The sequence below is a fragment of the Reyranella soli genome (genome assembly GCF_007992495.1).
Taxonomy (GTDB): Bacteria; Pseudomonadota; Alphaproteobacteria; order Reyranellales; family Reyranellaceae; genus Reyranella; species Reyranella soli.
Genome location: NZ_BKAJ01000133.1, coordinates 1 through 42,064 on the forward strand (window position 1 = coordinate 1; position 42,064 = coordinate 42,064).

At 66.8% G+C, this 42,064-nt stretch carries 48 protein-coding genes; 26 read left to right on the forward strand and 22 right to left on the reverse strand.

The features are described 5' to 3' along the window. Positions 1-43 precede the first annotated feature (43 nt). Positions 44-679 carry a flavin reductase family protein gene (locus RSO01_RS33220; RefSeq protein ID WP_147154887.1) on the reverse strand — a complete coding sequence of 212 codons (636 nt, stop codon included), beginning with the start codon at positions 677-679 and terminating at the stop codon, positions 44-46. Between the two features lie 10 nt (positions 680-689). Continuing rightward, positions 690-1,232, reverse strand: a complete 543-nt coding sequence (locus RSO01_RS33225; RefSeq protein ID WP_147154888.1) for an HD domain-containing protein — start codon at positions 1,230-1,232, stop codon at positions 690-692. A gap of 65 nt (positions 1,233-1,297) precedes the next feature. Between RSO01_RS33225 and RSO01_RS33230 the strand changes: the two genes are divergently transcribed. The 8 genes from RSO01_RS33230 to RSO01_RS33265 all read left to right on the forward strand — a co-directional run bounded on the left by RSO01_RS33230 (position 1,298) and on the right by RSO01_RS33265 (position 7,940). Next, positions 1,298-1,876, forward strand: coding sequence for an SCO family protein (locus RSO01_RS33230; protein ID WP_147154889.1), 579 nt, complete (start codon positions 1,298-1,300; stop codon positions 1,874-1,876). Positions 1,877-2,050: 174 nt separating this feature from the next. After that, positions 2,051-3,286, forward strand: a complete 1,236-nt coding sequence (locus tag RSO01_RS33235) for a polyhydroxyalkanoate depolymerase (protein ID WP_246158988.1) — start codon at positions 2,051-2,053, stop codon at positions 3,284-3,286. Between the two features lie 225 nt (positions 3,287-3,511). Next, complete coding sequence (locus RSO01_RS33240) at positions 3,512-4,330, forward strand: mechanosensitive ion channel family protein (protein ID WP_147154890.1); 819 nt, start codon at positions 3,512-3,514, stop codon at positions 4,328-4,330. 16 nt (positions 4,331-4,346) lie between these two features. Continuing rightward, positions 4,347-5,213, forward strand: a complete 867-nt coding sequence (locus RSO01_RS33245; RefSeq protein WP_147154891.1) for a metallophosphoesterase — start codon at positions 4,347-4,349, stop codon at positions 5,211-5,213. A gap of 74 nt (positions 5,214-5,287) precedes the next feature. Further along, on the forward strand, positions 5,288-5,683 hold the full coding sequence (locus RSO01_RS33250; protein ID WP_147154892.1) for a YciI family protein: 396 nt from the start codon (positions 5,288-5,290) through the stop codon (positions 5,681-5,683). Then, positions 5,676-6,923 (forward strand): RNA polymerase sigma factor, encoded by a 1,248-nt coding sequence (locus RSO01_RS33255; protein ID WP_147154893.1) that lies wholly within the window; start codon positions 5,676-5,678, stop codon positions 6,921-6,923. Before RSO01_RS33250 ends, RSO01_RS33255 begins: the two co-directional genes overlap by 8 nt. Positions 6,924-7,131: 208 nt before the next feature. Then, entirely contained in the window at positions 7,132-7,539 is a 408-nt protein-coding gene (locus RSO01_RS33260; RefSeq protein WP_147154894.1) for a VOC family protein, read from the forward strand. Between the two features lie 2 nt (positions 7,540-7,541). Further along, the gene (locus RSO01_RS33265) at positions 7,542-7,940 is read left to right on the forward strand and encodes a DoxX family protein (protein WP_147154895.1); all 399 of its coding nucleotides are present in this window, start codon (positions 7,542-7,544) and stop codon (positions 7,938-7,940) included. Here the strand turns inward: RSO01_RS33265 and RSO01_RS33270 are convergent. The 3 genes from RSO01_RS33270 to recQ form a co-directional block, all read right to left on the reverse strand. Further along, complete coding sequence (locus RSO01_RS33270) at positions 7,921-9,579, reverse strand: ATP-binding protein (RefSeq protein WP_147154932.1); 1,659 nt, start codon at positions 9,577-9,579, stop codon at positions 7,921-7,923. The genes RSO01_RS33265 and RSO01_RS33270 overlap by 20 nt on opposite strands. A gap of 20 nt (positions 9,580-9,599) precedes the next feature. Beyond that, entirely contained in the window at positions 9,600-11,087 is a 1,488-nt protein-coding gene (locus RSO01_RS33275) for an ATPase domain-containing protein (protein WP_147154896.1), read from the reverse strand. A gap of 110 nt (positions 11,088-11,197) precedes the next feature. Continuing rightward, positions 11,198-13,030, reverse strand: a complete 1,833-nt coding sequence (gene recQ / locus RSO01_RS33280; RefSeq protein ID WP_147154897.1) for a DNA helicase RecQ — start codon at positions 13,028-13,030, stop codon at positions 11,198-11,200. A 291-nt stretch (positions 13,031-13,321) separates the two neighbouring features. Here recQ and RSO01_RS33285 point away from each other — a divergent pair, with 291 nt between their 5' ends. From RSO01_RS33285 to RSO01_RS33290, 3 genes are all read left to right on the forward strand, one after another. Continuing rightward, positions 13,322-13,957, forward strand: coding sequence for an outer membrane protein (locus RSO01_RS33285; RefSeq protein ID WP_147154898.1), 636 nt, complete (start codon positions 13,322-13,324; stop codon positions 13,955-13,957). 145 nt (positions 13,958-14,102) lie between these two features. Next, the gene (locus tag RSO01_RS47730) at positions 14,103-14,240 is read left to right on the forward strand and encodes a hypothetical protein (RefSeq protein WP_170303540.1); all 138 of its coding nucleotides are present in this window, start codon (positions 14,103-14,105) and stop codon (positions 14,238-14,240) included. Between the two features lie 41 nt (positions 14,241-14,281). Next, complete coding sequence (locus tag RSO01_RS33290) at positions 14,282-14,656, forward strand: hypothetical protein (RefSeq protein WP_147154899.1); 375 nt, start codon at positions 14,282-14,284, stop codon at positions 14,654-14,656. A gap of 32 nt (positions 14,657-14,688) precedes the next feature. On the opposite strand, the gene RSO01_RS33295 is transcribed toward RSO01_RS33290, so the two are convergent. Beyond that, positions 14,689-15,462, reverse strand: coding sequence for an SDR family oxidoreductase (locus RSO01_RS33295; protein ID WP_147154900.1), 774 nt, complete (start codon positions 15,460-15,462; stop codon positions 14,689-14,691). Positions 15,463-15,521: 59 nt separating this feature from the next. Between RSO01_RS33295 and RSO01_RS33300 the strand changes: the two genes are divergently transcribed. Then, on the forward strand, positions 15,522-15,929 hold the full coding sequence (locus RSO01_RS33300) for a GFA family protein (RefSeq protein WP_147154901.1): 408 nt from the start codon (positions 15,522-15,524) through the stop codon (positions 15,927-15,929). Positions 15,930-16,047: 118 nt separating this feature from the next. Here the strand turns inward: RSO01_RS33300 and RSO01_RS33305 are convergent, their stop codons facing one another. Both RSO01_RS33305 and RSO01_RS33310 read right to left on the reverse strand, forming a co-directional pair. Continuing rightward, positions 16,048-16,941: an MBL fold metallo-hydrolase gene (locus tag RSO01_RS33305; RefSeq protein ID WP_147154902.1), complete on the reverse strand. Its 894-nt coding sequence runs from the start codon at positions 16,939-16,941 to the stop codon at positions 16,048-16,050. A gap of 9 nt (positions 16,942-16,950) precedes the next feature. Beyond that, positions 16,951-18,660, reverse strand: a complete 1,710-nt coding sequence (locus tag RSO01_RS33310; RefSeq protein WP_174825973.1) for an NHL repeat-containing protein — start codon at positions 18,658-18,660, stop codon at positions 16,951-16,953. A 218-nt stretch (positions 18,661-18,878) separates the two neighbouring features. Between RSO01_RS33310 and RSO01_RS33315 the strand changes: the two genes are divergently transcribed. The 4 genes from RSO01_RS33315 to RSO01_RS33330 all read left to right on the forward strand — a co-directional run bounded on the left by RSO01_RS33315 (position 18,879) and on the right by RSO01_RS33330 (position 21,806). Then, positions 18,879-20,030 carry a CaiB/BaiF CoA transferase family protein gene (locus RSO01_RS33315; protein ID WP_147154903.1) on the forward strand — a complete coding sequence of 384 codons (1,152 nt, stop codon included), beginning with the start codon at positions 18,879-18,881 and terminating at the stop codon, positions 20,028-20,030. Positions 20,031-20,250: 220 nt separating this feature from the next. After that, entirely contained in the window at positions 20,251-20,964 is a 714-nt protein-coding gene (locus tag RSO01_RS33320; protein WP_147154904.1) for an EI24 domain-containing protein, read from the forward strand. Between the two features lie 9 nt (positions 20,965-20,973). Then, positions 20,974-21,363, forward strand: a complete 390-nt coding sequence (locus RSO01_RS33325) for a hypothetical protein (RefSeq protein WP_147154905.1) — start codon at positions 20,974-20,976, stop codon at positions 21,361-21,363. Between the two features lie 2 nt (positions 21,364-21,365). Further along, a complete protein-coding gene (locus RSO01_RS33330) occupies positions 21,366-21,806 on the forward strand; it encodes a hypothetical protein (RefSeq protein WP_147154906.1) in 441 nt (146 codons plus the stop codon). A 108-nt stretch (positions 21,807-21,914) separates the two neighbouring features. Here the strand turns inward: RSO01_RS33330 and RSO01_RS33335 are convergent, their stop codons facing one another. From RSO01_RS33335 to RSO01_RS33345, 3 genes are read right to left on the reverse strand one after another with little or no spacing between them, the layout of a single operon-like run. After that, the gene (locus tag RSO01_RS33335; RefSeq protein ID WP_147154907.1) at positions 21,915-22,781 is read right to left on the reverse strand and encodes a dienelactone hydrolase family protein; all 867 of its coding nucleotides are present in this window, start codon (positions 22,779-22,781) and stop codon (positions 21,915-21,917) included. A gap of 1 nt (position 22,782) precedes the next feature. Further along, positions 22,783-23,451, reverse strand: a complete 669-nt coding sequence (locus RSO01_RS33340) for a hypothetical protein (RefSeq protein WP_147154908.1) — start codon at positions 23,449-23,451, stop codon at positions 22,783-22,785. A gap of 2 nt (positions 23,452-23,453) precedes the next feature. Continuing rightward, positions 23,454-23,963 carry a hypothetical protein gene (locus tag RSO01_RS33345; RefSeq protein WP_147154909.1) on the reverse strand — a complete coding sequence of 170 codons (510 nt, stop codon included), beginning with the start codon at positions 23,961-23,963 and terminating at the stop codon, positions 23,454-23,456. Positions 23,964-24,055: 92 nt separating this feature from the next. Here RSO01_RS33345 and RSO01_RS33350 point away from each other — a divergent pair, with 92 nt between their 5' ends. The 3 genes from RSO01_RS33350 to RSO01_RS33360 all read left to right on the forward strand — a co-directional run bounded on the left by RSO01_RS33350 (position 24,056) and on the right by RSO01_RS33360 (position 26,679). Beyond that, on the forward strand, positions 24,056-24,844 hold the full coding sequence (locus tag RSO01_RS33350) for a LytTR family DNA-binding domain-containing protein (protein ID WP_170303541.1): 789 nt from the start codon (positions 24,056-24,058) through the stop codon (positions 24,842-24,844). 1 nt (position 24,845) lies between these two features. After that, a complete protein-coding gene (locus RSO01_RS33355; protein ID WP_246158990.1) occupies positions 24,846-25,820 on the forward strand; it encodes a Gfo/Idh/MocA family protein in 975 nt (324 codons plus the stop codon). A gap of 67 nt (positions 25,821-25,887) precedes the next feature. Then, complete coding sequence (locus RSO01_RS33360; protein WP_147154912.1) at positions 25,888-26,679, forward strand: DUF4394 domain-containing protein; 792 nt, start codon at positions 25,888-25,890, stop codon at positions 26,677-26,679. 10 nt (positions 26,680-26,689) lie between these two features. Here the strand turns inward: RSO01_RS33360 and RSO01_RS33365 are convergent, their stop codons facing one another. From RSO01_RS33365 to RSO01_RS33375, 3 genes are all read right to left on the reverse strand, one after another. After that, on the reverse strand, positions 26,690-27,232 hold the full coding sequence (locus RSO01_RS33365) for a hypothetical protein (protein ID WP_147154913.1): 543 nt from the start codon (positions 27,230-27,232) through the stop codon (positions 26,690-26,692). Between the two features lie 101 nt (positions 27,233-27,333). Then, complete coding sequence (gene gtdA, locus RSO01_RS33370) at positions 27,334-28,377, reverse strand: gentisate 1,2-dioxygenase (protein WP_147154914.1); 1,044 nt, start codon at positions 28,375-28,377, stop codon at positions 27,334-27,336. Between the two features lie 4 nt (positions 28,378-28,381). Continuing rightward, on the reverse strand, positions 28,382-29,215 hold the full coding sequence (locus tag RSO01_RS33375; RefSeq protein ID WP_147154915.1) for a gamma-glutamyl-gamma-aminobutyrate hydrolase family protein: 834 nt from the start codon (positions 29,213-29,215) through the stop codon (positions 28,382-28,384). A gap of 148 nt (positions 29,216-29,363) precedes the next feature. Here RSO01_RS33375 and secB point away from each other — a divergent pair, with 148 nt between their 5' ends. Together secB and RSO01_RS33385 are read left to right on the forward strand one after the other, a co-directional pair. Continuing rightward, positions 29,364-29,894, forward strand: coding sequence for a protein-export chaperone SecB (gene secB, locus RSO01_RS33380; RefSeq protein WP_147154916.1), 531 nt, complete (start codon positions 29,364-29,366; stop codon positions 29,892-29,894). 41 nt (positions 29,895-29,935) lie between these two features. Then, complete coding sequence (locus tag RSO01_RS33385; RefSeq protein WP_147154917.1) at positions 29,936-31,396, forward strand: carotenoid oxygenase family protein; 1,461 nt, start codon at positions 29,936-29,938, stop codon at positions 31,394-31,396. Between the two features lie 73 nt (positions 31,397-31,469). Here the strand turns inward: RSO01_RS33385 and dnaQ are convergent, their stop codons facing one another. From dnaQ to RSO01_RS33400, 3 genes are read right to left on the reverse strand one after another with little or no spacing between them, the layout of a single operon-like run. Continuing rightward, positions 31,470-32,150 (reverse strand): DNA polymerase III subunit epsilon, encoded by a 681-nt coding sequence (dnaQ, locus tag RSO01_RS33390; protein ID WP_147154918.1) that lies wholly within the window; start codon positions 32,148-32,150, stop codon positions 31,470-31,472. A gap of 14 nt (positions 32,151-32,164) precedes the next feature. Beyond that, positions 32,165-32,827, reverse strand: coding sequence for a dephospho-CoA kinase (coaE, locus tag RSO01_RS33395; protein ID WP_147154919.1), 663 nt, complete (start codon positions 32,825-32,827; stop codon positions 32,165-32,167). Between the two features lie 22 nt (positions 32,828-32,849). Next, positions 32,850-33,827: a quinone oxidoreductase family protein gene (locus tag RSO01_RS33400; protein ID WP_147154920.1), complete on the reverse strand. Its 978-nt coding sequence runs from the start codon at positions 33,825-33,827 to the stop codon at positions 32,850-32,852. 81 nt (positions 33,828-33,908) lie between these two features. Here RSO01_RS33400 and RSO01_RS33405 point away from each other — a divergent pair, with 81 nt between their 5' ends. From RSO01_RS33405 to RSO01_RS33420, 4 genes are all read left to right on the forward strand, one after another. Next, on the forward strand, positions 33,909-35,027 hold the full coding sequence (locus RSO01_RS33405) for a PQQ-dependent sugar dehydrogenase (protein ID WP_147154921.1): 1,119 nt from the start codon (positions 33,909-33,911) through the stop codon (positions 35,025-35,027). A 9-nt stretch (positions 35,028-35,036) separates the two neighbouring features. Beyond that, positions 35,037-35,636 carry a Maf family protein gene (locus RSO01_RS33410; protein WP_147154922.1) on the forward strand — a complete coding sequence of 200 codons (600 nt, stop codon included), beginning with the start codon at positions 35,037-35,039 and terminating at the stop codon, positions 35,634-35,636. After that, on the forward strand, positions 35,633-36,523 hold the full coding sequence (locus tag RSO01_RS33415) for a shikimate dehydrogenase (RefSeq protein WP_147154923.1): 891 nt from the start codon (positions 35,633-35,635) through the stop codon (positions 36,521-36,523). Before RSO01_RS33410 ends, RSO01_RS33415 begins: the two co-directional genes overlap by 4 nt. A 143-nt stretch (positions 36,524-36,666) precedes the next feature. Next, positions 36,667-37,056 carry a hypothetical protein gene (locus RSO01_RS33420; protein ID WP_147154924.1) on the forward strand — a complete coding sequence of 130 codons (390 nt, stop codon included), beginning with the start codon at positions 36,667-36,669 and terminating at the stop codon, positions 37,054-37,056. An 81-nt stretch (positions 37,057-37,137) separates the two neighbouring features. On the opposite strand, the gene RSO01_RS33425 is transcribed toward RSO01_RS33420, so the two are convergent. From RSO01_RS33425 to RSO01_RS33445, 5 genes are all read right to left on the reverse strand, one after another. Continuing rightward, on the reverse strand, positions 37,138-37,770 hold the full coding sequence (locus RSO01_RS33425) for an NAD(P)H-dependent oxidoreductase (protein ID WP_147154925.1): 633 nt from the start codon (positions 37,768-37,770) through the stop codon (positions 37,138-37,140). Between the two features lie 6 nt (positions 37,771-37,776). Then, positions 37,777-39,153: a transcription termination factor Rho gene (gene rho, locus RSO01_RS50005; protein WP_147154926.1), complete on the reverse strand. Its 1,377-nt coding sequence runs from the start codon at positions 39,151-39,153 to the stop codon at positions 37,777-37,779. A gap of 388 nt (positions 39,154-39,541) precedes the next feature. Continuing rightward, on the reverse strand, positions 39,542-39,925 hold the full coding sequence (locus tag RSO01_RS33435) for a cupin domain-containing protein (RefSeq protein ID WP_147154927.1): 384 nt from the start codon (positions 39,923-39,925) through the stop codon (positions 39,542-39,544). After that, entirely contained in the window at positions 39,922-40,833 is a 912-nt protein-coding gene (locus RSO01_RS33440) for an NAD(P)-dependent oxidoreductase (protein WP_147154928.1), read from the reverse strand. The genes RSO01_RS33435 and RSO01_RS33440 overlap by 4 nt, the downstream gene beginning before the upstream one ends. Then, a complete protein-coding gene (locus RSO01_RS33445; protein ID WP_170303542.1) occupies positions 40,830-41,300 on the reverse strand; it encodes a GNAT family N-acetyltransferase in 471 nt (156 codons plus the stop codon). Before RSO01_RS33445 ends, RSO01_RS33440 begins: the two co-directional genes overlap by 4 nt. A gap of 256 nt (positions 41,301-41,556) precedes the next feature. Between RSO01_RS33445 and RSO01_RS33450 the strand changes: the two genes are divergently transcribed. Continuing rightward, on the forward strand, positions 41,557-42,039 hold the full coding sequence (locus RSO01_RS33450; protein WP_170303543.1) for a MaoC/PaaZ C-terminal domain-containing protein: 483 nt from the start codon (positions 41,557-41,559) through the stop codon (positions 42,037-42,039). Positions 42,040-42,064: the final 25 nt, after the last annotated feature.

Consider the following 42,064-nt stretch of genomic DNA (forward strand, 5'->3'; position numbering starts at 1 on the left):
CTCCGAAGAGAATGAGCCGGCCAGAGGCCGGCTGTCCAGAAGACTACTGAAACTTCGGATCGTCCGGCCTTCTCATGCGCCAGACGTTGTCGGTCGTGGTGTATTCGCTGTAGCCCAGTCGCGCGACCGGCTTGAAGGCGAGCGTGTCGATGCGGCCGTCCTTGATGATGCTGTCGTCGATGTGCACGCCCACCACCTGGCCGAACACCACCGAGCCGCGCTTGGCCTCGTGGCCCTTCTCGGTCGGCAATTCGATGGTGCGCCAGTACTTGCATTCGAGCGCCACCGGCGATTCCTTGACTCGCGGCGGCTTCACCAGTGTGCTCGGCTCGGGCGTCAGTCCAGCCAGCCTGAGCTCGTCGACGCCGAACTCGACCATGGAGGTCGTGACGTTCATCTGCTCCTTCAGGCTCTCGCTCACCATGTTGACGACGAACTCGCCGGTCGATTCCGCATTCATGCGGCTGTGCTTGGTCGGCGTGCTGCCGTAGGTGCCGGTGATGGCGAAGTAGACCACCGGCGGGAATTCGCTGACGGCATTGTAGAAGCTGTAGGGCGCCAGGTTCACGCGGCCATGCCGGTCGACCGTCGAGATCCAGCCGATCGGCCGCGGCACGATCAGCGACTTCAGCGGATCCTGCGGCAGTCCATGATCGCGCTTGGCGGCGTCGTAGAACATCGGATTCCTCTCAACCGTAGTGCCGGCTCGCTTCCTCGTGGGCGGCGTCGAACGCCGCTTCCAACCGCGGATTCAGCCCGCGGCAAGAGCGTACGACATCGTGGGCCCACACGACATAGTCGCGCAGCCTCTCCTGCGGCCACCCCTTCGGTGGGCTCGCCACCAGGCCGCGCAGGTTGGAGGTCTTGTCGGCCAACTTGAGCAGTTTGGCGCGTCGCGACTTGCCCGCGGTCTTCTCGATCTGCAGGCGCTTGCGCTCCTCCTTGGGCAGCGACTTGTCGTCGGTCACCTCGGCGACCAACGCCGCCACTTCAGGCCCGAAGCGTTCGACCAGGTCCTCATGAGTAGCGTCGGTGTCCTCGAGCGTGTCGTGCAGCAGGCCACCCATCAGCAGAACGACATCGCTGCCGTCGGTCGCCTCGGCGAGCAGCGCGGCCACCTCGGTTAGGTGGTTGATGTAGGGCTCGGCGCGCTCGCCCTTGCGCCGCTGCGCGATGTGCTGGCGGGCCGCGTAGTCGGCGGCGCGCGTCAATTGGATCAGATCGGTGCTCATCAATTCCCCTTGTGCGACCAGCCGTCCGGCTTGTCGAGCCGCCTGGCGCGGCCCATCTTCCGCCCATGTCACGTACGATGAAGGCGCTGCTGGGCGTCTGGATCGCCTGCCTGGCCGCCGCCGCCGTGTGGATCGGCTGGGATGCCTATCAAGGCAGCAAGCCCGCCATCGGCGGGCCGTTCGCCCTCACCGACCAGGACGGCCGCACCGTCACCAGCGACAGCCTCAAGGGCAAGCCGACCCTGATCTATTTCGGCTTCACCTATTGCCCCGACGTCTGCCCGACCTCGCTGCTGCTGATGGCGAACGCCATCGAGAAGCTGGGCCCGGATGGCGCCAAGAAGGTGAACCTGGTCTTCATCACCATCGATCCCGAGCGCGACACGCCCAAGCTGCTGAAGGGCTATGTCGAGAATTTCGGACCGACCTTCATCGGCCTCACCGGCACGCCGCAGCAGATCGCCGACGTTGCCCGCGCCTATCGCGTCTACTTCCAGAAGGTGCCGGGCAAGGATGGTGCGCCGTACCTGATGGACCATTCCTCGATCGTCTACCTGCTCGATCGCAACGGCCGCTTCGTCACCCACTTCACGCACGAAGCCAAGGCCGAGCAGATCGCGGCGGGTGTGCAACGGCTTCTCTAGCGGCCAACTTCCGGTCGCCATCGGGGTACCGCTGGTGTAGGTTGGGCACCGGGGTTTGGGGCGTTTTCGGTCACAAAAAGGGTGCGGCAGGAGGGTGCAGCCCTCCCCATATCTGACGCACGCGCCAGCGTAGTACCTCCCTCTCGGGTACCTGAAATAATCAAGGAAACCAATGTGTTAGCGTCTTCATTGCTGTACCAGGCGTACGAGTTCCAGCGTCAGCTCGCCAAGCCGGTCCGCCTCTGGGCGAACACGCTCGAGCAGCTCTACTCAAGCCCGTACAACCCGCTGACCGACACCTGGTTCGGCAAGTCCGTCGCGGCCGGCGCCGAGATCATGGCGCGGCTCACGCAGAATTACGGCAAGCCCGCTTTCGGCCTGAAGACGACGGAGATCGGCAACGAGGTCGTGGCCGTCAACGAGGAGATCCTCCTCCGCAAGCCGTTCTGCCAGCTCCTGCGCTTCCATCGCGACACCACGCGGAAGGATCCCAAGGTTCTGGTAGTAGCGCCGATGAGCGGCCACTTCGCCACGCTGCTGCGCGGCACGGTCGAGGCGCTGCTGCCCGAGCACGACGTGCACATCACCGACTGGACCGACGCGCGCGAGGTGCCGCTCGCCCAGGGCAACTTCGACCTCGACGACTATGTCGACTACGTCATGGAGTTCTGCCGCTACCTCGGACCGGACGTCCATGTCATCGCAGTCTGCCAGCCGTCGGTGCCGGTCATGGCAGCGGCGGCGCTGATGGCGGCCAACAAGGATCCGCGCCAGCCCAGGTCGATCACCCTGATGGGCGGCCCGATCGACACGCGAGTCAGCCCGACCACGCCCAACGACCTGGCGATGCGCAACTCGATGATGTGGTTCCGCGACAACGTGATCACGACGGTGCCGTTGAACTACCCGGGCGGAATGCGTCGGGTCTATCCGGGCTTCCTGCAGCTCACCTCTTTCATCAGCATGAACCTCGACCGGCACATCAACGCCCACATGCGCCAGTTCGAGCATCTGGTCAAAGGCGACGACGATTCGGCCGACGGCCATCGCGCCTTCTACGACGAGTATCTCGCGGTGATGGATCTCACCGCCGAGTTCTACCTGCAGACCATCGAAGTCGTCTTCAAGGAGCACCAGCTGCCGCGCGGCACCTGGGTGAGCCGTGGTCGCAAGATCGATCCCTCGGCCATCGAGACCGCGCTGATGACGGTCGAGGGCGAGCTCGACGACATCTCGGGAATCGGCCAGACCAAGGCGGCGCACGCGCTCACCCCCAACATCCCGGGCGCACGTCACGTGCATTGGGAGCAGCCGCGCGTCGGCCACTACGGCATCTTCAACGGCCGCAAGTGGCGCGAGCAGATCATGCCGCGCGTCCGCGACTTCATCCGCGACAACGACGGGCGCTGAGGCGGCGTCGGCTAGCATCACCCTGAGGCGCGCCCCCTCGGGGTAAACTCCGCGCGTCTCGAAGGGCGGGGGCGAACAGCATCGTGCTGTCGGCTGATTTCAGATCATGATCTTCTTGTGGGAGGAGCTCTCATTGTGGCCTTCCCCCTCCCGGCCTCCCCGTAAGACGGGGCAGGTGGGCCGCTTGACGGCAACCCACCTGCCCGCCAATCCGTTGTCCGCCCTATGGACCTCGAAGCCCAATGGACCGGCGCGGCCAGCACGGCCGTGGCCCTGGTCACGACCTACGGCCTGCGTGTCGTCGGCGCGATCATCATCCTGCTGGTCGGCTGGCTGGCCTCGCGCATCGTCTACGGCGCGGTCGTGCGGCTGTGCCAGAAGTCGTCGCGCATCGATCGTACGGTCGTGCTCTTCCTCGGCAACGGCGCGCGCTACATGGCGCTGGTCTTCACCTTTGTCGCCGTGCTCACCACCTTCGGCATCGCCACGACGAGCTTCGTGGCCGTGCTGGGCGCGCTCGGCATCGCTGTTGGCCTGGCGCTGCAGGGTACGCTCAGCAATCTTGCCGCCGGCATCATGCTGGTGCTGTTCCGGCCCTTCCATATCGGCGATCGCATCGAGACCGCCAACGTCGGCGGCTCGGTCTGTGAGATCAACCTGTTCTTCACCGAGATCGACGGCGACGACAACGCCCGCATCATCATCCCCAACGGCAAATTGTGGGGCGAGATCGTGCGCGTGCCGACGCGCAACGACACGGCGCGTATCGAGCTCACCTTCCAGCGACCCGCCAACGACGATATCGACGCCGCCATCAAACGCCTGAAGGAGCTGATCCAGCACGATAAGCGTGTCCTGCGGGTTTCCGACGTCGGCGTGGAAAGCCTCGGCGACGGCAACTACACGCTGGCCGCCCATCTCTGGGTGTCGCGACCCGAGGCCACCGCGCTGCGCTTCGACCTCAACCGCACCGTCAAGGAAGAGTTCGAGCGTCGCCCCCCTGCCAACATGACAAGGGCCGCAGTGGAGCGCCGCGCCGGATAGGGCTAGCATCGGTCGCATGGACGCCGCCGTCGCGCTGCCCGTCGAGATCTCCGAATGGAAACCCGCACCGTTCGCCTTGGGCGGCGAGACCGTGTTCGCGATCGGTGACGTGCATGGCTGCGCCGCCGAACTGCGCGCGCTGCTCGATGCCATCGCCCGCCTGACGGGCGAGGCTGGCGGCAAGCGCCGCCTGATCTATCTCGGCGACATGATCAATCGCGGTCCCGACAGCGTCGGCGTGCTGGAGCAGTGGGCCGCGAGCGAGGAAGCGCATGGCGTCGATCATGTCGACCGCCTGATGGGCAACCACGAGATCATGATGCTGCTCACCGTCATCGGTGGGCCGCATGCCCACAAGGCCGAGACGATGTGGCTCTCCAAGCGCATGGGCGGGACCGCGTTGCTGGAGCAGATGCGTACCCGCGCCGGACAGCCCGACGCCCGGCCTGACCAGGCGCTTATCGAGGCGGCGCTGGGCGATGCCGTCGTCCATCGCCTGTGGGGCATGCGTAGCCACGTGCGCCTCGGCAATACGCTGTTCGTCCATGGCGGGCTCGATCCGCACGCCGATCCCGACGAATTCCTGACGCGGCCCTGGACCATCTTCACCGAGGCGCGCTGGGCCTGGATCAACCATGGCTTCCTCGACTGGAAGGCAGGCTTCAAGGGCACCCTGGTCGTGCACGGCCACACGCCGCCCGACAAGCACCGCGACATCAGCGGCATGGAAGACCCGCATTTGTTCGAGGGCGATCGGCTAGGCTTGGACGGCGGCAGCGCTCGCACCGGTATCGTCACCGCCGCCGAGATCCAGGGCGGCCGCTATCGCATCCTCAAGGCCGGCACGCCTTTCGCCAACCCGATCTCCTCCAGCGCGGAATAACCGGCGAAAATTCTTCCGGCCGGTTGTCGGAATGCACCCGCTTCGTTCGTCCTAGGAAAAATCGAGGGTTTTCGATGCTCTACGCCATCCTTTGCTACAACTCCGAGGCTGCCGTCGGCTCGTGGTCCAAGCAGTATCACGACGAGACCATGGCCCGGCTGCACGTGGTCAACGACAAGCTCGCCAAGCAGGGCCGGCTGGGCCCGGTCGCCCGGCTGTTGCCGACCACCGCCGCCACCACCCTGCGCAAGAGCCGCGGCGAGAACCTGGTGATCGACGGGCCCTTCGCCGAGACCAAGGAGCAACTGCTGGGCTTCTACGTCGTCGACTGCGCCTCGCTCGATCAGGCGATCGAGACGGCCAAGGAGCTGGCCGTCGCCAATCCCGGCACCGGCAGCTACGAGATCCGACCGGTGGCCGAGCTGCATGACCACAAGCTTCCGGCGAGCGGAAGCCCGCGGCGTGAATGACATCGGCTGGATCGACGCGGTCCTGACCGCCGCGCGCCCCCAGGCAGTGGGGGCGCTGCTGCGCTATTTCCGCGATCTCGATACGGCCGAGGAAGCCTTCCAGGAAGCCTGCCTGCGCGCGCTGAAAACCTGGCCGCAGAACGGGCCGCCGCGCGATGCCGCGGCGTGGTTGATCTTCGTCGGCCGCAACGCGGCGATGGACGACGTGCGTCGGCGTGCGAAGCAGGTGGCGTTGCCCGACGAGGCTGCGATCTCCGACCTGGATGACGCCGAAAGCGAGCTGGCCGACCGGCTCGACGGCGAGCAATACCGCGACGACATCCTGCGACTGCTGTTCGTGTGCTGCCATCCCGAGCTGCCGTCGACGCAGCAGATCGCGCTGGCGCTGCGCATCGTCTGCGGCCTGTCGGTCAAGCAGATCGCCCGCGCCTTCCTGGTCGGCGACGCGGCGATGGAACAGCGCATCACCCGCGCCAAGGCGCGCATCGGCGGCGCCGGCCTGCCGTTCGAGACGCCGGGCGCGGTCGAGCGGGCGGAGCGGCTCGCCACCGTGTCGGCCATGGTCTACCTGGTGTTCAACGAGGGCTATTCGGCGCGCAGCGAGGAGGCGACGACGCGCGGCACGCTGGCCGACGACGGCATCTGGCTGGCACGCCTTCTGCTGCGCGTGTTCCCGCAGGAGCCCGAGGTGATGGGGCTCATGGCCCTGATGCTGCTGCAGCAGGCGCGCGCAGCGGCCCGCTTCGACGACAAGGGCGCTATCGTCCTGCTGGAAGACCAGGACCGCGGCCTGTGGGATGACAAGCGCATCGCCGAGGGCCTGGCGCTGATCGACAAGGCGATGCGCCACCGCCGGCCCGGCGCCTACCAGGTCCAGGCCGCCATCGCCGCGCTGCATGCGCGGGCCAAGCGGGCCGAGGACACCGACTGGGCGCAGATCGACCTGCTCTATGCCAACCTCGAACGCCTGGAACCCTCGCCTGTGGTCACGCTGAACCGCGCCGTGGCGGTCAACAAGGTGCGCGGGCCGGCGGCGGCGCTGGAGATGGTCGAGCCGCTCGGCGCCAAGCTCGCGAACTACTTCTACTTCCACGGCGTCAAGGGCGCCCTGCTGCAACAGCTCGACCGCTGCGCCGAGGCGCGGGCGGCGTTCGACCGGGCGATTGCGCTGGCCAACACGCCAGCCGAGGCGGCGCACATCCGCCAGCATCTGGATCATCTGGATAGAGAGAACGCTTAGCTGGGGGCGCGCCACTCCAGTGGCGCGTCTTCTCATGCTCTTCAGGACCGCGCGCCTCTGGCGCGCTCATGAGCGAGCCGGAGGCTCGGGTCCGGAAGACCATGACGCGCCACTGGAGTGGCGCGCCCCCAGCAAAAAAGTTTGAGTGCCCCTGTCGGCCCGCTACCTCCCCGTTCGTCCTTGGGGCATCTAACGAACGGAGACCCTCATGACTCAGTCCCTTCCCCCGGTCCTCGGCGGCGTCGCGCCCTATCTCGGTGTCAGCAGTGCCAGCAAGGCGGCCGATTTCTACGTCAAGGCGCTGGCCGCCACCGAAGTGCTGCGCATGCCGCCCGACGACAAGGGCCGCTACATGCACATCCATCTCCTGGTCAACGGCGGCTCGCTGATGCTTGCCGACGCCTTCCCCGACCATGGTCATCCGCTGGAGACGCAGGGCGGCTACACCCTGCACCTGCAGGTCGACGACGCCGACGCCTGGTGGAAGCGCGCGGTCGAGGCCGGCGCCGAGCCGCTGATGCCCGTCACCGACATGTTCTGGGGCGATCGCTACGGCCAGTTCCGCGACCCGTTCGGCGTGCGCTGGTCGGTAGGCACCACCATCACGAAGAGCTGACCATGAACACCAAGGCCGCTCTGTGGACGGGCCGCGTGCTGAGCGGCCTTGTCATCCTCTTCCTGACCGTCGACGGCGCCATCAAGCTGGCGCCGATCCAGGCGGTCACCGACAGCCTGAAAGAGCTCGGCTATCCGACCAGCGATTCATTCGCCCGCTTCCTGGGCGTCGTGACGCTGGTCGGCACCGCCCTCTACGCTTGGCCGCGCACGTCGTTGCTGGGTGCGGTGCTGCTGACCGGCTTGATGGGTGGCGCGATCGCCACCCATCTCCGGCTCGACCACCCGCTGTTCAGCCACACGCTGTTCGGCGTCTATCTCGGACTGTTCCTGTGGATTGGCTTGTGGCTGCGCGACCAGCGGCTGCGCCAGCTCATGCCGATCAGCCGACCAGCGACGTGATCTGATCGGCGAGCTGCTTCTGCTGATAGGGCTTGGACAGCCGTGGCAGCTCGACCTTGGCGCGCGCCGGTAGGTCGGCATAGCCGGTGGCGAGCAGGATCGGTAGCTCGGGCCTGAGCTTGCGCACCGCCTCGGCGAGCTGCACGCCGGTCATGCCCGGCATGGCGTAGTCGGTGATCAGGAGATCGATCGGCCTGCCGCTCTTCACCACGTCGAGCGCGGCGGGCCCCGAGGATGCCTTGATCACGTCATGGCCGAGATCCTCAAGCAGAGCGGCGGTGCTCAGGCTGATCAGGAAGTCGTCATCGACGAAGAGCAGCGTCAGGCGCCGCTTGCTGACATCGGCCTCCGACTGGGAAGCGGGCGCCGCCGCCACCGCGGCGCCATTGGCGACCGGCAGCCACAGCTCGGCCCGCGTGCCGCGACCGACATCGCTCAGCAGCCTGAGCGCGCCCTTGAGCTGCAGCGCGAGCCCATGGATCATGGATAGTCCCAATCCCGTTCCCTTGCCGACTTCCTTGGTCGAGAAGAACGGCTCGATGGCTCGGCCCAATGTCTGCGGATCCATGCCGCAGCCGGTATCCGAGACACAGAGCTTGATGTAGCGGCCGGCTGCGAGATCGCGCGCCGTGGGCACCTGTTCGAGGGAGAGCGAAATCGTCAGCGTGCCGCCGTCGGGCATGGCATCGCGGGCATTGACCGCGAGATTGAGCAGGGCGAGCTCGATCTGGTTGTGATCCGCCGAGGCCGGCGGCAGGCCGGGCGGCAGGTCGAAGGCGATTTCGACGGTCGGACCGAGCGAGCGGTACAGCAGATCGGCCATGCCGCGCACCAGCTCGGCGAGATCGGTCGGCCGCGGCTGCAACGCCTGGCGCCGGGCAAACGCCAGCAGGCGCTGAGTCAGGGCGGCGCCGCGCTGCGCGCCCTGGGTGGCGCCGTCGAGCAGGCGTTCGATGGTGGGATCGTGCGGCAGCCGCTTGCGCAGAAGCTCGAGATTGCCCAGCACCGCCGTCAGCAGATTGTTGAAGTCGTGCGCGACGCCGCCGGTGAGCTGGCCGATCGATTCCAGCTTCTGCAGCTGGCGCAGCTGATCCTCGGTGCGGGCGCGCTCGGCGATCTGCTCCAGCAGCTCGTCATGCGCATGCTGGAGCTGGGCTGTGCGTTCCTCGACCCGGCGCTCGAGCTGGTCGTTGATCTGCTGCAGCCTGAGCTCGCCCTGCCGCAGATCCTCGAGCAGCGAGCGCGTCTCGTGCTGACGGCGGCGACCCCTTATGGTCGAGCGCGCCACGCTCATCAGGGTGGTGGGATGGAACGGGCGCTCGATGAACGACACGTTGCCCAGGGCGTCGAGCCAGCGCGCGGCGATGGGATTGCGCTCCGGGCCGCCGTGGTCGGTCACCAGGATGAAGGGCAGATCGGACCATGGCGGCTGGCCTGCCAGCCATTGGGCGAGCGGATTCAGGTCGACGTTGCGGATCGCCTCCTCAGTCATCAGCACGAACGCCGCGTCGTCGCCCAGCGCTTCGACCAGCTCGGCAATGTCGCGGCAGATGCGGCTCGGCACGCCGACCTGATCGATCAAGGAGGCGGCGACGGCGGAGTCGCGGCCCCGCGGCGCCAACACCAGCGCGTGGAGCATCGGTGTCAGGGCGGCGGCGCTCACCCGCCCGCCGCCGGCCGTACCGGCACGGCTTCATCGTAGAGGACGGGCGTGCCCCGCAGCACGCCGTGGAACTCGACAAGCGGCTCGCCGACATGCAGACCGCCGTCGATCCAGAATTCGCGGATCGTGTCCTCGTGCTTGCCGGTGCGCTTCTTGATGACGGAGATGGCGCGCCGCACCGAACCGCGCGCTTCGAAGAAGCGCAGCATGATCACTGCATCGGCAAGGTAGGTGACGTCGACCGGCGATTTCATGTCGCCGACCAGGCCATGCTGGGCGACCGTGAGGAAGGTCGACACGCCCTGGCGGTTGCAGAATTGCAGGAGCTCGTGCATGTGCAGGATCAGCGAGTTCTCCTGCGGCATCGATGCCTGGTAGCCGTTGAGGCTGTCGATCACCACGGTCGAGACTTGGCCGTCGCGCACGGCGTCGCGGACTCTCTGCGAGAATTCCCCGGGCGACAGCTCCGCCGCGTCGAGCTGGTTGATGACCAGGCGCCCGCCGGCCTGCAGGGCGGCGAGATCGAACCCCAGCGGCTTGGCGCGTTCGAACAGAAGGCCCAGTTCCTCGTCGAAGATGAACATCGCGGCCTTGCCGCCATCGCGGATCGCCTGGGCCACGAACTGGAGCGCGATTAGGCTCTTGCCGGCGCCGGCCGGGCCGATCAGCAGAGTGCTCGACCCGCGCTCGACGCCGCCACCCAGCAGGTTGTCGAGGCCGGAAATGCCGCTGCCGGTGCGTCCGCGCTTGAAGTCGCGACGGTGCTCGGCCGCGACCAGCCGCGGGAAGATATGGGCGCCCCCATGCCGGATGACGAAGTCGTGGTAGCCGCCGCGGAAGCCCTGAGCGCGATATTTGATGACGCGGGCGCGTCGCCGCTCGGCGCCGTAATCGGGCGACATCTCCTCCAGCCGGATGACGCCGGCAGCGACGCTGTGCACGGTCTTGTCGAGCGTGTCGGCCGTGAGGTCGTCGAGCAGAAGCACGGTCGCGCCCTGCCGGGCGAAGTAGTGCTTCAGCGCCAGGATCTGCCGACGGTAGCGCAGCGAGTCTTGCGCCAGGAGGCGGATTTCCGACAGCGAGTCGACCACGACCCGCTCCGCCTGGGTGCGCTCGACGGCATCGAAGATGTGTTTGGTCGTCTCGCCAAGCTCGAGGTCCGAGGAATAAAGCAGGCTCTGCTGGTGGCTGGAATCGAGCAGGCTCTCAGGCGGCACGATCTCGAAGATGTCGATCTTGTCGTCGATATCCCAACCGTGCGATTCCGCCCCGGCCCGCAATTCTCGCTCGGTCTCGGAGAAGGTGACGTAAAGGCCGCGCTCTCCCAACTTCGCCCCTTCGAGGAGGAAGCTGAGCGCCATTGTGGTCTTGCCGGTGCCGGGACTGCCTTCCAGGAGAAAGAGCCGGCCGGCCGCCAGGCCGCCCAACAGGATGTCGTCGAGGCCCGGAACGCCTGTCCGGGCTTTGGGCTTGGGCCCACTCATCGTCCGCTCCACCTCTCACTGCCCCCATGTCGGGCGAGAATCGCGAGCAGACTTCGCTGCAGCGCGACCTTTGTAACGCCGCTGCCGATGACGGGTTCCGGCCGCGAATCCTAGCGAGGATGGGCCTGGACGACCTCGAGGAACGCCGCGCCGTAGCGTTCGAGCTTGGTGTCGCCGACGCCGTGAATCTCGCGCATGGCGCGCGGGCTGGCCGGCCGGTGGGTGGCGAGCTCAACCAGCGTGCGGTCGGAGAAGACGACGTATGCCGGCACTTTTTGCACTTGGGCCAGCTTGGTGCGCAGCGCCTTCAGGGCCTCGAGCAGGGTGGCGTCCGCCTCGCTCACAACGACTGACGCCGCGGCGGCGGCCGCCTTGCGGTCGCGCCTGGAACCCTTGGCTGCGGCGCCCGTCGCCATGTCCTTGCGCAGTTCGATCTTCGCCTGGCCTTTGAGGACCTTCCAGCCCTCGTCGGTGACCCACCAGCGGCCATGCTCCATCAGGTCCTGGGCGATCAGGCCAGTGGCCGAGAGCTGGCGGAAGATCGAGCGCCATTCGCCGGCCTTGCGGCCGCTGCCGACGCCGAAGGTCGGCAGGCGGTCGTGGTTGAACTTCAGGATGTTCTCGGTGCGCTCGCCCAGCAGCAGGGCGACGAGATGTTCCATGCCGAAACGCTCGCCGGTGCGCACGATGGCCGACATCGCCTTCTGCGCGTCGATCGTGCCATCGAACCGCTCGACGCCTTCCTGGCAGAGATCGCAGTTGCCGCAGAGTTGTGAGGCCTCGCCGAAATAGGCGAGCAGGGTCTGGCGCCGGCAACGCGGCGCCTCGGCCAGCGACAGCAGGGCGCCGAGCCGCTGGCGCTCGATGCGCTTGCGTTCGTCGGGCGATTCGCTCTGCTCGATCTGCAGCCGACGCAGCTGCATGTCGCCCAGGCTGTAGAGGGTGAGCGTGTCGGCAGCGAGCCCGTCGCGGCCGGCGCGACCGATCTCCTGGTAGTAGGCCTCGACGTTGGCCGGCAGGTCGGCATGGCAGACGAAGCGCACGTCGGGCTTGTCGATGCCCATGCCGAAGGCGACGGTCGCGGTCATCACCACGCCGTCCTGCTGCTGGAAGGCGTCCTGGTTGCTGTCGCGCACCGCCTTGTCGAGGCCGGCGTGATAGGGCAGCGCATTGACGCCGGCGGCCTTCAGCGCCTCGGCGAGTTCCTCGACCTTGCGGCGCGAAGCGCAGTAGACGATGCCGCTCTCGGCCTCGTGGCTGCGCACGAAGGACAGCACCTGGCGCGACGAGCGCTCCTTGGGCTTGAAGGCGAGACGAAGGTTGGGGCGATCGAAGCTGCGCACGAAGACGCGCGGCGGGGCGGCGAACAGCTTGTCGACGATATCGTTGCGGGTCGGCGCATCGGCGGTCGCGGTGAAGGCGAGCGTCTGCAGCCGGCCGCCAATCTGCCGCGCCACGTTGCCCAGGCTGAGATACTCGGGGCGAAAATCGTGGCCCCACTGCGAGACGCAGTGGGCCTCGTCGATCGCCATCATCGAAACGTCGCTCTCGGCCAGCATCTCGACTGTGTCGGGGCGCGCCAGCCGCTCGGGCGCGACATAGAGCAGCCTGAGCTCGCGCCGGCGCAGCAGGCTCATCACGCGGGAATTCTCGGCCGGCTCGTTGCTGGAGTTCAGGCTGCCCGCCGCGACGCCCGCGGCGGTCAGCGCCCGCACCTGGTCGCGCATCAGGGCGATCAGCGGCGACACCACCAGGGTGAGGCCGGGCCGGGCAATGGCGGGAAGCTGGTAGCACAGCGACTTGCCGCTGCCGGTCGGCATGACGGCCAGCACGTTCTCGCCCGCCAGCACGGCATCGACGATCTCCTCCTGGCCGGGCCGGTAGGCATTGAAGCCGAAGACCGAGTGCAGCAGGGCCGAGGCGTTGGCGCGGGAATCGAACATGTCCTGTCACAGTAGCGCCGAGCGGCGCCTGCCGGGGAAATTCTTGCTCGAACTTGTCAACAGTCTGCGGAGGACTCGAGGATCGCCACAAACTCCTGGTTGTATATTCAGCATTTTTTCTATCTCGTTCCGCCGGCACATCGCATGCGTACTCTCCGCCACCCTGCGACTTCATTCCGCCCGATTTGATTCACGTTGGGTTCGCTTCGATCACTGCACTTGCCACAGGCACGATCACGCCACTTGTGTCGTACTGCCGATGGGGGAGTTCAACAGGCGTGGAGTACGTCAATGCGCAAGTGGGCTTCTCTCGGACTGGCGATCGCGGTGACAGCGATGGCGACGACACAAGTCGCCGCACAACAAGCCAGCCCGACATGGAACGGCTTCTACGCCGGCCTCAATGCCGGCGGCATGTTCGGCAACACGGCCACCTCCTTCAACGGACTGGCCGGTCCTGGCGGCTTGTCCGGTGCGGGCAGCGGCTTCGTCGGCGGTGCTCAGGCCGGCTACAACTATCTTCTCGGCCCCGTGATCCTCGGCGGTGAAATCGACTTCCAAGGCTCGACCTTTGCGGCAGGTGTGAACGGCGGCAGCGGATTCGGTCCCTTCAGCACGACCGAGCGCGTGCCGTGGTTCGGCACCATGCGTGCACGGGTCGGCTATCCGGTGGGTTCGGTGATGCCCTACCTCACCGGCGGCGCGGTGTGGGGCCAGCGGACCATCGACGGTCCCTTCGCGTCGATCAGTTCCAACTATTGGACCTGGACCGCGGGCGGCGGCATTGAAGGCATCATCACCGATCGCTGGTCGATGAAGCTGGAATACCTCTACATGGGCACGCCGAGCACGTCGTTGCTGCCCGGCACCACCAGCGAGAGCACGAACAACAACCTGATCCGGGTTGGTGTGAACTATCACTTCTAAAGCGAAGCCCTTCCTCCCCATCGCGGATTCCGCGATGGGGAGGGAGACGATTCGGCGAGATAAATCGTACAGGCAGGGACAAAGCGCCTAGGGTCTATGCGGTCGCGGGTGTTCCCGCGCTCAGCATGACGCCACGAGGTGATCAATGTCGCAGAAACACCGCCGCAGCAATCGCGAGATGAAGAAGCCCAAGCAGAACAAGCCGAAGGTCGTCGTTCCGGCCTCGCCCTTCGCCTCAGCCAACTCCAATCCCGCCAAGGCCGCCGCCGCCAAGCGCAAGTAGGCGGCTGGAGCACCCGACGACCGACCGCAGGCTTAAAGACGATGTCACGCCTTTCGACCCTTGCAGCCGTTGCTGCTGCCGCTCTCCTGATGCCCGCCATGGCACAGGCGCAGACCACGACCGCACCGAACGGCCTGCCGCCCGGTCTGGGGTCTGGCACCCCAGCCGGATCGGCTCCCCAGGGCCGCATCGACAGCGGCCCGACGGCAAACAAGCCCGCTTTCAAGGAGCTGCGCCTCGACAATCAGTCGGGCGCGCTGAACTCCTTCGTCAGGGTCGGGCCGGCCACCAATGGTCAAGGGCAAGGTTCGGCCGAGAGCCGCAGTACGGGCGGCTCGAGCTCCTCGGGCACGAGCAGCCCCAGCGAACGCCGGTCACCGGAGCTGTTCAAGCTCGGCGGCAACGTCAAGTTCTAGCGGCCAAGTTCTAGCGGCACGACGTCTGGCTGCTAGTGCCGAGCCGCCTGCCCGCCATCCAGGGTCATCACCACACCGCTGATGTAGCTGGCGCGATCCGACGCCAGGAACACCGCGAGGTCGGCCACCTCGTCGGGCTCGGCGGCGCGACCGAACGGCATGTGCTTGGTGAGCTCGGGCCAGCGCTCGGGATCGCCGAACTTCTGCTCGGCCTGGCCGCGCAGCAGGGTGAGCATGCGGTCGGTGCGGGTGGCCGGCGGGTTGATCGCCACCACCCGCACACCGTGATCGACGCTCTTCGAGCCGACCGTGCGCGTGAAGGCCATCAGGCTCGCATTGCCCATCGAGCCGGTGACGTAGTCGTAGTTATAGGCCTCGCCCGCCAGGCCGATGATGTTGACGATGGCGCCCTTCTTGCGCGTATACATCTTCTCCAGCATGGCGCGCGTTGCGTTGATGTAGCCGAACACTTTCAGCTCCCAGGACTCGCGCCACTTGGGTTCGGTCATGGCGAAGATGTCGCCACGCGGGATGGCACCGGCATTGTTGACCAGGATGTCGGCGTGGCCGACGGCATCGACCACGGAGCGCACCGTGTCGCCCTTGGAGAAATCGGCGGCATGGATCTCGACCGGCACGTTGTGCCGTGCGCGAATTTTCTCCCGCGCGGATTCGAGTGATTCCTTGGAACGGGACGCGATGTGCACGGCGCAGCCTTCGCTGGCAAAGGCCATGGCGCAGGCGAAGCCGATGCCGCGGCTGCCGCCGGTGATGAGGACTGTCTTGCCGGTGAGTTTCATATCCATTGGACGTTTCCTTTCGGGCCGGACGTTATCATAGGATGCCCGGCCTTACGGAGGGTCCGATGATCAAAGGAAGTTGCGCCTGCGGCGCCGTCCGCTTCGAGATCGAGGCGGCGCGGTCGATGACCCATTGCCATTGCGTGAACTGCCGCAAGCTAATGGGCGCGAGCGTCGCCACCTACGTCCACGTGGAGAAGGACAAATTCCGCTGGCTGGCCGGCGAGGACAACATCAGCAGCTATGAATCGTCGCCGGGCAGCGTCCGCAAGTTCTGCCGGACCTGCAGCTCGTTGGTTCCCAACCAGGCCCCGTATCTCCCGTTTATCAGCATCGCGGCGGGCCTGTTCGACGACGATCCGGGCGTACGGCCGCGCCTGCACGTCTTCACCTCGTCGAAGGCGCCGTGGCACGAGATCACCGACAACCTGCCGCAGCATCCCAAGTGGGTGCCGGGGTTCGAGCCGAAGTGACGATGAGGCTGTCTCCCGAGCGTAGCGAGGGACCTTTAAGCAACGGGAAAGGTCCCTCGCTTCGCTCGGGATGACAGCGTTCGCTTAATGGCAGCGTGCGCCCAGTAACGGCACGCGCTTACAGCCGATAAGTACTGTCGCTCCGCGCCTTGCCGTCGTCGGTCTTCACGCGGCCGTCCTTCACCATCTGGATGAGATGGGCCAGCATCGAGCGGCCGGCGGCGGCGTGCAGGTGGATCGGCGTGTCGGCGTAGTTCTTGGCGACCATCTGCGGGATGGTCTGCGGCCCGTCCTTGAGCCGCGCTATGATCTGCGCCTCGCGGCCCAACCGATGCTCGATATAGGACTGCACGAAGGGATTGGGGTTGCGGATCTCCGAGCCGTGGGTCGGGATGTAGAGCGTCTCGTCGCGCGGCAGGAGCTTGCGCAAGCTCGCGAAGTAGTCGGCCATGTTGCCGTCGGGCGGCGAGATCACCGCCGTCGACCAGCCCATGACATGGTCGCCCGACAGCAGCGCCTTCTCCTCCTTGAGCGCGAAGCAAAGATGATTGGAGATGTGGCCAGGCGTGTGCACCGCCTCGACGTTCCAGCCGTCGCCCTGGATGACGTCGCCGTCGTTCAGCTTGACGTCGGGCGCAAAGGAAAAGTCGCCGAACTGCTCGGGCGTCTCATCGCTTTCCGGCCTGGGATGCGGCCCGAAGGAATAGACCTTGGCGCCGGTCGCCTTGGCGAGCGCCGGCGTCGCCGGCACATGGTCCATATGGGTATGCGTCACCAGGATGTGCGTCACCGTCTCGCCGCGCAGGGCGCGCAACACCGCGTCGACATGCTCCGGCATGTCCGGCCCGGGATCCACGACCGCCACCTTGCCGTGGCCGATGATGTAAGTGCCGGTGCCCTTGAAGGTGAAGGGGTTGGGATTGTGAGCGACGACGCGACGGATCAGAGGCGTCACCTCCATCGCCGTGCCGTAGTCGAACTTGAATTCCTTGATGAAGGGAATGCCGGGCATGCGGATCCTTTACGGCGCGGGAGGCGTCAGCTTGTAGAGCGCGTTGCGGATGTCGGAGCTGACATAGACCGTCCCGCTGGCACCGACGGCGACGCCGGTCGGCACCAGGCCCGGCGGTCCGCCCTGATAGGGCGGCAGGCCGATATCGAGGTTGGAGGCGATCACGGTCTTGGCGCCGGTCGCGGGATCGATGGCGACCACGCGCTTCTGGCCGACCTCGGCCACGAACAGCCGCCCGTCCGGTCCGACGGCGATGCCCTCGGGTCCGGCCAGGCCATCGGCCACGACCCGGCGCGCGCCGGTCACAACATTGATCTCGGCGACCGCGCCGGCGGCGATCTCGGTGACATAGATCAGGTCGTCCTTGCCGCGAGCGAGCGCCGCCGGCCCGCGCAGCTCCTTGACGACGGTGGAGCGCTGCTTGCCGTCAGCGCTGACCTTGACCAGGTTGGAGCTCGCGAGCTCGGCGACATAGATCGTGCCGTCGGCCGTCTCCAGCGCATCCATCGGGGTGGCGAACTCACCGAAGCTTGCCACCAGCTTGCCGGTCTTGCGGTCGACCTTCTCGACGGTGTTGGAGAACCAGCTCGTCAACAGCACGTGCTTGGGTCCAACCGAGATGCCGAGCGGATAGGCATGCGTCTCGCCGTGCACGCGCAGCACGTCCTGCACCGCGCCGGTCTGGCCGTCGACCGTGCGATAGCTGAAGACGTCGGCGACGTGGATCGTATCCTTGCCATTCTCGGAGACGACGGCGAGGTCGGCGGGAACGGCGAGCTTGCCCTCGACGATGGTTCTGTGCGCCCCGGTCTGCTTGTCGACCAGGTAGATGCCGTTGTCGGTCATCGACGTGACGAACAGCCGGCCGCGCGAATCGAAGGCGAGGTTGTCGAGGCCGGGCTTCATCGAGGCCACCAGCTTCTTGGCCTTGCTGGTGAGGCTCACGCTCCAGATGCCGCCCGTGCCGGTGTCGACGACAAAGACATTGTCGCGGTTCTGCGGATCGATGTTGGCCGCCGCCGGGATCCTGAACCCGTCGGCGATCACCTCGATGCCGCCGGTCTCGAGGTTGATCTTGACGACCTGCCCCTTGAACCAGAGTGGGCCGTAGAGGAAGCCGTCGTCCTTGTGGATCTCGAAGCCGTTCAGGCCGCCCATCTTCTCGGCGATCTTGCGCAGCTCGTTCTTGGCCCAGGACTTGAAGCCTGAGTTGGGCTTACCGGCATTCTTGATGTCGATCTCGTAGAGCGCGTCGCCCAGGAAGACCTCGGAGACGAACAGCCGGCCGTCCTTGCCAAAGGCGAGCGAGTTGGGGCCGCTCATGCCATAGGCGACCTCGATCGGCTCGCCACCGGGCCGGCGGATATAGACCTTGCCCAGCAGGAAGGCCGTCCACGCCATGGTGCCGTCGTCGGCGAAGGCGATGTCGTCGGCCATGCCCATTGGAGGATCGATGACGCGGTCGACCTCGCCCGAATCGACCTGCACGCGATAGATGGTCTGGCCGACCACGGAGCCGGCGAAAAGCTGATCGTCCTTGTTGAAAGCGAGGCCATGGACGCCGTGGAACCACGAACCGGCCACCAGGAACTGCTGCTCATATTCCTTGGCGGGCGGCGCTGGAGCGGCAGCGGGCGGCGCCGGCGTCTGCTGGGCCAAGGCGCCGCCGATCACGGCGAACGCAAGCGCCAGCGAGGTGAAAAACCGGCCGCAACCCATCCCGTTTCCTCCGACCCTTTCTGCGGCGCGGACTTTAGACCGCGACCAATGAGACTGTCATCCCGACGCCATGGGCCGAGAGACCTTTAATGCCGCAGGAAAGGCCCCTCGGCCGAAGTTTACCCCGAGCTTCGCGAGGGGGCCTCGGGATGACAGCGACGTCGTATCGGCTAACATCCTCCGTCGAAGATAAATGCGCATTTCGCAGGAGGGAAACCATGGCAGGTCCGCTTTCGGGGCTGACGATCGTCGAGCTCGCCGGCATCGGCCCCGGCCCGATGTGCTCGATGATGCTGGGCGACATGGGCGCCGACGTGATCCGCGTCGACCGCACCAAGGCGCATGTCATGGACCGCCTGGCCGATCCGAAGTTCGCCGTGCACAACCGAAGCCGCCGTTCGGTCTCGGTCGACCTGCAGAAGAAGGAAGGCGTCGAGGTCGTGCTGCGGCTGATCGAGAAGGCCGACGGCATCACCGAGCCGTTCCGCCCCGGCGTGGCCGAGCGGCTGGGCCTGGGACCGGACGTCTGCCTCGCGCGCAATCCCAAGCTGGTCTATGGCCGCATGACGGGCTGGGGTCAGGAAGGCCCGCTCGCCAAGGCGGCCGGCCACGACATCAACTACATCGCGCTGACCGGCGCCCTGCATGCGATCGGCGTCAAGGACAAGCCGACGCCACCGCTCAACCTGGTCGGCGACTTCGGCGGCGGCGGCATGCTTCTGGCCTTCGGCATGGTCTGTGGCCTTCTGGAGGCACAGCGCTCGGGCAAGGGCCAGGTGATCGACGCGGCCATGGTCGACGGCGCGGCGCTGCTGCTGGGCGGCATCTACGGCATGGCGGGTGCAGGTTTGTGGAACGACAGCGACCGCGAGACCAACATGCTGGACGGCGGCGCGCACTTCTACGGCACCTACGAGACGAAGGACGGCAAGTTCGTCTGCATCGGCTCGATCGAGCCGCAGTTCTACGCCGAGCTCCTGGAGAAGACCGGCCTGCAGGGCGAGAGCCTGCCGGCGCAGATGGACCGCAAGGCGTGGGCCCAGCTCAAGAGCCGGCTGGCCGGCATCTTCCGCACCAAGACGCGCGATGAGTGGTGCGCGATCATGGAAGGCACCGACATCTGCTTCGCGCCGGTGCTCACCATGAAGGAGGCCTCGCAGCATGCGCACGCCAAGGCGCGCGGCGCCTATGTCGACGTCTCGGGCTTCCCCCAGCCCGCCCCCGCGCCGCGCTTCTCGCGCACCAAGGAGAGCATCAAGGGCCCGGCCGCCAAGCGCGGCCAGCACACCGACGAGATCCTGAGCCAGCGCGGCTTCTCGGCCAAGGAGATCGGCGAGCTGAAGGCGGCCGGGGTGGTGGGGGCGCAGTAATCCCAGTCACGACGAGGCTCATTCCTCCCCCGTCTTACGGGGGAGGTGGCCCGAAGGGCCGGAGGGGGAGAGCCTCAGTCGTGCTATTGAAGATTTCAGATCATGGCCTTCCCTGACATCACCTGTGTTGCCTTCCCCCTCCCTTCCCTCCCCCGTATGACGGGGGAGGATTGTGAGGGACGCCTCCCCCGTAAGACGGGGGAGGAAGGAGAGCGCTGACATGATCCGCGCCTTCGAACTGGCAGTGCAGCAGCTCGGCGATCCCAAGCTGCGCGTCTTCATCTGGTGGTCGCTGCTGCTCAGCCTCGTGCTTCAGATCGGCATCGCCGTGCTGGCGTGGTGGGGCCTGAAATCCTTCGCCAACTTCGAATGGAAGTGGGTCAACGACGTCATCGTCTGGGCGAGCGGCGCCGGCGTGATCGTGCTGGCGCTGATGCTGTTCCCGGCGAGCTTCGGCATCGTGATCTCGATCTTCCTGGAGTATATCGCCGACATCGTCGAAGCCCGGCACTACCCGCAGCTCGGCAAGGCGCGCGGCATCCCGATCTGGACTGGCATCTGGACGGGCGTGGTGTTCCTGGTGGCCGTGGTGGCCCTGAACCTCGTGATGCTGCCCCTCTATATCGCGGCGATCTTCATCGCCGGCCTGGGCGCGGTGCTGTTTTATGCCGTCAACGGCTGGCTCACCGGGCGCATGTACTACGAGCTGGTGGCGCTGCGCCGCCTGGACCCGGCCGAAGTAAGAGCCTGGCGGCGGGCCAATACGGGCGTGCTGTGGCTGACCGGCATCGTCATCGTCTTCCTGGGGACCATCCCGATCCTGAACCTGATCGTCCCGGTGCTGGGCGTGGCGGCCATGGTGCATGTGGCACAAACGCTCAAGCCGCCCAGCCTGCCGGGCCGGCCCTTTAATCCACCGGCGTCGCCGCGCTAAATTGGCGGCATGAGACGGGGGATAGGGGCCTTTGGGGCCCTGCTACTGGTCACGGGCTGCAACAGCGACAGCCCGCCGCAATATTCATTGGCCGGCGGCGAGAAAGGCGTATTCAGCTCGCGCAATGCGGGCTCGCCGATCCCGCTCGATCGCATCAAGGGTCTCAGCGAGACACAGCTCGTCACCCTGCTGGGCACCGGTGTCCTCGACCGCAAGGACGATCCCGCCCGCGCGCTGCGCTACCAGTCGGACGCCTGCGTGCTGTTCGTCTATCTCTATCGCAAGAGCGGCACGACCTGGCAGGCCGAGTTCGCCGACGCCTACGACCTGCAGCTGCGGCCATTGCCGGTCGACCAGTGCGCGGGATCGGTGGCAGCCCAAAAGAAGCGGGTCGCCTGAGGGTGCGCCTGCTCGCGACGCTGGCGCTGCTGGTGCTTGCCGTTTCAGCGTCGGCACAGACCAAGCCACCGCTTCCCGTCAGCGATCTCGCCGGCGAGTGGCACGGCCAGTGGACAGCGCCAACGGGTTATCTCTTCACGGCGACACTATCCCTGAAGGTTGCACCCGACGGTATCGCGGACGGTCAATTCGTCTGGACGCTCAAGAGTTCGCCGCTTGCCGAGGAGCAGCGCAAGCTCGGCATGAGCGCCATCGAGTTCGTCTCGGGGAAGGTCGACAGCGCGGCCGGCACCGTGAGCCTCGCCGGAACGCGCAAGGACGACCCCAACGACGTCATCTTCACCGACCGCTACCGGCTGGTGGTCGGCGAGAACGGCCGCACGCTGGGCGGCGTGTCGCGCAACCTCGGCGATTGGGACGGCCTGATCTTCCTGCAGCGCTGACGTCCTACAGTCACCGGCGCAGCGCCTTTTCGAGAAACGCCAGGGCATCACGCGTGGATTGGCTGCGGATGGCGGCATCGTAGGCCATCGTGTAGCCCCAGCCTTCCTTCAGGCAGGCTTGCATGAGGGCCGCTTCGATCGGCCGTTCATGGCCCTGATCAGCAATGCAGCCTGCGACGGTCCCAACAGAAGGTAGGGGCATTTTCGCGTGCTGCGGTATTGCGGATAGAAGGTCGGCGCGCCGAGCGTCGTGACCGTCCAGGCATGGTAGGCGCCGGGATAGACCGACACTTCCACGGGCGGCGGGAATCCTGCTTCCCGGGCATAGGCGAAATAGCCCTGCGCTTTCGCGACGGGCAGGTTGTCGTCTTTTTCCCCCAACAGCATCAGGACCGGCGCACCCGTGTAGGCACCGCGCTCTGCCGCCGCGCCGAAGACGCCTGCGGGGTAGTAGGCGACGTGAGCCGCGAAACGCGCTTCGCTTGGCACGATCGCGGCACGCAGACGCTCGAAAGCGGCCAGGTACGCCACCTCGCCGCCGAAGGAGAAGCCCACGATGGCAATCCGCTTCGCATCGATCCGTGGGTGATCGGCCAGGAACCGGAAGGCCGCGTAGGCCTCGGCGACAGCCGCCGCCCAGGCGCCGGGCGTCCCCGCCTCACGCAGGCGCACTGCCGCGTCGCTGCTGTAGGTCAGGGTGGCGAAGCCGGCCCGCCGGAACTCCTCGGCGTGCCAGCCTTCGTTCGCCTCCAAGTAACCGGCGATCGTATGGACGATCACGATAGCGGGGTAACGGTCCTGGCCTGTGTCGGGCAGGTGCAGCGTCATGGGGAGGATGACCGAGTCGGCCGGCGCTTCGCGCGCCATGAGCTGGCGAAAGTCGGTGTAGCGACCGGATTGGACCATCACGGTCTGTGCGGTTGCCGATGCCGCTACCGCAACCAAGGCCAGCGCGACGACGAGATACAGCCGCACGTCAGTGACACCCAAGGCAGGTCAACGAGATCTTCGCGAGCGGATCGGAGCGGCGCGCGGCGGCGTTCTTGGCGTAAGGCGTGCCCGGCAGCTCGGCGGTCATGCGATCGAGGTAGGCATTGGCCTTGGCGACGTCGCCCAACTGCAGCCATCCGTCGGCCAGTGCGCCCAGCACCTCGCCTTGGCCGTGCTCGCTCATCTTGTTCCAGAACGGCTGGCTAGCCTGCAACACGAACTCGAAATCGTCGACAGCGGTCCTGGTCAATCGATCGGCCTCGGCGCGATCGGCGCGACGCACGGCCCGTGCCGTGGGCAACAAGCCCGACGCCCGCGGCACGCGTACGGCAATGTCGTTGGGCGCCAGCGCCACGGCGCGTTCCATGTCGGCCAGCCCCTCGGTGTAAAGCTTCCGGCCCGCGGCGATGTCCCCGCGCTGGAACGCCTGGCCGGCCATGAACACCCGGCCATCGCCGCGCCAGACCAGCGCCTCGGCATGATCCGGCTGCTTGGCCAGCGTGTCGTCGATCAGCTTCATGGCACGGTCGAAGGCTTCGTTGTCGCCGTCCATACCGGCGAACATGTCCTCGCGCACCTTGAAGTCGAAGCGCTGCTGGGCGAGCGCCGCCAGGCTCGTCGCGAAGACCACCAGCAGAAGGACCGCACGGCGCATGGCTACCCGCTCACTTCGACGCGGCGATAGGCGCGGAACAGCAGATTGGCGAGCCAGCCCAATCCGATCCCCGTGACGACGCTGCCAACGCTGCCTGACAGGACGATCCAGAGCGGCTCGGCGCGCAGCTGCGGCATGACACCGGACAGCACGCCCAGGGCATAGCGCACGACGAAGATCGAGATGCCAAAGCCCAGGGCGAACCAACCGCCAGCGACTTCCAGCCGGCCGTCCTCGGGGCGCAGCCGCACGGCGCGGCGCGTGCCGATGGCCCAGCCGAGCGGCAACGCGATCAGCAGGGCTGTAGCCCAGCCGGCGGCGGCAATCGCCGGCTGCAGCGACTGTGCGATCCCGGTAATGGACGTCACGACACCGACCAACGGCAGAATGGCGAGCCGCGCTGGCGGCATGACACGCGGCTGTAGCCCACGCCAGCCCAGCCACAGCACGAACAGCATGAGTGGCCACACCCACAGCGGGGTGTTCACGACGATCTGGTAAACGGATGGCATGCCTCACCATCGGGAGCGCCATCGTCTCGCGCCATCGTTGTTGCGCGGAAAAGCTGGCGTTTTTCGCGAACTGTCGGGATCATCATTTCACGATGCGCGAGTCGAACTACTTCCGGTCGATCCCCCAGCAGTTTCCCTGGGTCGTGGGCTTGGCGATCGTCATGGGGGTGACCGGCCCGTTCGGGACCTATTACGGGACGGGGCTCGGCGTGCGGCTGGTCTACTTCACTGTGACCGGTGTGCTGATCTGGGCGCAGGTTCTGATCTTCGGCGCCTTGCTGGCGAGCTTCGAGGTCACCCAGCGCTGGCCGCTTCTGGTGCGCATGGCCCTGGCCGGCGCGCTGGCAGCCATCCCCGGCACCCTGGAAATCATCGTCCTGAACAGCTGGTTGGTCCGGCCGACGCCATTTCGCGCAGCCTGGGAGATCTATCCGCAGGTCGCGTTCCTGACGATCGTGATTTCGGTGCTGATCGGCTTGTTCATGGAGCGACGCCTGCACGCTGCAGCAGACAGTGAGCGGGCGCGCATCGCGGAGATTCTGACGGCCGATGCGCCGAAGGACGTCCCACCCGACTTCTTCCGCCGCGTGCCGCCGGCGCTGGGCCGTGACCTGCTGGCGCTGGAGATGGAAGACCACTACCTGCGCATCCATACCGCGCTCGGCAGCGACCTCATCCTGTTGCGGCTGCGCGATGCACTGGCCGAACTCGGACCGTCGAGTGGGCAGCAGGTGCATCGCTCCTGGTGGGTCGCCAAGGGCGCCGTCGCCTCGGCCGAGCGCGATGCGCGCCGGCCCATGCTGGTGCTGCGCAACGGCCTGCGCGTGCCGGTCAGCAAGACCTTCCGCGACCAGGTAAAGGAGGCTGGCTGGCTTGGCTGAGGTGCGCATCGCCATCCTGGGCGCCGGCAGCATGGGGACCGTGCATGCGGCCGCCTACGCCAACATGGCCGAGGTGTCCGTGGCGGGCGTGTTCTCGCGCGATCCAGCACGTGCTGCGGCCGTCACCGGAATCTGCAAGGCGCGGCCCTTCACCGACGCCGCCGCATTGATCCAGCGCGACGATATCGACGCCATCGACGTCTGCCTGCCGAGCGCCGTTCATCATGACGTCGTGATCTCGGCTCTCGAACACGGCAAGCACGTCTTTTGCGAAAGCCCCTTGGCGCTCGACCTCGACCAGGCGCAGCGCATGCGCGACGCCGCCCGCCGCGCCGGGCGACTGCTGCAGGTCGGCCTGCTCATGCGTTCGGTCAGCGCCTATGGTCACGTCGAGGCGGTGGCGCGGTCGGGTGAACACGGGCGGCTGCTCAGCATCACGACGTGGCGGCTGGGCTCCTACCTGCATGCCGATGCACCCGACCGCAAGGCGCACTACGGCGACCCGTCGACCGAGCTGATGACGTTCGACTTCGATTTCGTCCATTGGTTGATGGGCGAGCCGCAGTCCCTTTCGGCCAGCGCCGCGCATGCGCCGGACGGACGGCCGGGCGAGATTTCCGCCGTGTTGAGCTACCCGGGTGGCCGTCACGCGACCGTCATCGCCAGCGGACTGATGCCACCCACCTCACCCTTCACCGTTGGCTTCCGCGCCCTGTTCGAGCGAGCAGCCTTCGCGCATCTCACCACTTTCAGCGAGATCCCGCCGAAGAGCAGCTTCACCATCACCGCCGGCACCACGCCCGCCCGTCCCGTGCCAGTTGCCGCGCGCAACCCTTACGAGGTCGAGCTGCAGCATTTCATCGACTGCATCAAAGGCCGCGCCGATCCGGCGCTGCTCGACGCCGATCGCGCCATCGAAGCCCTGCATCTGTCGCTGGTGACGCAACGCGCGATCGACAGCTTCACGAGCGCGTGAGGCGAGTTATCCAGAATGCGATCTCTCCGCGTCTAAGACAGGACGCTTCAGCAGGAGGAGGAGATCGATGGCTTCCGGGAAAAGGCTCGGATACCTCGTCGGTGTGTCGCTGCTGGCCCTCTCCACGAGCGCCGCGACCGCCAAGGCCGCGACCCTGGTCGGCCTCACCGCCGACAACAAGCTGGTCAAGATCGACACCAGCACCATGGCCGCATCGCCGCCAACGGTGATCACGGGCGCCGACCAGGTCGTCGGCATCGACGTGCGGCCGGCCGACGGCAAGCTCTACGGCCTGACCGCGGCCGGCCAGCTCGTGGTCATCGACCATGCCAGCGGCAAGGCCACGCCCGGCAGCACCCTGTCGCAGAAGGTGGCGCTGGGCCCGCGCCCGGTCGTCGACTTCAATCCGGCCGCCGATCGGCTGCGCGTCATCGGCGCCGACGGCCAGAGCCTGCGCATCAACGTCGACGACGGCGCCACCATGGTCGACAAGCCGCTGAACTACGACGCAGCCGACGCCAACAACGGCAAAAAGCCGATGGTGGCAGCGGGCGCCTATACCAATTCGAGCAAGGGCGCCAAGAGCACCGAGCTGTTCCATGTCGACGGCGGCACCGGCGCGCTGGTGCTGCAGAGCCCGCCCAACGACGGCGTGCTGAAGACGCGCGGCGCCGTCGGCGTGCCCAACCTCGGCGACGCCGTCATGGACATCGACAACGAGGCCGAAGGCAAGAACACCGCCTACCTGATCGCGGGCAGCACGCTCTATACGATCGATCTCGCGACCGGCAAGGCGACCCAGGTCGGCGCCGTGAAAGGCATGAACGGCAGGTTGATCGATATCGCGGTCTCGAAGTAGTCCGCGACAGTCAGCGCTTGATCCCGCACAGGCGGCACCAGGCGACCAGGGCCTCGGGGTCCTGAGCCGTGGCGAAGGTGTAGACTTTCGTCACCCGGCCGGATCGCAGCGTGATTGCGAAAGACTTGGCGTTCGACAGCGTATCGACGAGCGCCGCGCTGGCTACAAGGTCGATCTGGCCATCCTTGCCAGTCGCGTTGCCGCTCACCTGCACTGCCGGGCGCTGATCGATCCGGATGTCGAGCTCGACGGGCTGTCCCGACGGCAACCTCATGGTCTCGTCGAACAGCGCGTAGCTCGCCTTGCCGCCGTGGCATGCCATCATCAGGACAGTGTCCTGACCTGCTCGTGCAAGAACCAGTGCGCCATCCACCGGGGCGCCTTCTTCTTCCGGCCTGACTTGTTCCGAGCCAACTTGCCAGCCGCCGATCGGCTGGATCTCAATGGTCTTGGCGTCACTGCAGGTATCGGACGCCTGCTCGGCAGCAGCGGGCATCACTGTCCCGCCGAGAACCCCGATCGCCAACGCGCCGATCGTCAAGATGTGCAACATGGGAGCCTCCCCGGCCTTCGCTCCGGGCGTAACTGCCGGCACATCGTGGCTGATACAGGGAGGCGCGGTTACTGCCGGCTTACAGGCACAGGAGATCGGTGCTAGCGCCCGCCGCGATCCTCACGCCACAGGTCGAGCTTCTCCTGCACCGGTCGGTCGGAGAAGGAGAACAGCACCGCCTCGTCATCGGCGCGGTGCTCGACCTTGGCCCAGCTCGGCGCGACGAAATGGTCGCGCTTCTTCCAGCGGAAGATCTTGTCGCCGATCACGCTCTCGCCTGAACCCTCGACCACGGAGAACACCGTGCCGTCGGTGCAGCGATAAGGCGCGGTCGTGAAGCCCTTGGGCAGGAGCTGCATGAACGTGCCCATGGTGGCGATCGGCGCGCCGCCACTCGCCGGATTCACATAGCGCAGCTTGTAGCCGTGGCAGGGATCGGGGGCGCCGGCCTTGGCAAGACCGGCCAGCGCCTCGCGCGTGCGCGCATAGGGATAGTTGAAGATCGGCGAGGTCTGGCGCGAAGGCTTCCAGTCCACCGGCAGCAGGCCGCTGGCGTATTTGGCGTCCGACGTGCCCTCGGGCGCGGTCACGGCCTGCTCGTCGCTCTCGCCGTTCTCGGCGAAGCCCGCGTTGAACATCGCCACCAGGGGGATGTCGAGGCCGTCCAGCCACACCATCGGCTGCTTGGACTCGTTGCCGTGGTCGTGCCAGGTCCAGGTCGGCGTGATGACGAAGTCGCCCTCGTGCATGATGGTGCGCTCGCCGTCGACGGCGGTGTAGGCGCCCTCGCCCTCGACGATGAAGCGCAGCGCCGACTGCGTGTGGCGGTGGCTCGGCGCCACCTCACCGGGCAGGATGAGCTGCAGGCCGGCATAGAGCGACGGCGTGATGCAGGCGCTGCCCTGCATCGCGGGATTCTCCAGGATCAGCACGCGCCGCACCGCCTCCTTGGCGGTGATCAGCGAGCCCGATTCCATCAGGTACGGCCGCACCTTGTCGTAGTCCCAGTGGGCCGCCTGGTACTTGGGCGCGGGCTGCGGCGGCACGAGCTGGTGCAGCGATTCCCAGAGCGGCGCCATCGACAGGCCACCGATGCGCTCGTAGAAGTCGCGGCGCGCATTGTTGCGGGTGGCCGACTGGGACATCGTCCTACTCCGCGGCGGCGCGCATTGGCGGCACGAGCCGCGACGCAGCACGCGAGCGGCAGGCTGCGGCGAAGGCGTCGAACAGCTTCTTCGACACCGGGTTCTCGAGCGCCCGATGCTCGGGATGCCACTGCAGGGCCAGCGCGAAGCCCGGCGCATCGGGGACGCTGAAGGCCTCGACCTGACCGTCCTCGGCGACGGCCTCCAACCGCGCCCGCGGCGCCAGGCGATCGACGCCTTGGGCATGCAGCGAATTCACCTGCACGCGGCGCTCGCCCAGGAGGCGATGCAGCAGGCCGCCTTCGACGATCTCGATATCGTGCGCCGGCCCGTAGTTGACGTCGATGTCGGACGACTTGGGCGAGCGATGGTCGCGGCGGCCTTCGACCTCGTGCACGAGCTGGTGCAGCGTGCCGCCCAGCGCCACGTTCACCTCCTGCAGGCCACGGCAGATCGCGAACAGCGGCACGCCGCGGTCGAGGGCGTGCCGGATCAGGGGAAGTGTGGTGGCGTCGCGCGCCGGATCGTGCGCCGTGCCTTGCCGGCTCTGCTCACCGCCATAGTGGTACGGCTCGACATTGGACGGGCTGCCGGTCAGCAGCACGCCGTCCAGAGAATCGAGGAGCCGGTCGAGCGCCTCGGTCATGGCCGCGGCGTCCTCGCCGAATTCAGGGCCAACCGCGGGAATCAGGACCGGCAGGGCGGCGACTGCCTGGATCGCGGCCCGGACGTACTTGTCGCCAACCGTGTGATGCCAGCCGCCGCGGCCGTTTTCCTTGAGGCAGGCCGTGACCCCTACGAGCGGGCGTAAGGGGGGACGCAGAGAAGAACGATCCATTTCCTTTGCCAGAGCGTGCAAAAACGTACTGGCTATTCTCTTATTTGGCGGATGGGTTTGCAAATGGCAGCCTGCCGCGCCTGCCCGCGGCTTGTGCAGTGCAGCCCTGCGTGGTACCGCCCGCCCGCAACAGAGAAAGTAGCAGGCCATGACCAACGCCCCTCCTCCGCCGCAGAACCCGCAGCCGCCGCAGGGTCAGGCTCCCCAGCAGGCGCCCAATGCGCCGCTGATCATGCACGGCCAGTACATCAAGGACATGAGCTTCGAGAATCCGCGCGCGCCGCAGAGCCTGATCGAGCAGACCCAGCCGCAGCTCTCGCTCAACGTCCAAGTCACCAACCGCCAGTTCGACGCCAAGACCTTCGAGGTCGCGCTGTCGATCGAGGCCAATGCCAAGACGCCCAAGGACGAGCCGCTGTTCATGCTCGAGCTGGTCTATGCCGGCACCGTCAGCATCGGCGAGGTGCCGCAGGAAGCCTATGGCCCCTTGCTGTTCATCGAGACGCCGCGGCTGCTCTTCCCGTTCGCCCGCGCCGTCGTCGCCAACGCCACGCGCGAGGCGGGCTTCCCGCCGCTCAACATCGCCCCGGTCGACTTCGTGGCACTCTATCGCCAGCAGCTCGAGGCCAACGGCGGCAAGATGCCGGGCATCGCCGGCGGTCCGGTCGGGCACGCCTGAGGAAGTTCAACCGGCCGCATCATCGGGTATGATGATGCGCCATGCCGTATTCCCGCCGCGACCTCCTGATGCTCGCGGGCCATCTTGGGCTCGCGGGAGCGGTGTTGCCGCGGCGGGCGCTCGCGGCACCCGACAGACCCATCTCCTTCCTCGAGGCAGGCTTCGCGCCCGTCCATGACGAGCTCGACGTCAAGGACCTCATCGTGCGCGGCGAGGTCCCGCGCCAGATCGCAGGCGCCTATCTGCGCAACGGTCCCAACCCCGCCTATCCGCCGATCTCCTACACCTACCCGTTCGACGGCGACGGCATGGTGCACGCCGTCACCTTCGCCGACGGCAAGGCGAGCTACCGCAACCGCTTCGTGACGACCGCAGGCCTGCGCGCCGACCGCCGCGCCGGCCGCACGATCTACGGCAGCCTGCTGGCGCCGGTCCCGCCCGATGCGCGCTTCGTGCCGCCGGACGGCGATCCCAGCCCGATCAAGAACGTCGCCAACACCAACGTGGTGCGCCATGCCGGGCGCATCCTCACGATCTACGAAAGCAACCTGCCCTACGAGATCACATCGACCTTGGAGACCAAGGGCCGCTACGACTTCGCCGGCAAGCTTTCAGGCGGCATGACGGCGCATCCCAAGATCGATCCGGCCAGCGGCGAGATGCTGATGTTCCGCTATTCGTTGCGACCGCCGTTCCTCGTCTACCGTGTCGTCGATCCGTCGGGCGCGATCGTATGCGACGTATCGATCGAGACCGGCGCGTCGTTCATGGTGCACGACTTCTCCTTCACCACGAACCATGTCGTGTTCTTTCTCTGCCCGGTCGTGCTCGACCTGGCCGCCGCCCGGGCGGGCGAGCCGCTGCTGTCATGGCAGCCTGAACGCGGCACGCGCATCGCCGTGATGCGCCGCGACGGCACGGGCGATGTGAAGTGGTTCACCGACGACGCCTTCTTCGTCTTCCACTTCATGAACGCGCACGAGGCGCAGGGCCGCATCACCGTCGACTACGTGCAGCATGGCGCCTTCTTCACTGCGCCCGGCGCGCCGCCCTGCCTGTGGCGTGCCGTCCTCGATCTCGGCGCGGGCTCGATCAAGCGCACGCAGCTCGACGACCGCGAGAGCGAGTTCCCACGCGTCGACCCGGCGCAGGAAGGCCTTGCCAATCGCTATGGCTGGCTGCCGGTCAGACTCAAAGGCAACCATCCCGGCACCTTCGGCGCGATCGTCCGCTACGACCTGCAGGCCGGGCGGTCGGCCGTTCACGAATTCGGCCCCGACCGCGAGGTCGGCGAGCCAGTGTTCGTGCCACGGCCCGATCCGCGCCCCGGGGGCCGCAGCGAGGGCGACGGCTGGATCATGACCTATGTTTATGATCGGACGACCGACGGTTCGGTCCTCGCCATCCTCGACGCCGTCGACATCGACAAGCCACCGGTCGCCGAGATCGTCATGCCGCGCCGCGTGCCGCACGGCCTGCACGGCAACTGGCTGCCGGCATGATTGTCATCCCGAGCGCAGCGAAGGACCTTTCTTGATCACCAAAGGCCCCTCGCTACGCTCGGGGTGACAGTCGTTACGCCGCCGCGAGCCACATAGGCTCCTTGATCTGCTTAAGGAACTCGGCGTGCGCCGCCAGCTCGGCCACGCTCGGCGCGTGCGGCCGCGGCGGGCGCACCGGCAGGTTGCTCGCGACCAGCACGGCCGTCACGCCGCCCGCGATCTCCGCCGCCAGCCCGAGATCGCGCTGCCGGCCGCCGCTCAGCTCGAGATAGACCTCGGCCAAAAGCTCGGAATCGAGCAGAGCGCCGTGCTTGATGCGGTTGGAATTGTCGATGCTGAAGCGCTCGCAGAGCGCGTCAAGGCTGACACGCTGACCAGGAAACTTGCGCCGCGCGACCGAGACCGTGTCGACATAGGCGTTCATCAGCTTGGGCTTTCCGACTCGCTCCAGCTCGGCGTTGAGGAAGCCGATGTCGAACTGCGCGTTGTGGATCACCAGCTGGGCGTCGCCGACGAATTCCAGGAACTCCTCGACCTTGTCGGCGAACAACGGCTTGTCGGCCAGGAACTCGTCGCTCAGCCCGTGAATGTCCTGCGCCCCGGCGGGCATGATCATTTCCGGGTTGAAGTAGGTGTGGAACGTCTTGCCGGTGGCGACGGTGTTCAAGAGCTCGATGCAGCCCACCTCGACCACGCGATGGCCGGCCAGTGGATCGAGGCCGGTGGTCTCGGTGTCGAGAACGATTTCGCGCATGGACTCCTTGTAGCTTACTTCCGGCGCGCGCGGGCAAGCTGGGCTGTGAATCGTTCGCGCCATGGATTGGCCGGCCAGAAGCGGCCACGACGCTTCTTCAGTTTCGACACCGCCTTCGCAAGCGCTTGTCGCGTCGGCGCAAGGCCGAACCCCGTCGGGATGACGATGGTGGCCTTGCGCCGCTTCAGCGCATCCGGCACTTGCTGGCGCAGGATGCCCTCGAACCGTTCCGTCGACATGCCGGGTCGCGCCATGACGCGCCGGCGCTGCAGGAACGCCGGCGCGCTCACCACCAGGGTGGCATCGACACGCCGCTCGCCCGCACCCTCGAACAGCAGCGGGATGTCGAGCACGACCAGCTTCTCGCCACGCCGGGCGGCGCGCTTCAGGAAGGCGCGCTGCCGCTGGCCGACCAGGGGATGGACGATGGCCTCGAGCTTGCGCAGGGCTTCCTTGTTGCCGAAGACGCGGGCGCCCAACGCCTGGCGGTCGAGCACGCCATCCTTCACCACGCCGGGAAACGCCGCCTCGATAGCCGGCAGCGCTGCACCGCCCTTGGCCTGGACGGCATGCACGTTGGCATCGGCGTCGTAAACCGGCACGCCCATCTGCCGCAGCATCTTGGCTGCGGTCGACTTGCCCATGCCGATTGAGCCGGTGAGTCCGACGATCATCATTCGCTGAACGCCGGCTCGTGGATCAGGGCACCAGGATGGTCTGGCCGGTGGTCTTGCGCGATTCCAGGTCGATATGGGCCTGCGCCGCCTCGCCCAACGGATAGCGCTGGTCGATGGCGATCTTCACCTTGCCGCTCTTGACCATCTTGAACAGCGACTTGGCGCTGGCCTCGAGGTCGGCGCGGGTGGCGGTATAGGCGCCAAGGCTGGGCCGCGTCAGGTAGAGCGAGCCCTTGGCATTGAGAATGCCCGGCGACTGCGGCGCCACCGCGCCCGAGGCGTTGCCGAACGAGCACATCAGGCCGCGCGGCGACAGGCTGTCGAGCGAGGCCTCCCAGGTGTCCTTGCCGACGCCGTCGAACACGACCGGCACGCCCTTGCCTTTGGTGATCTTCTTCACCTCGGCGACGACGTCCTGCTTGGTGTAGTTGATGACCCACTTGTATCCGTTCTTCTTGGCCAACGCGGCCTTCTCCGGCGACGACACGGTGCCGATCGCCTTGTAGCCGCGCGCCTTGGCCCATTGGCCGAACAGCAGGCCGACGCCGCCGGCGGCGGCATGGAACAGCACGATGTCGCCCTTCTTGAGCCACGGCTTGGCGCAGTGATCGATGAGGTACTCGGTGGTCATGCCCTTCAGCATGATGGCCGCGGCCTGTTCGTCGCTCACGCCCTTCGGCACATGCACGAGCTGTTTGACGCCCATGATGCGCTCCTGGCAGTAGGCGCCGAGCTCGCCGCAATAGGCGACGCGGTCACCCTTCTTGAAGCCTTTGGTCCTGGGGCCGACCTCGACGATCACGCCGGCGGCCTCGCGGCCGACCGCGTTGGGCAGCGGCGTCTTGTAAAGGCCCGAGCGCGTATAGACGTCGATGAAGTTGAGGCCGATCGCGGTGTGCTTGATCTTGACCTCGCCGGGGCCGGGCTTTCCGACCTCGACCTCCTCAAGCTGCATCTTCTCCGGTCCGCCATTCTCATGCATCAGGATCGATTTCGACATTTTCAACTCCCCGCGCTTTGCAAATTCAGGAACGCCCGTCGGCCAAGGGCGTCGAGTATAGTGGCGGCCCTTGGAGAGTCGATGCGAAGACGCAAAATCATCCTGGCTGCAACCGCCGCGCTCGCTGCACCGTCGATTGCGCGCGGCCAGGAAATCCTTAAGAGCAGCAAGGCCAATTACCGGCTGGTGACCTTGGCGCGCGACCTCGAGCAGCCCTGGTCCATCGCCTTCCTGCCGGACGGGCGGATTCTGGTCACCGAGCGGCCGGGACGGCTGCGCATGTTCGCCAACGGCCGGCTGGAGCGCGCGCCGCTGGGCGGCGTGCCCAAGGTCTATGCCCGCGGCCAGGGCGGGCTGCTCGATGTCTGCCTGCATCCGCAGTTTGCGACCAACCGGGTGCTCTACCTGTCCTACGCCGCCGAAGGCTCGGGCGGCGCCACAACCCATGTGGCGCGGGCCGAGTTGGGCGACGGCGCCCTGCGCTCGGTCACCACCATCTTCCGCGCCCTCCCCGACGCCGGCGGCGGCCTGCATTTCGGCTCGCGCATCGCCTTCGATCGCGCCGGTCTGATGTATGTCACCACCGGCGAGCGCTACCAGCGCGATCGCGCACAGGATCTCACCGTCCTGAACGGCAAGGTTTTGCGGCTGAAGGACGACGGCTCGGTCCCGTCCGACAATCCCTTTGTCGGCCGCTCCGATGCGCGGCCGGAGATCTTCACCTGGGGGCATCGCAATCCGCAGGGGCTCGCCATGCACCCCGAGACCGGTCGCATGTGGGAGTGCGAGCATGGCCCGCGTGGCGGCGACGAGCTCAACCTCCTGAAAGCCGGCGCCAACTACGGCTGGCCGCGCGCCACCTACGGCGTCGACTATAGCGGCGCCATCATCAGCCCGTACAAAAGCCTGCCCGGCATGGAAGACCCGGTGCGTTACTGGGTGCCGTCGATCTCCCCCTGCGGGCTCTGCTTCTATACCGGCGACCGGTTCCCGGGCTGGAAGGGTTCGGTCTTCACCGGTGCGCTGTCGAACTTGGCCTTGTTCCGCATCGAGCTCGATGGCGAGCGCTATCGCGGCGAGGAGCGGTTGCTCGTCGACCGGCTTCCCTATATCCGCGACGTGCGGCAGGGGCCCGACGGGCTCCTGTACCTCGTCACCCACGCCGACGATGGCGGCTTGTTCCGCATCGAGCCCGCCTGATCGAGACCGATGCTGATCCTCGCTTCCGCCAGTCCCTCCCGTCGCCAGATGCTGCAGAACGTCGGCCTCGACTTCGCGATCGAGCCGTCGGGCGTCGACGAGGACGAGGTGAAGCTCAGCCTTTTGGGTGAACGCGCCACCGCGCAGGACATTGCCACGACGCTGGCCGAGATGAAGGCGCTGCGCGTCTCGACGCGGCGGCCCGGCGCCTTCGTGATCGGTGCGGATTCCACGCTGGCCTGCGAGGGCAAGCACTACGACAAGCCGGCCAACCTTGCCGCCGCCCGCGAGCAGCTGAAGGCGCTGGGCGGCCGCACGCACGAGCTGGTGTCGTCGGTCGTGGTGGCGAGGAACGGCGTGCGCCTGTGGCACACGACAGAGACCGGCCGGTTGACCATGCGGCCCTTCACCGACGCCTTCCTCAACGCCTATCTCGCGCGCGCCGGCGAGGCGGTCTGCGCCTCGGTCGGCGCCTACCAGCTCGAGGGACTGGGCGCGCATCTCTTCACCCGCATCGAAGGCGACTATTTCACTGTGCTTGGCCTGCCGCTGCTGCCTCTCCTGGCCTTCCTGGCCGAGCACGGAATCGGTCTGGAGAAAACGCCATGAGCCCCTATGAGACCCTGCTGCGCGAAGCCAATGACCGGCCCTTCGCCGCCATCGTCGGCTGGCCGGTCGAGCATTCGCGCTCGCCCGCCCTGCACGGCTTCTGGCTGAAGCAGCACGGCATCAGCGGCCACTACGGCCGCCTGCCGGTCGAACCCAAGCGCGCCGCGCTCGAGGAACTCATCGCTTTCCTCAAGCGCACGCCCAATGCGCGCGGCTGCAACCTCACCCTGCCGCACAAGATCGACATCATGCCGTTGCTCGATCGCATCGATCCGCTCGCCAGGCATATCGGGGCGGTGAACACGGTGATCAAGCAGCCCGACGGCACCCTCGAAGGCCGCAACAGCGACGGCTTCGGCTTCCTCGAAGCCCTGAAGCAGGGCGCGCCGGGCTGGCAGGCGGCAGCGGGACCGGCCACCGTGCTGGGCGCCGGCGGCGCGGCGCGCGCCGTCGTCGCCACCCTGGTGGCGGCAGGCGTACCCGAATTGCGCCTGGTCAACCGCACGCAGAAGAGCGCCATCGATCTCGGCGTCGCCTTCACGCCGAGCGACGGCCGGCGCATCGCCGTCGAGCGCTGGGACGAGCGCGACGCCGCCCTCGACGGCGCCACCTTGTTGGTCAACACCACGTCGCTTGGCATGAAGGGCCAGCCGCCGCTCGAGATCGATGTCGGCCGGCTGCCGGCCAATGCCGTCGTCGACGACATCGTCTACGTGCCGCTCGAGACCCCGCTGCTGGCCGCCGCCCGCGCGCGCGGCCAGCGCTGTATCGATGGCCTCGACATGCTGCTGCACCAGGGCCGGTTGGGTTTCGAGGCATGGTTCGGTCAGAAGGTCGCCGTGAGCCGCGAACAGCGCCGAGCGGTCGCAGCCGATCTCGGGGCCTGACCGGCAGTCAGGCCGCGATACTCCCCGGACAGGCACAAAGTTTGCAGGCGCGCACTATGCCGCTCGGCCCAATGGCCGCCGATGTGCGACCCGGCAATCAAGGGCGACGGCACCCGGTGAAACACCAGCAGGAGGAGTGTCAGATGGCCTATTTGGACCTGTCTCCAGCAATCGCCGCCCTTCGGGCGCAACCCGAGGAGTTCGAGTTCTCAAACGATACCCTGCACCACCTGGGCAGCGGGCACAGGTTCCGCTTTCCCAGCGAGGACAGCGTGGAAATCCACGCCGACTGCGGCTGTGCTCTTTTGAAGGCATCACAGGAGCAGACGAAGCTATTTCACACGGCCTATTGCGAGTGGCACGCATCCTATTGGCGGCCTTTGGAAATCAACCGCGAATTCGCCTCACACTTTGAGCTGACATTGTGGCGTCGGGCAGCCATTTGGTTGCTCCGGCGTCTATTGGCTACGCCGCGGATGAAGACCGTCATCGGTCGAACGGACTTGGCGTATCTGATGGTTCATCATCACTGAGGGACCGAATCAAGGGCACGAGCACCGAGCAGTGCTCAAAGCCTACGCGCAAATACCTCGACCTCGCTCAGGCGCTCGCCGCTAGGAGCGCCGGCGAGGCGCATTGAAAACGGTCGGGATGACGGTTGAGGCGGCCTTATCCGCCAACGCGGTCACCTCGGCCAGCCAGCGCCGCCGTTCTTCGTTCGAACTCGTCGCGACCACACCGAGCAGCGTGCGCAGGACATGGCGGACGCCGCAGTAGCGCAGGATGCAGTCGCGCCACATGCGCTCCAGTGGGTCGCCGAAGGCTTCACGTTCGCGATCCGGCGGCGTGTTGCCGGTGTTGACGATCAACGCCGCTCGGATGGTCAAAAGGCCGATCGGCACGTCGCCCTGGTCGACGCCCTTGGTGAAGCCGTAGGCAGCGTCGGGTGCGAAGACGCGGTCGATCCAGCCCTTCACGATGGCAGGCGGCGCGCCCCAGCAGTTGGGATGAACGACGGCCAATAGATCGCTGTCGCGCAGCTCGGCAATGTGCCGGCGAACCAGCGGATCGGTCGAGGTCTGACCGCGCGCCTCGGCGGCGGTCAGCCGGGGATCGAACCCCTCCTCGACCAGATCGTGAAACCTGACCTCGCAGCCCGCCGCGGTCCACGTCTCCCGAATGCTTTCCGCAAGAGCCCGGTTGAAACTTCCGGGAGCGGGATGGCCGACGACGACCAGCGCTTTCATGAACCGTTACTGGTTCATCGAGCTGAAGAAGTCCTGGTTGGTCTTGGCGGTGCGCAGCTTGTCGAGCAGGAACTCGATGGCATCGACGGCGCCCATCGGCATGAGGATGCGGCGCAGCACCCACATCTTGGACAGCGTCGCACGATCGACCAGCAGCTCTTCCTTGCGGGTGCCCGACTTGGTGATGTCGATGGCCGGGAAGGTGCGCTTGTCGGAGACCTTGCGGTCGAGGATGATTTCGGAGTTACCGGTGCCCTTGAACTCCTCGAAGATCACCTCGTCCATGCGGCTGCCGGTGTCGATCAGCGCCGTGGCGATGATGGTGAGCGAGCCGCCTTCCTCGATGTTGCGCGCCGCGCCGAAGAAGCGCTTGGGCCGCTGCAGGGCGTTGGCGTCGACGCCGCCCGTCAGCACCTTGCCGGAGCTGGGCACGACGGTGTTGTAGGCACGGCCGAGGCGGGTGATCGAATCGAGCAGGATCACCACGTCCTTCTTGTGCTCGACCAGGCGCTTGGCCTTCTCGATCACCATTTCGGCCACGGCGACGTGGCGGCTGGCCGGCTCGTCGAAGGTCGAGCTCACGACCTCGCCCTTCACCGTGCGCTGCATGTCGGTCACTTCCTCCGGCCGCTCGTCGACGAGCAGCACCATGAGGTAGACCTCGGGATTGTTGGCGGTGATGGCGTGGGCGATGTTCTGCAGCAGCACCGTCTTGCCGGTGCGCGGCGGCGACACGATCAGGGCGCGCTGGCCCTTGCCGATCGGCGCGATCAGGTCGATCACGCGGGTCGAGATGTCGAGCTGCTGCTGCGGCGTGGTGCCGGCCTTCTTGGTGAGCGTGCCGGTGCGACGCGAGCTGACGCGGCCCGACGAGGTAGCGCGCGAGCCGCCCTCCTCTTCCTTGACGGCCGGCGCCATGACGGCCGCGCCGCCTTCCATCTCGAGCTTGAGCTTCTGGTCGGGATAGAGCGGGGTCAGCGAATCGAAGTTGATGCGGTGGCGCAGCGCATCGGGATCGTCGAAATTGATCTTGTTGATCTGCACCATGGCGAAGTAGCGCTCGCCGTCCTTGGGCGCGCGGATCTCGCCTTCGACCGTGTCGCCGGTGCGCAGGCCGAACTTACGGACCTGGGTCGGGCTGACATAGATGTCGTCGGCGCCCGGCAGGTAGTTGGCTTCCATCGAGCGCAGGTAGCCGAAGCCGTCGGGCAGCACCTCGATGGTGCCGGTGCCGAAGATCGCCTGCTCGGCGGCGGCGACCTTCTGCAGGATGGCGAACATCAGTTCCTGGCGGCGCATCATCGCCGCGCCTTCGACGCCCTGCTCCTCGGCAAATGCAAGCAGCTCGGGCGGTTTCTTGATCTTGAGTTCTTGGAGGTTCATGGGTCTTCAATCAGGTGGGAGATAACGCACGCGCCAGTGCCGCAGGTTGCGGCCGTTTGATATTGCGCTGTGACGTTCGGTGTGGACCCCGTCGATCACCGCCGGGGAGGCGGCGCCAAGGGCCCTAGGTGGCGGTTATATAAGGGCGGCGGCCCGCCCTGTCAAAGCCGTCCTGCCTGGTAATACGTGGCAAGCGGTGGGCACATCCCCGGCCATATCTCGCCGGGTCCGCTCATGGTCTTCTGGACCGCGAGCCTCCGGCTCGCTCATGAGCTTGAGCGAGCCGGAGGCTCGCGGTCCGGAAGAGTATGACCATGAGCGGACCTGGACCTGCGAAGCCGAAGCGGCTTCGCTTCGGCGGAGGCAGGGGTCCGCGGTCCGGCAAGATCTAGACCGGTTTGTGCTCGGTGCCGGCTCCGGGCGTGACGAACATCAGCCGGCCGGGCGCTGTGACGATTCCGCGGTGCCAGACGCCCTTGGGGACGATGAAGGTCTCGCCGGGCTTGATCGCCGTGCGTTGCTCGCCGGCGGCAGTCTCCAGCACGATGACCATCTCGCCCGAGAGCAGGGTCAGGATCTCATCGCCGGCGGGATGGCGTTCCCAGTGGCTCCAGTCGGCCTTCTGGTCGGTGCTGCCCATCAGGCGGCCCTGCTCGAGGTCGTGGCGTTCGCCGATGCCGGCCCAGAACTTGGCGCCGCCTTCCATGGCGAGCGCGCTCTCGTCGGGGCGCAGGTGAATGTAGGTGCTGTCGAGCGTGAAGGCCGGGTTCATGACTCCTCCTCCGCAAGCATCTCAGCATAACGGAAAATCTCGGTGTGGTCCGCCGAGCCGCCGAGCTTGCCGCTGGCATCGGCCCAGTAGGCCACCGCCTGCTTCAGCCCGGGCATGTTGAGCTGGAGGTGGTTCGCGACCTCGCTCGCGGTGCGCAGGTCCTTGGCCATCAGGCCGGTGGTGAAGCCGGCCGCGAAATTGCGCGGCACGACGAACTGGCGGCCCTTCACCTCGGTGGCGTTGCTCTTGCCGGTCGAGCTGTTGAAGACGTCGACCATGGTGCCGGGATCGAGGCCGAAGGCCTCGCCCACGACCAGCGCCTCGCACATGGCGACCAGGCCCGCGGCCGACAGGTAGTTGTTCAGTGCCTTCAGCGCGTGCCCCGCGCCCGCCGGGCCGCAGAGCGTGATGGTCTTGCCCATGGCGGCGAAGGCGGGACGCGCGCGCTCGAGGTCGGCGGCGTTGCCGCCCACCATGATCGACAGCGAGCCGTCGATGGCGCGCTTGACGCCGCCCGACACCGGCGCATCGAGCAGGGCCACGCCCAGCGCCGCGAGATCGCGCGCGAGCTTCTGGGTGTCGACGGGATTGGACGAGCTCATGTCGATGGCGAGCATGCCCGCCGCCATGCCTTCGCGGGCCGAGTCACGGCCCTCGATCAGCGCCTGCCGCACGATCTTGCCGTCGGGCAGCATGGTGATCACGGCGTCAGCGCCCTGCACCGCGGCCTTGGCCGAGGCGGTCGCCAGCGCCATGGGATGCGCACAGATGAAATCGGACACCGCCTTTTGGGAGAGGTCGTACAGGCGAAGCTTGAAGCCCGCCTCGGCGAGCCGCGAGGCCATCGGCCGGCCCATCATGCCGAGGCCGATGAAGGCGATGGTGGCGGGAGGTGAAAGCGTGGTCATGCAACAGTCCTCGAGGTGAGGTCGTACTCATAGAATGGCAGCGTGCGGCCGGGAATGGCGTCCGACGGCGCGTTCCGCAGAAAGCGCGCGCCCATGCGCTCGTAGAAGGCGGCGGCATTGGGATCGGCCAGGATGGTCATGCGCCCGGCACCCTGCTTTCGCGCGAGGGCGACAGCGGCGTCGAACAAGGCGCGGCCGGCACCGCTGCCGATCGCCGGCGGGTCGATGAACAGGGCGTCGAGGTCGGCCATGTCACCGTCGGGCACGACGCAGGCCATGCCGATCGCGCGGCCGGCGTCATCGACCGCCACCAGCACGCGGCCAAGGGCGATGTCGGCTTCGTTCACATTCAACGTCGCTGCGCTCAATGTCATGAACGCGGCGTCGTAGCCCCAATGCGCCTTCGACCGGACGCAGAGGGCGGTGAGGCTTTGGCTTTCACCTGGCTCGGCGGAGCGAACACGCACCTTCATCTCCTCCCCCGCTTGCGGGGGAGGATACAGGAGGGGGCGAGCCACGAGCAGGGCGCAGGCCAGTTACAGATCATCATGATCTCATCCGTCGAGAGATCGTCTCTGCGGCTTTCCCCCTCCTGTATCCTCCCCCGTATGACGGGGGAGGACATGAGAAGAGAGGGTCGGCTCCCGCGCTCCATTACCCCTCGGGTAGTTGATCGTCCAACAATGCTGCTGCAACACCAGCCCGATGCAAGCAGGAGAACCGATGGAGGTTCCAGTCTACTTCGAGGATCTCGTCGTGGGCGCCTCTTTCCTGAGCGACGAGGTCGCGATCGATCGCGACGAGATGCTGGCCTACAATCGCCGCAACGACCCCTGGCCATTTCACGTCGACGAGGCGTCGGCGGCCCAGAATCCGTACGGCAGCCTGATCGCCAGCGGCGGCTACACCATCACGCTGATGTATCGGCTGGGCCACCAGATCTATAACGTTCCCGGACGGCGCTGGGCAGTGCTTGGCGCTTCGGAATGGCACCTGAAGTTCCCCGCCCCTGTACGGTCAGGCGACCTGGTCCGGCTGAGGATCACGATCAAGGGCAAGCGCGAATCGAGCAGACCGCGGCGCGGCCACTTCGACCTGCTGTATGAGTTGGTGAATCAGGCAGGCAAGGTCGTGCTGTCGGTGGTCGTTGCCGGGTTGATCGAGCGTAGACCACCGTCTCCGGATCAGGCTCCTCTCCCCCGCTAGGGGGAGAGGTTGGGTGAGGGGGATA

What these genes read in the sequence shown, in the direction of transcription:
- RSO01_RS33220 (WP_147154887.1), bottom strand. Translation starts at nt 679, where the DNA reads ATGTTCTACGACGCCGCCAAGCGCGATCATGGACTGCCGCAGGATCCG.
- RSO01_RS33225 (WP_147154888.1), bottom strand. Translation starts at nt 1,232, where the DNA reads ATGAGCACCGATCTGATCCAATTGACGCGCGCCGCCGACTACGCGGCC.
- RSO01_RS33230 (WP_147154889.1), top strand. Translation starts at nt 1,298, where the DNA reads ATGTCACGTACGATGAAGGCGCTGCTGGGCGTCTGGATCGCCTGCCTG.
- RSO01_RS33240 (WP_147154890.1), top strand. Translation starts at nt 3,512, where the DNA reads ATGGACCTCGAAGCCCAATGGACCGGCGCGGCCAGCACGGCCGTGGCC.
- RSO01_RS33245 (WP_147154891.1), top strand. Translation starts at nt 4,347, where the DNA reads ATGGACGCCGCCGTCGCGCTGCCCGTCGAGATCTCCGAATGGAAACCC.
- RSO01_RS33250 (WP_147154892.1), top strand. Translation starts at nt 5,288, where the DNA reads ATGCTCTACGCCATCCTTTGCTACAACTCCGAGGCTGCCGTCGGCTCG.
- RSO01_RS33260 (WP_147154894.1), top strand. Translation starts at nt 7,132, where the DNA reads ATGACTCAGTCCCTTCCCCCGGTCCTCGGCGGCGTCGCGCCCTATCTC.
- RSO01_RS33265 (WP_147154895.1), top strand. Translation starts at nt 7,542, where the DNA reads ATGAACACCAAGGCCGCTCTGTGGACGGGCCGCGTGCTGAGCGGCCTT.
- RSO01_RS33270 (WP_147154932.1), bottom strand. Translation starts at nt 9,579, where the DNA reads ATGCTCCACGCGCTGGTGTTGGCGCCGCGGGGCCGCGACTCCGCCGTC.
- RSO01_RS33275 (WP_147154896.1), bottom strand. Translation starts at nt 11,087, where the DNA reads ATGAGTGGGCCCAAGCCCAAAGCCCGGACAGGCGTTCCGGGCCTCGAC.
- recQ (WP_147154897.1), bottom strand. Translation starts at nt 13,030, where the DNA reads ATGTTCGATTCCCGCGCCAACGCCTCGGCCCTGCTGCACTCGGTCTTC.
- RSO01_RS33285 (WP_147154898.1), top strand. Translation starts at nt 13,322, where the DNA reads ATGCGCAAGTGGGCTTCTCTCGGACTGGCGATCGCGGTGACAGCGATG.
- RSO01_RS47730 (WP_170303540.1), top strand. Translation starts at nt 14,103, where the DNA reads ATGTCGCAGAAACACCGCCGCAGCAATCGCGAGATGAAGAAGCCCAAG.
- RSO01_RS33290 (WP_147154899.1), top strand. Translation starts at nt 14,282, where the DNA reads ATGTCACGCCTTTCGACCCTTGCAGCCGTTGCTGCTGCCGCTCTCCTG.
- RSO01_RS33295 (WP_147154900.1), bottom strand. Translation starts at nt 15,462, where the DNA reads ATGGATATGAAACTCACCGGCAAGACAGTCCTCATCACCGGCGGCAGC.
- RSO01_RS33300 (WP_147154901.1), top strand. Translation starts at nt 15,522, where the DNA reads ATGATCAAAGGAAGTTGCGCCTGCGGCGCCGTCCGCTTCGAGATCGAG.
- RSO01_RS33305 (WP_147154902.1), bottom strand. Translation starts at nt 16,941, where the DNA reads ATGCCCGGCATTCCCTTCATCAAGGAATTCAAGTTCGACTACGGCACG.
- RSO01_RS33310 (WP_174825973.1), bottom strand. Translation starts at nt 18,660, where the DNA reads ATGGGTTGCGGCCGGTTTTTCACCTCGCTGGCGCTTGCGTTCGCCGTG.
- RSO01_RS33315 (WP_147154903.1), top strand. Translation starts at nt 18,879, where the DNA reads ATGGCAGGTCCGCTTTCGGGGCTGACGATCGTCGAGCTCGCCGGCATC.
- RSO01_RS33320 (WP_147154904.1), top strand. Translation starts at nt 20,251, where the DNA reads ATGATCCGCGCCTTCGAACTGGCAGTGCAGCAGCTCGGCGATCCCAAG.
- RSO01_RS33325 (WP_147154905.1), top strand. Translation starts at nt 20,974, where the DNA reads ATGAGACGGGGGATAGGGGCCTTTGGGGCCCTGCTACTGGTCACGGGC.
- RSO01_RS33340 (WP_147154908.1), bottom strand. Translation starts at nt 23,451, where the DNA reads ATGCGCCGTGCGGTCCTTCTGCTGGTGGTCTTCGCGACGAGCCTGGCG.
- RSO01_RS33345 (WP_147154909.1), bottom strand. Translation starts at nt 23,963, where the DNA reads ATGCCATCCGTTTACCAGATCGTCGTGAACACCCCGCTGTGGGTGTGG.
- RSO01_RS33350 (WP_170303541.1), top strand. Translation starts at nt 24,056, where the DNA reads ATGCGCGAGTCGAACTACTTCCGGTCGATCCCCCAGCAGTTTCCCTGG.
- RSO01_RS33360 (WP_147154912.1), top strand. Translation starts at nt 25,888, where the DNA reads ATGGCTTCCGGGAAAAGGCTCGGATACCTCGTCGGTGTGTCGCTGCTG.
- RSO01_RS33365 (WP_147154913.1), bottom strand. Translation starts at nt 27,232, where the DNA reads ATGTTGCACATCTTGACGATCGGCGCGTTGGCGATCGGGGTTCTCGGC.
- gtdA (WP_147154914.1), bottom strand. Translation starts at nt 28,377, where the DNA reads ATGTCCCAGTCGGCCACCCGCAACAATGCGCGCCGCGACTTCTACGAG.
- RSO01_RS33375 (WP_147154915.1), bottom strand. Translation starts at nt 29,215, where the DNA reads ATGGATCGTTCTTCTCTGCGTCCCCCCTTACGCCCGCTCGTAGGGGTC.
- secB (WP_147154916.1), top strand. Translation starts at nt 29,364, where the DNA reads ATGACCAACGCCCCTCCTCCGCCGCAGAACCCGCAGCCGCCGCAGGGT.
- RSO01_RS33385 (WP_147154917.1), top strand. Translation starts at nt 29,936, where the DNA reads ATGCCGTATTCCCGCCGCGACCTCCTGATGCTCGCGGGCCATCTTGGG.
- dnaQ (WP_147154918.1), bottom strand. Translation starts at nt 32,150, where the DNA reads ATGCGCGAAATCGTTCTCGACACCGAGACCACCGGCCTCGATCCACTG.
- coaE (WP_147154919.1), bottom strand. Translation starts at nt 32,827, where the DNA reads ATGATGATCGTCGGACTCACCGGCTCAATCGGCATGGGCAAGTCGACC.
- RSO01_RS33400 (WP_147154920.1), bottom strand. Translation starts at nt 33,827, where the DNA reads ATGTCGAAATCGATCCTGATGCATGAGAATGGCGGACCGGAGAAGATG.
- RSO01_RS33405 (WP_147154921.1), top strand. Translation starts at nt 33,909, where the DNA reads ATGCGAAGACGCAAAATCATCCTGGCTGCAACCGCCGCGCTCGCTGCA.
- RSO01_RS33410 (WP_147154922.1), top strand. Translation starts at nt 35,037, where the DNA reads ATGCTGATCCTCGCTTCCGCCAGTCCCTCCCGTCGCCAGATGCTGCAG.
- RSO01_RS33415 (WP_147154923.1), top strand. Translation starts at nt 35,633, where the DNA reads ATGAGCCCCTATGAGACCCTGCTGCGCGAAGCCAATGACCGGCCCTTC.
- RSO01_RS33420 (WP_147154924.1), top strand. Translation starts at nt 36,667, where the DNA reads ATGGCCTATTTGGACCTGTCTCCAGCAATCGCCGCCCTTCGGGCGCAA.
- RSO01_RS33425 (WP_147154925.1), bottom strand. Translation starts at nt 37,770, where the DNA reads ATGAAAGCGCTGGTCGTCGTCGGCCATCCCGCTCCCGGAAGTTTCAAC.
- rho (WP_147154926.1), bottom strand. Translation starts at nt 39,153, where the DNA reads ATGAACCTCCAAGAACTCAAGATCAAGAAACCGCCCGAGCTGCTTGCA.
- RSO01_RS33435 (WP_147154927.1), bottom strand. Translation starts at nt 39,925, where the DNA reads ATGAACCCGGCCTTCACGCTCGACAGCACCTACATTCACCTGCGCCCC.
- RSO01_RS33440 (WP_147154928.1), bottom strand. Translation starts at nt 40,833, where the DNA reads ATGACCACGCTTTCACCTCCCGCCACCATCGCCTTCATCGGCCTCGGC.
- RSO01_RS33450 (WP_170303543.1), top strand. Translation starts at nt 41,557, where the DNA reads ATGGAGGTTCCAGTCTACTTCGAGGATCTCGTCGTGGGCGCCTCTTTC.